Source organism: Prevotella sp. tf2-5, assembly GCF_900115435.1.
Classification (GTDB): domain Bacteria; phylum Bacteroidota; class Bacteroidia; order Bacteroidales; family Bacteroidaceae; genus Prevotella.
On the sequence record NZ_FOWK01000009.1, the window covers coordinates 1 to 57,671 of the forward strand.

Annotated in this window: 53 protein-coding genes (1 of these 53 running past the window's edge); 31 read left to right on the forward strand and 22 right to left on the reverse strand. The window is 47.6% G+C overall.

The genetic code is table 11. From position 1 onward, the window contains the following. The first annotated feature begins 661 nt into the window (after positions 1-661). From BM257_RS14865 to BM257_RS09925, 3 genes are all read left to right on the forward strand, one after another. Entirely contained in the window at positions 662-814 is a 153-nt protein-coding gene (locus BM257_RS14865) for a hypothetical protein (protein ID WP_177216080.1), read from the forward strand. Positions 815-953: 139 nt separating this feature from the next. Continuing rightward, a complete protein-coding gene (locus tag BM257_RS09920) occupies positions 954-1,466 on the forward strand; it encodes a hypothetical protein (RefSeq protein ID WP_092071814.1) in 513 nt (170 codons plus the stop codon). Between the two features lie 2 nt (positions 1,467-1,468). Next, complete coding sequence (locus BM257_RS09925) at positions 1,469-1,948, forward strand: hypothetical protein (RefSeq protein ID WP_092071815.1); 480 nt, start codon at positions 1,469-1,471, stop codon at positions 1,946-1,948. On the opposite strand, the gene BM257_RS14870 is transcribed toward BM257_RS09925, so the two are convergent. Then, complete coding sequence (locus tag BM257_RS14870) at positions 1,949-2,119, reverse strand: hypothetical protein (protein ID WP_177216081.1); 171 nt, start codon at positions 2,117-2,119, stop codon at positions 1,949-1,951. Positions 2,120-2,309: 190 nt separating this feature from the next. On the opposite strand from BM257_RS14870, the gene rpsF reads away from it, so the two are divergent. From rpsF to rplI, 3 genes are read left to right on the forward strand one after another with little or no spacing between them, the layout of a single operon-like run. Beyond that, a complete protein-coding gene (gene rpsF, locus BM257_RS09930) occupies positions 2,310-2,654 on the forward strand; it encodes a 30S ribosomal protein S6 (protein WP_092071816.1) in 345 nt (114 codons plus the stop codon). 3 nt (positions 2,655-2,657) lie between these two features. Continuing rightward, positions 2,658-2,924, forward strand: a complete 267-nt coding sequence (gene rpsR, locus BM257_RS09935) for a 30S ribosomal protein S18 (protein ID WP_092071817.1) — start codon at positions 2,658-2,660, stop codon at positions 2,922-2,924. Between the two features lie 20 nt (positions 2,925-2,944). Next, positions 2,945-3,481, forward strand: coding sequence for a 50S ribosomal protein L9 (gene rplI / locus BM257_RS09940; protein ID WP_092071818.1), 537 nt, complete (start codon positions 2,945-2,947; stop codon positions 3,479-3,481). A 186-nt stretch (positions 3,482-3,667) separates the two neighbouring features. On the opposite strand, the gene BM257_RS14875 is transcribed toward rplI, so the two are convergent. Beyond that, positions 3,668-3,832, reverse strand: coding sequence for a PG1828 family lipoprotein (locus BM257_RS14875; RefSeq protein WP_177216082.1), 165 nt, complete (start codon positions 3,830-3,832; stop codon positions 3,668-3,670). A 267-nt stretch (positions 3,833-4,099) separates the two neighbouring features. Between BM257_RS14875 and mtaB the strand changes: the two genes are divergently transcribed. Genes mtaB through BM257_RS09970 form a run of 5 tightly spaced genes read left to right on the forward strand, consistent with a single transcriptional unit; the run spans position 4,100 to position 10,107 of the window. Continuing rightward, entirely contained in the window at positions 4,100-5,434 is a 1,335-nt protein-coding gene (mtaB, locus tag BM257_RS09950; protein WP_092071820.1) for a tRNA (N(6)-L-threonylcarbamoyladenosine(37)-C(2))-methylthiotransferase MtaB, read from the forward strand. Positions 5,435-5,483: 49 nt separating this feature from the next. Further along, complete coding sequence (locus tag BM257_RS09955; protein WP_177216083.1) at positions 5,484-6,533, forward strand: glycosyltransferase family 2 protein; 1,050 nt, start codon at positions 5,484-5,486, stop codon at positions 6,531-6,533. A gap of 21 nt (positions 6,534-6,554) precedes the next feature. Continuing rightward, positions 6,555-8,174: a thiamine pyrophosphate-dependent enzyme gene (locus tag BM257_RS09960; protein WP_092071825.1), complete on the forward strand. Its 1,620-nt coding sequence runs from the start codon at positions 6,555-6,557 to the stop codon at positions 8,172-8,174. Positions 8,175-8,197: 23 nt separating this feature from the next. Continuing rightward, entirely contained in the window at positions 8,198-8,770 is a 573-nt protein-coding gene (locus BM257_RS09965) for an indolepyruvate oxidoreductase subunit beta (RefSeq protein ID WP_092072135.1), read from the forward strand. A gap of 23 nt (positions 8,771-8,793) precedes the next feature. Next, positions 8,794-10,107 (forward strand): aminotransferase class I/II-fold pyridoxal phosphate-dependent enzyme, encoded by a 1,314-nt coding sequence (locus BM257_RS09970; protein ID WP_092071827.1) that lies wholly within the window; start codon positions 8,794-8,796, stop codon positions 10,105-10,107. A 30-nt stretch (positions 10,108-10,137) separates the two neighbouring features. Here BM257_RS09970 and BM257_RS09975 read toward each other — a convergent pair whose 3' ends face one another. The 5 genes from BM257_RS09975 to BM257_RS09995 form a co-directional block, all read right to left on the reverse strand. Continuing rightward, on the reverse strand, positions 10,138-10,557 hold the full coding sequence (locus BM257_RS09975) for a hypothetical protein (protein ID WP_255405733.1): 420 nt from the start codon (positions 10,555-10,557) through the stop codon (positions 10,138-10,140). Beyond that, positions 10,554-11,417: a sigma-70 family RNA polymerase sigma factor gene (locus tag BM257_RS09980; RefSeq protein WP_092071830.1), complete on the reverse strand. Its 864-nt coding sequence runs from the start codon at positions 11,415-11,417 to the stop codon at positions 10,554-10,556. Before BM257_RS09980 ends, BM257_RS09975 begins: the two co-directional genes overlap by 4 nt. Positions 11,418-11,510: 93 nt before the next feature. Then, a complete protein-coding gene (locus BM257_RS09985; RefSeq protein WP_092071833.1) occupies positions 11,511-12,962 on the reverse strand; it encodes a trypsin-like peptidase domain-containing protein in 1,452 nt (483 codons plus the stop codon). A gap of 207 nt (positions 12,963-13,169) precedes the next feature. Further along, positions 13,170-14,207 carry an asparaginase gene (locus BM257_RS09990; protein WP_092071835.1) on the reverse strand — a complete coding sequence of 346 codons (1,038 nt, stop codon included), beginning with the start codon at positions 14,205-14,207 and terminating at the stop codon, positions 13,170-13,172. A gap of 22 nt (positions 14,208-14,229) precedes the next feature. Next, positions 14,230-16,257, reverse strand: coding sequence for an alpha-L-arabinofuranosidase C-terminal domain-containing protein (locus BM257_RS09995; RefSeq protein ID WP_177216084.1), 2,028 nt, complete (start codon positions 16,255-16,257; stop codon positions 14,230-14,232). A gap of 178 nt (positions 16,258-16,435) precedes the next feature. Between BM257_RS09995 and uxaC the strand changes: the two genes are divergently transcribed. Then, positions 16,436-17,842: a glucuronate isomerase gene (gene uxaC / locus BM257_RS10000; RefSeq protein WP_092071841.1), complete on the forward strand. Its 1,407-nt coding sequence runs from the start codon at positions 16,436-16,438 to the stop codon at positions 17,840-17,842. Positions 17,843-17,992: 150 nt separating this feature from the next. Beyond that, a complete protein-coding gene (locus BM257_RS10005) occupies positions 17,993-19,114 on the forward strand; it encodes a cell envelope integrity TolA family protein (RefSeq protein ID WP_143096825.1) in 1,122 nt (373 codons plus the stop codon). A gap of 20 nt (positions 19,115-19,134) precedes the next feature. Here BM257_RS10005 and BM257_RS10010 read toward each other — a convergent pair whose 3' ends face one another. Then, positions 19,135-19,893: a DNA alkylation repair protein gene (locus BM257_RS10010; RefSeq protein WP_255405735.1), complete on the reverse strand. Its 759-nt coding sequence runs from the start codon at positions 19,891-19,893 to the stop codon at positions 19,135-19,137. 274 nt (positions 19,894-20,167) lie between these two features. Between BM257_RS10010 and BM257_RS10015 the strand changes: the two genes are divergently transcribed. The 7 genes from BM257_RS10015 to BM257_RS10045 all read left to right on the forward strand — a co-directional run bounded on the left by BM257_RS10015 (position 20,168) and on the right by BM257_RS10045 (position 31,635). Then, a complete protein-coding gene (locus BM257_RS10015) occupies positions 20,168-20,635 on the forward strand; it encodes a hypothetical protein (RefSeq protein ID WP_092071847.1) in 468 nt (155 codons plus the stop codon). A gap of 41 nt (positions 20,636-20,676) precedes the next feature. Then, positions 20,677-22,521, forward strand: a complete 1,845-nt coding sequence (glmS, locus tag BM257_RS10020; protein WP_092071850.1) for a glutamine--fructose-6-phosphate transaminase (isomerizing) — start codon at positions 20,677-20,679, stop codon at positions 22,519-22,521. A gap of 67 nt (positions 22,522-22,588) precedes the next feature. Further along, the gene (carA, locus tag BM257_RS10025) at positions 22,589-23,689 is read left to right on the forward strand and encodes a glutamine-hydrolyzing carbamoyl-phosphate synthase small subunit (RefSeq protein ID WP_092071853.1); all 1,101 of its coding nucleotides are present in this window, start codon (positions 22,589-22,591) and stop codon (positions 23,687-23,689) included. Between the two features lie 2 nt (positions 23,690-23,691). Then, complete coding sequence (gene carB, locus BM257_RS10030) at positions 23,692-26,961, forward strand: carbamoyl-phosphate synthase (glutamine-hydrolyzing) large subunit (RefSeq protein ID WP_092071856.1); 3,270 nt, start codon at positions 23,692-23,694, stop codon at positions 26,959-26,961. Positions 26,962-27,037: 76 nt separating this feature from the next. Further along, the gene (locus BM257_RS10035; RefSeq protein WP_092071859.1) at positions 27,038-28,186 is read left to right on the forward strand and encodes a hybrid sensor histidine kinase/response regulator; all 1,149 of its coding nucleotides are present in this window, start codon (positions 27,038-27,040) and stop codon (positions 28,184-28,186) included. A gap of 11 nt (positions 28,187-28,197) precedes the next feature. Further along, a complete protein-coding gene (galE, locus tag BM257_RS10040; protein WP_092071862.1) occupies positions 28,198-29,235 on the forward strand; it encodes a UDP-glucose 4-epimerase GalE in 1,038 nt (345 codons plus the stop codon). A gap of 102 nt (positions 29,236-29,337) precedes the next feature. Further along, positions 29,338-31,635 (forward strand): ATP-dependent helicase, encoded by a 2,298-nt coding sequence (locus BM257_RS10045; RefSeq protein ID WP_092072145.1) that lies wholly within the window; start codon positions 29,338-29,340, stop codon positions 31,633-31,635. A 4-nt stretch (positions 31,636-31,639) separates the two neighbouring features. Here BM257_RS10045 and BM257_RS10050 read toward each other — a convergent pair whose 3' ends face one another. The 3 genes from BM257_RS10050 to BM257_RS10060 are packed head-to-tail and all read right to left on the reverse strand — an operon-like array spanning position 31,640 to position 34,117. Continuing rightward, complete coding sequence (locus tag BM257_RS10050) at positions 31,640-31,771, reverse strand: dehydrogenase (RefSeq protein ID WP_092071865.1); 132 nt, start codon at positions 31,769-31,771, stop codon at positions 31,640-31,642. A 1-nt stretch (position 31,772) separates the two neighbouring features. Further along, positions 31,773-33,269: a DUF4270 domain-containing protein gene (locus tag BM257_RS10055; protein ID WP_092071868.1), complete on the reverse strand. Its 1,497-nt coding sequence runs from the start codon at positions 33,267-33,269 to the stop codon at positions 31,773-31,775. A 50-nt stretch (positions 33,270-33,319) separates the two neighbouring features. Further along, positions 33,320-34,117: a glycogen/starch synthase gene (locus tag BM257_RS10060; protein ID WP_092071871.1), complete on the reverse strand. Its 798-nt coding sequence runs from the start codon at positions 34,115-34,117 to the stop codon at positions 33,320-33,322. A 174-nt stretch (positions 34,118-34,291) separates the two neighbouring features. On the opposite strand from BM257_RS10060, the gene panC reads away from it, so the two are divergent. Then, positions 34,292-35,146: a pantoate--beta-alanine ligase gene (gene panC, locus BM257_RS10065; RefSeq protein ID WP_092072148.1), complete on the forward strand. Its 855-nt coding sequence runs from the start codon at positions 34,292-34,294 to the stop codon at positions 35,144-35,146. Continuing rightward, entirely contained in the window at positions 35,143-35,487 is a 345-nt protein-coding gene (gene panD, locus BM257_RS10070; RefSeq protein ID WP_092071874.1) for an aspartate 1-decarboxylase, read from the forward strand. The genes panC and panD overlap by 4 nt, the downstream gene beginning before the upstream one ends. Positions 35,488-35,778: 291 nt before the next feature. Here panD and BM257_RS10075 read toward each other — a convergent pair whose 3' ends face one another. Both BM257_RS10075 and BM257_RS10080 read right to left on the reverse strand, forming a co-directional pair. Then, positions 35,779-36,189: a type II toxin-antitoxin system VapC family toxin gene (locus BM257_RS10075; RefSeq protein WP_092071877.1), complete on the reverse strand. Its 411-nt coding sequence runs from the start codon at positions 36,187-36,189 to the stop codon at positions 35,779-35,781. Further along, positions 36,186-36,443, reverse strand: coding sequence for a hypothetical protein (locus BM257_RS10080; RefSeq protein ID WP_092071880.1), 258 nt, complete (start codon positions 36,441-36,443; stop codon positions 36,186-36,188). Before BM257_RS10080 ends, BM257_RS10075 begins: the two co-directional genes overlap by 4 nt. A 593-nt stretch (positions 36,444-37,036) precedes the next feature. Between BM257_RS10080 and BM257_RS10090 the strand changes: the two genes are divergently transcribed. Continuing rightward, positions 37,037-40,588, forward strand: coding sequence for a M26 family metallopeptidase (locus BM257_RS10090; RefSeq protein ID WP_092071885.1), 3,552 nt, complete (start codon positions 37,037-37,039; stop codon positions 40,586-40,588). Positions 40,589-40,606: 18 nt separating this feature from the next. Further along, positions 40,607-40,741 carry a hypothetical protein gene (locus BM257_RS15185; RefSeq protein WP_255405739.1) on the forward strand — a complete coding sequence of 45 codons (135 nt, stop codon included), beginning with the start codon at positions 40,607-40,609 and terminating at the stop codon, positions 40,739-40,741. Positions 40,742-41,880: 1,139 nt separating this feature from the next. On the opposite strand, the gene BM257_RS10095 is transcribed toward BM257_RS15185, so the two are convergent. The 6 genes from BM257_RS10095 to BM257_RS10115 all read right to left on the reverse strand — a co-directional run bounded on the left by BM257_RS10095 (position 41,881) and on the right by BM257_RS10115 (position 48,086). Continuing rightward, entirely contained in the window at positions 41,881-42,315 is a 435-nt protein-coding gene (locus BM257_RS10095) for a biotin/lipoyl-containing protein (protein ID WP_092071887.1), read from the reverse strand. Positions 42,316-42,327: 12 nt separating this feature from the next. Next, positions 42,328-42,477: a hypothetical protein gene (locus tag BM257_RS14880; RefSeq protein WP_177216085.1), complete on the reverse strand. Its 150-nt coding sequence runs from the start codon at positions 42,475-42,477 to the stop codon at positions 42,328-42,330. A 57-nt stretch (positions 42,478-42,534) separates the two neighbouring features. Then, the gene (locus BM257_RS10100) at positions 42,535-44,100 is read right to left on the reverse strand and encodes an acyl-CoA carboxylase subunit beta (protein WP_092071890.1); all 1,566 of its coding nucleotides are present in this window, start codon (positions 44,098-44,100) and stop codon (positions 42,535-42,537) included. 40 nt (positions 44,101-44,140) lie between these two features. After that, a complete protein-coding gene (gene mce / locus BM257_RS10105) occupies positions 44,141-44,551 on the reverse strand; it encodes a methylmalonyl-CoA epimerase (RefSeq protein WP_092071893.1) in 411 nt (136 codons plus the stop codon). Between the two features lie 90 nt (positions 44,552-44,641). Further along, a complete protein-coding gene (locus BM257_RS10110) occupies positions 44,642-47,023 on the reverse strand; it encodes a TonB-dependent receptor (RefSeq protein ID WP_092071897.1) in 2,382 nt (793 codons plus the stop codon). 79 nt (positions 47,024-47,102) lie between these two features. After that, positions 47,103-48,086 carry a GNAT family N-acetyltransferase gene (locus BM257_RS10115; protein ID WP_092071900.1) on the reverse strand — a complete coding sequence of 328 codons (984 nt, stop codon included), beginning with the start codon at positions 48,084-48,086 and terminating at the stop codon, positions 47,103-47,105. Between the two features lie 99 nt (positions 48,087-48,185). Between BM257_RS10115 and BM257_RS10120 the strand changes: the two genes are divergently transcribed. After that, positions 48,186-48,707, forward strand: a complete 522-nt coding sequence (locus BM257_RS10120; protein WP_092071902.1) for an SH3 domain-containing protein — start codon at positions 48,186-48,188, stop codon at positions 48,705-48,707. 46 nt (positions 48,708-48,753) lie between these two features. Here the strand turns inward: BM257_RS10120 and BM257_RS10125 are convergent, their stop codons facing one another. Continuing rightward, positions 48,754-49,773: a sugar kinase gene (locus BM257_RS10125; RefSeq protein WP_255405743.1), complete on the reverse strand. Its 1,020-nt coding sequence runs from the start codon at positions 49,771-49,773 to the stop codon at positions 48,754-48,756. Between the two features lie 153 nt (positions 49,774-49,926). Between BM257_RS10125 and BM257_RS10130 the strand changes: the two genes are divergently transcribed. The 6 genes from BM257_RS10130 to BM257_RS10155 are packed head-to-tail and all read left to right on the forward strand — an operon-like array spanning position 49,927 to position 56,022. Continuing rightward, complete coding sequence (locus BM257_RS10130; protein ID WP_092071908.1) at positions 49,927-50,877, forward strand: hypothetical protein; 951 nt, start codon at positions 49,927-49,929, stop codon at positions 50,875-50,877. Continuing rightward, entirely contained in the window at positions 50,874-51,932 is a 1,059-nt protein-coding gene (gene hisB / locus BM257_RS10135) for a bifunctional histidinol-phosphatase/imidazoleglycerol-phosphate dehydratase HisB (RefSeq protein ID WP_092071911.1), read from the forward strand. The genes BM257_RS10130 and hisB overlap by 4 nt, the downstream gene beginning before the upstream one ends. Before the next feature lie 10 nt (positions 51,933-51,942). Then, positions 51,943-52,920, forward strand: a complete 978-nt coding sequence (locus tag BM257_RS10140; protein ID WP_092071914.1) for a Gfo/Idh/MocA family protein — start codon at positions 51,943-51,945, stop codon at positions 52,918-52,920. A gap of 3 nt (positions 52,921-52,923) precedes the next feature. Next, a complete protein-coding gene (locus BM257_RS10145) occupies positions 52,924-54,030 on the forward strand; it encodes a DUF4421 domain-containing protein (protein WP_092071917.1) in 1,107 nt (368 codons plus the stop codon). A gap of 22 nt (positions 54,031-54,052) precedes the next feature. After that, entirely contained in the window at positions 54,053-54,445 is a 393-nt protein-coding gene (locus BM257_RS10150; protein ID WP_092071920.1) for a YkvA family protein, read from the forward strand. Then, positions 54,442-56,022: an NAD(P)/FAD-dependent oxidoreductase gene (locus BM257_RS10155; protein ID WP_092071923.1), complete on the forward strand. Its 1,581-nt coding sequence runs from the start codon at positions 54,442-54,444 to the stop codon at positions 56,020-56,022. The genes BM257_RS10150 and BM257_RS10155 overlap by 4 nt, the downstream gene beginning before the upstream one ends. A 23-nt stretch (positions 56,023-56,045) precedes the next feature. Here BM257_RS10155 and BM257_RS10160 read toward each other — a convergent pair whose 3' ends face one another. Both BM257_RS10160 and BM257_RS10165 read right to left on the reverse strand, forming a co-directional pair. After that, on the reverse strand, positions 56,046-56,492 hold the full coding sequence (locus tag BM257_RS10160; protein WP_092071926.1) for an RpiB/LacA/LacB family sugar-phosphate isomerase: 447 nt from the start codon (positions 56,490-56,492) through the stop codon (positions 56,046-56,048). Continuing rightward, positions 56,492-57,671, reverse strand: the 3' portion of a protein-coding gene (locus BM257_RS10165; protein ID WP_092071929.1) for a transketolase family protein. 836 nt of this gene lie beyond the right edge of the window; only the last 1,180 of its 2,016 coding nucleotides appear in the window; its start codon lies beyond the right edge, outside the window — the gene reads right to left on this strand; its stop codon occupies positions 56,492-56,494. The genes BM257_RS10160 and BM257_RS10165 overlap by 1 nt, the downstream gene beginning before the upstream one ends.

A 57,671-nucleotide genomic window follows, 5' to 3' on the forward strand; every position in this document is an offset into this window, starting at 1 on the left:
GGTAATTGACATACGGATTATCAGACAACTTCACAAGACGGCTCCTGTGTTATCTTGAGGTACCGCCACGTCGGTGTCCCCTTTTAACAGTTTGTTGCGTCTTACTATATATTCTGAAGAAGTAAATTGATGGGCGGATACGTCCGTGTCATCTCATAGAAGTTTGTCTGGTAGGTCTGTTGTCGGTAGTCATTCTGTACCCAGCGTGAGGCGTTGGGCTGATAGCTACGACTTCTTCAAAAGCCATCGTACTAACGGACTTCATGCTAAGTGATTGATAATGAACGGTTAAAAAACAATAAATATTTTCCAATTATTTGGAAAGCAACATAGAAGATAACGGATAACAGTTCCGATTTTCTGATTCGGTTTTCAATGATTGATGGCAGTCTCAAATCTCAAATCTCAAATCTCAGTTAATTAATTTGGAAAAACTGTGATATTAAATTTATTATATATATAATATATATATTATATATATAATAATATATATACATAAAAAATACGGTATTTTATGTGTTTACTTTCACTAAACTGAGATTTGAGATTTGAGATTGTTTTTCCTTTTTCGCTAACTGTTATTTGTTATTTGTTTGAAAATCGTTTACAGAAAACTGAAAACTGAAATTCGCTAACTGTAATCTGTAATCTGTAATCTGTAATGCGTAGAGAAAGGAACGAGAAGCCAGTATCTGCGATGGCTTATTCCAGTATCTGTTGTGGGGTATTCCAGTATCTGTTGTGGGTGTATTCCAGTATCTGTTATAAGGGTATTCCAGGCATTGGAAAGGGGGGATTCCAGATACTGGAGTGAGGTGTTCCGTGCAGAATGCTTGAAGTGAGTACTTCAGAGTATAAGTCATGATCAATTTATTTTTTGTTGTATATTTTTTGTTCATTCAGAGAAAAAATGTATCTTTGCACCAAAATTAAATCTAAAACCTAAAAAAGAAATGAGAAAAGTAATTTGTTTGATGCTCCTGTTCGTAAGTATGGGATGCTTCGCACAGGATGAGGTGATTTTCCATAACGGAAATGTTGCCAAAGGAAAGGTCACAGAGGTAACAGATCTGTTTATCAAGTTCCGTTATGAGAACGAGGATGTTGACAATACCATCGGACGTGCCGCCCTCTCAGAGGTGCGTTTCGGCAGCGGTCGTGTGCAGCAGATGTCTCAGAAGGTGTATGTGAACTCACCAGACGACTGGGAGAAGGTGCGCATCGTTAACGATAAGAACGAGGTGCTCGGCTTGAAGTCTCTGGGACAGGTGGAGAAGCACTCCAGTGGTACGTGGTCGTTCTCCATAACGGCAGGTCACTTCAGTGAGAAAACGATGAAAAAGATTCGTAAGGAGGCAGCCAAGCGTGGTGGTTGTATCGTGCTCTTGCTGAGTCAGAGCAGCCAGTCTGGTGGATTCTTCCAGGATGGTCACGCTTCGATGACAGGTGAAATCTATACCTATTGATCATGATGAGAAATACAGTTCTGTTAGTTTTCTCTATCCTCACGATGCTCGCCTACGGGCAGTCAGGTGAGAAGGTGATGTTGGAGGCAGGAACAATCGTTCCTGTGATTGCCAACCAGGAGATCAACGTGCATCAGCTGAAAAATGGTGATATCATCGACTTGGTTACAGCCCGTGCTGTCGTCGTGAAAGGCGGTAAGATTGCCATCCCGATAAATGCCAGGGTAGAGGCACGTGTGCGGACGACCTTGCGTGACTATGTCCCTCAGGTCAGCCGTCGTGTCATTATCGATATCCAGAAAGTTGTTCTTGAGAATGGTAAGGTGATTCCTCTGACCGATGGTGTTATCAGCTTTACCCCTCGTACTGTGAAACCAGAACGTGAGCTCGTTCCCTTGAGAGTGGTTTCCCCCAAAAAGGCATTTATCCCCACGGACTACGAGATGCAACCCAAGGTAGAGGTAACCCAGACACTGGAGTAATCACCCCTCCATCTTGATACCCTGTATATATCCGATCACACCGGCAATGATTAATAAGAATCCTGTCGTTAGGAATGCGTTGGTGGTGTGGTGCAACAGGTAACTAAGTAGCAGGACAAATGTTCCTGCTACTATTAGTATGATACCCATCCATGATACGTGTTTCTTCATCCTTTGGTGTGAATATTTGTTGCAAAGGTAGTATAAATCGGGTGAAAAACCAAAAGAATCCATGCGTTTTATATATTATAATGTGGAATTGGGGTAAAAAAGACCCGGAAAGTTTGGCGGTATGTCTTTTTTTTCGTACCTTTGCACCCGCAATTTTGCAAAATAACAAATAATTATTATTTTTAGTAGTATGAATCAATACGAAACCGTTTTCATTTTAACTCCCGTTTTGTCTGATGAGCAGACAAAGGAAACGGTCGCTAAATTCAAGAAGGTCCTCACCGACAAGGGTGCAGAGATCGTGAACGAAGAGGCCTGGGGATTGAAGAAGATGGCTTATGCTATTCAGAAGAAGTCTACAGGTTTCTATTTCCTGATGGAGTTCAAGGCTGAGCCAGAAGTGATTAAGACTTTGGAGACCGCTTTCCGTCGTGACGAGAAAGTCATCCGTTTCCAGACAGTGAAGTTCGACAAGTATGCTGCAGAGTATGCAGAGAAGCGTCGTAACAAATTTGGTAAAAAAGAGGAGGCTTAAACTATGGCACAAGAGACAGAAATCCGTTATTTGACAGCTCCTTCTATCGACACGAAGAAGAAGAAGTATTGCCGCTTCAAGAAGAGTGGTATTAAGTATGTGGACTATAAGGATCCCGAGTTCCTGAAGAAGTTCCTGAACGAGCAGGGTAAGATTCTTCCCCGTCGTATCACAGGTACCTCGCTGAAGTATCAGCGTCGCGTGGCTCAGGCTGTTAAGCGTGCTCGCCAGATTGCACTGCTTCCTTACGTTACTGATATGTTGAAATAATTAAGGAGGAGGACGACAATATGGAATTAATACTGAAAGAAGATATTATCGGTCTGGGATATAAGAACGATATTGTAAACGTGAAGTCTGGTTACGGTCGTAACTACCTGATTCCTCAGGGTAAGGCAGTCATCGCTTCTCCAATGGCAAAGAAGATCCTTGCCGAGAACCTGAAGCAGCAGGCTCACAAGCTCGCCGCTATCAAGGCTGAGGCTGAAAAGAAGGGTGAGGCTATCAAGGATGTTGCTCTGTGCATCGCCGCTAAGGTTAGTGCTACAGGTCAGCTCTACGGTTCAGTGAACGCTAACATCGTTGCTGAGGAGTTGAAGAAGCTCGGTCATGACATTGATCGTAAGATCATCACCATGACAGACGCAAAGACCGTTGGTGACTATACAGCTATTGTTCACTTCCACAAGGAGGTTGAGGTTGCTATTCCTGTCAAGGTGGTTGCTGAGAATGCACCCGCTGAGAAGAAAGAGGAGGCTGCTCCCGTTGCTGAGGCACCTGTTGCTGAGGCTCCCGTTGAGGAGGCTGCTCCTGCTACAGAAGAATAACCATGCTGTAAAGCAAATCATAGTTATTATACGCAGAGAATCCCGAGTGTTTACTCGGGATTCTTTTTTTTCTAGATTCTCTAGATATTCTAGATATTCTAGATTCTCTAGATTGGCTGGAAAAAAAATAACCGCTGGATTCACATCCAGCGGCATTTCTCTCAATTTTTGTTCGAGTTGTTCTGATTACTTAACGCTATCAGTAGCAACAGAGTCAGCAACAGCGGTAGTGTCAGCGCTATCAACAACCTCTACTGAATCGGTGTCAACCTCAGCCTGCTGAGCCTTGTTACCACAAGAAGCGAAAGAAACAGCTACGATGGCTGCGAACATAAATACTAATTTTTTCATTTTTCTAAGCTTTTTAAATCTGTAAAACAATCATTTGTTTATTAAAACGCTGCAAAGGTAGGCATTTTTTTGATACGTTGTACTTTTTTTTGCGACTTTTTTTTGTGCTTTTTTGTAACTTTTTCGCAAGTCACTTAAAATCAAGCAATTACGAAATGTTAAAAATATCGTCTTTTTTACACTTAATTGAATATTTGCTAAAAAACGACAATAATTGGAAGAATTTGTGTACCTTTGCAATAACAAACACGACACCTTATTATATATATGATAGACTCGTCGATATTTCAAGGCAAGAAAGCCGCCTATTTTACCCTGGGCTGTAAGTTGAACTTCTCAGAGACATCAACCTTCGCGAAGATGCTTCAGGAGATGGGCGTGTTGACAGCTGCCAAGGGAGAGGAGGCGGATATCTGTCTGATCAATACCTGTTCTGTGACGGAGGTCGCTGACCATAAGTGCCGACAAGCCATCCACCGTATGGTACGCCAGCATCCTCATGCCTTTGTGGTGGTGACAGGATGTTATGCGCAGTTGAAGCCGGAAGCGGTCAGTAAGATAGAAGGTGTCGACCTGGTGTTGGGTGCAAATGAGAAGGCTCACCTCATCCAGTTCCTCTCCGATGGTTTCGTGAACCGCAACAGGGTTTCGACCTACAAGACGGAGAAGACGAAGGATATCAAGACCTTCGCACCCTCGTGCTCCCGTGGCAACCGTACCCGTTATTTCCTGAAGGTGCAAGACGGATGTGACTATTTCTGTACCTATTGTACGATACCCTATGCCCGCGGTTTCAGTCGTAATCCCACCATCGCCTCTCTGGTGAGGCAGGCGGAAGAGGCTGTCCGTGAGGGCGGCAAGGAAATCGTGCTGACGGGAGTGAATATCGGTGATTTCGGAAAGACGACAGGGGAGACATTCCTGGATCTCGTGAAGGCACTGGATGACGTAGAGGGTATTGCCCGCTACCGTATCAGTAGTCTGGAGCCTGACCTGCTGACTGACGAGCTGATCGACTTCTGTGCCAAGAGCCGTGCTTTCATGCCGCATTACCATATCCCCTTACAGAGTGGTAGTGATACCGTCTTGAAACTGATGCACCGTCATTACGACCGTCAGTTGTTTGCTGACAAGATCCATCTCATCAAATCAGTGATGCCGGATGCTTTCATTGGTGTCGACGTGATGGTAGGATGCCGGGGAGAGACTCCGGACTGTTTCGAGGAGACGTATGATTTCCTGAATACACTTGACGTGACGCAGTTGCATGTTTTCCCATACTCGGAGCGTCCCGGGACCGCCGCCCTGAAGATACCCTATGTCGTCAGCGATGCCGACAAGCGGGAGCGCAGCAAGCGGCTCCTCGACCTTTCTGACGAGAAGACGCATGCCTTCTATCAGCGATATATCGGACAGGATGCGGAGGTGTTGTTTGAGAAGGCACCACGTGGCAAGGCGATGCATGGGTTCACTAAGAACTATATCCGTGTGGAACTGTCACCCTCTGAGGCTCGTGAGGAATACGATAACCAACTGATACAAGTTCGTCTTGCGGATTTTAATCACGATCAAACGGCACTGAGGGTTGAAAACTTAAAATAATCGTCGCAAGACGCTTTTACAAAGCGAAGCGACTAAAAGAATTGAAGGATTGAAAAAGGTTGCTATTGTCATATTGAACTGGAATGGACAGAAGATGCTACAGCAGTATCTGCCCACAGTACTGCAGTATTCCCGTGAGGAGGCAGTCGTCTATGTGGCGGATAACGCCTCCACGGACGACTCCCTGGAACTGCTCGCCAAGGATTTCCCAGAGTGTAAGGTCATCCGGTTAGAGAAAAACTGGGGTTTTGCGGAAGGTTATAACCAGGCATTACGACAGGTGGACGCGGAGTATTACCTGTTGTTGAATAGTGATATAGAGGTGACCCACCACTGGCTCACCCCCCTTGTTGAGTTCATGGATGTCCATCCGGAGGTGGCTGCATGCCAGCCCAAGCTGCTCTCCATCTTCGATAAGGACAGGTTTGAGTATGCGGGGGCGAGTGGGGGATTCCTCGACCGTCTTGGTTATCCGTTCTGCAGAGGACGTATCTTTGACACTGTGGAACAAGATGACGGACAGTACGACTATGCTATGGAAATCCTCTGGGCAACAGGTGCGGCACTGATGATACGCTCCAAAGACTATTGGGACGCTGGTGGGCTGGATGCCCGTTTCTTTGCCCATAACGAGGAGATAGACCTCTGTTGGCGGCTGCGCATTCGTGGTCGTAAGATATACTGTCTGCCAGAGAGCTATGTATATCATGTGGGAGGTGGTACGTTGCCGAAGGGTAACCCCATGAAGACCTTCCTCAATTTCCGTAATAACCTGACGATGCTTTACAAGTGTCTTCCTGACTCGGAACTCAACCGGGTGATGCGATGGCGGTGGTTCCTTGACTACCTCGCTGCCTGGCAGACCCTGTTGATGAATGGGAACTGGGGAGACTTCTGTGCCATCTACCGTGCCCGTCGGGCTTTCAAGCGATGGAGGCATGACTTTGACACAGACCGTTCGGCTGTCCAGCAGTCACGGGTGTGTGACGTTATTCCAGAGCAGTGTTCCTTCTCTATCCTCTGGCAATACTACGTCAAAGGACGAAAACACTTTCAAAATTTGGTTTTTCATTCAAATTGTACTACCTTTGCAGATTAGAATTAAACAACATAACAAGATATGAAGAAATTATTATTGGGAGACGAGGCGATAGCTCAAGGCGCGTTGGATGCGGGCTTGAGTGGTGTATATGCCTATCCGGGTACTCCTTCTACAGAGATTACAGAGTATATTCAGATGTCACCACTTGCCAAGGAGCGTGGTGTGCACAGCCGCTGGTCGACTAACGAGAAGACAGCGATGGAGGCAGCACTGGGTATGTCGTTTATGGGTAAGCGTGCGTTGGTATGTATGAAGCACGTGGGTCTGAATGTGTGTGCCGACCCGTTCGTGAACGCCGGCATGACGGGTACCAATGGCGGACTCGTCGTACTGGTTGCTGACGACCCCTCCATGCACTCCTCACAGGATGAGCAGGACTCCCGCTTCTATGGTAAGTTTGCGATGATTCCCACCCTGGAGCCCAGCAGTCAGCAAGAGGCATACGACATGATTCAGGAGGCTTTTGAGATGTCGGAGCAGCTGCACCTGCCTGTCCTGATGCGTGTCACCACTCGTATGGCACACTCTCGTGCCGTCGTGAATTGTGTTGACGAGCCACGTCAGCAGAACGAGCTGAACTATGACGCACAGGCTTCGAGCTGGGTATTGCTGCCAGCTTTTGCCCGTAAGCGTAATGATATCGTGACAGCACAGCAGCCGCTGTTGGAGCAGATGGCTGTGGACAGCAAGTATAATGCGTATGTGGACGCTGACGACCGTGAGTTAGGTGTCATTGCCAGCGGTATCGCATATAACTATCTCATGGAGTGCTTCCCTAACGGATGTCCGTTCCCGGTATTGAAGATCTCGCAGTATCCTATTCCCAAGAAATTGATTCGCAGGATGACGGATGATTGTGAGTTCGTGCTGATTGCCGAGGAGGGACAGCCCTTCATCGAGGATCAGGTGCGTGGCGTGATGCCAGGTAATGCCGTCATCAAAGGACGACTGACTGGTGAGCTGCCTCGTACGGGTGAGTTGAACCCAGATTTGATCAAGAAGGCGCTGGGACTCTCTGAGAACACTGAGGACACTGAGTATTCTGACATCCTCTCTCATGTTGTGGCACGTCCACCCGCACTCTGTCAGGGGTGTGGTCACCGTGATGTATATACCGCACTGAACCAAGTGCTACTCGACTATCCCAATGCCCGTGTGTTTGGTGATATCGGTTGCTATACCTTGGGCTTCCTGCCACCCTATAAGGCTATCCACTCTTGTGTGGACATGGGTGCCTCCATCACGATGGCAAAGGGTGCCTCGGATGCGGGACAGTGGCCTGCTGTCGCTATCATCGGCGACTCTACGTTTACGCACTCAGGTATGACGGGACTGTTGGATGCCATCAATGAGAATGCCGATATCACCGTCATCATCAGTGATAACCTGACGACGGCAATGACAGGTGGACAGGACTCTGCCGGTACGAATAAGTTCGAGGCGATCTGCCGGGGTTTGGGCTTGAGCGACGACCACCTGAAAGTGGTGGTGCCACTGCCTAAGAACATGGAGGAGATCACCAAGACGATCCGTGAGGAGATCAACTATCACGGTGTCAGTGTCATCATCCCGCGTCGTGAGTGTATGCAGACACTACAGCGTCATCTTAAGCAGAAGAAGGCTGCTGAGAAAAAGTAAGAATGTAAAAATGTAAAATGAAGATGAAGACAGATATTATACTTTGTGGTGTAGGAGGACAGGGTATCCTCTCTATCGCAACGATTATCGGCGAGGCAGCCATGAATGAGAACCTGTATATCAAACAGGCTGAGGTTCATGGTATGTCCCAGCGTGGTGGTGACGTACAGTCGAACCTCCGTATCTCCAGCAACCCGATTGCCAGTGACCTGATACCAAAGGGTGGGGCAGACGTGATTATCTCGATGGAGCCGATGGAGGCACTGCGTTACCTGCCGTTCCTTTCGAAAGAGGGATGGGTCATCACGTCAAGTACTCCTTTCGTGAATATTCCCAACTATCCTGATATAGAGAAGATTAAGGAAGACCTGAATGGTCTTAAGAATGTCATTATGCTGGATATCGAGCAGGCAGCGAAGGACGCTGGTGTTCCTCGTTCTGCCAATGTCATCCTGTTGGGAGCCGCACAGAAAGCATTGGGTATCGAATACGAGAAGTTGGAGGATGCCATTCGTCGTGTGTTCGGTCGCAAGGGAGAGGCTATTGTTGAGGCGAATATCAAGGCACTGGCTATCGGACGCCAGGCCCAGAAATAGTTCTAGGTTCATAATTCATGGTTATGATGGAGACACCAATTAAGAGAGAGATTGTTGACGGACTTGTTGAGGAGTTAGGTATTGATGATTTTGCCAAGGCGACGATCCGTGAGGTAAAGCAAGTGGCGGCAAAGGCGGAGAAAGCCTCTGGTGTGGAGTTCATCAAGATGGAGATGGGTATCCCGGGACTTCCTGCCGCACAGGTCGGTGTTGATGCCCAGGTCAAGGCATTACAGGAGGGCATCGCCCACAGCTATCCTGACATACAAGGTGCCCCTGTGTTGAAACAGGAGGCTTCCCGTTTCGTCAAGGCGTTCATCGGTCTGGACGTCGCCCCCGAGTGTTGTGTACCTGTTTGTGGCTCTATGCAGGGTACGTTCGCATCGTTCCTCACCTGTTCGCAGGCAGACAAGCAGAAGGATACCGTATTGTTTATTGACCCGGGATTCCCTGTTCAGAAGATGCAGCTGCAGGTGCAGGGCGTGAAGTACGAGACTTTTGATGTCTATGACTATCGTGGTGAGAAATTAGGTCCGAAACTGGAGAGTTATCTTAAGAATGGAAATATCTGTGCCATCGTCTATTCGAATCCTAATAATCCCGCATGGATTTGCTTGAACGAGGATGAGCTGAAGACGGTTGGTGGTCTTGCTACCCAATACGATACTATTGTGATGGAAGACCTTGCATATTTCGCGATGGACTTCCGCAAAGACCTGAGTGTGCCTTTCCAGCCACCTTACCAGCCGTCCGTGGGACGCTATACGGATAACTATATCCTACTGATCAGTGGCTCGAAGGCTTTCAGCTATGCCGGTGAGCGTATTGGTGTGACTTGTATCAGTAACAAACTGTTTCATCGTCATTATCCCGACCTGGCAGCACGTTATGAGGGACTTCCCTTCGGACTGGTATTCTCGACTCGTATGCTTTACGCCTTGTCGTCAGGAACGAGTCACTCGGCACAGTTTGCCCTGGCGGCGATGCTGAAGGCGGCAAGTGACGGCACTTACAATTTCCGGAAGGAGGTTCTTGTATATGGTGAGCGAGCTCGTAAGTTGAAGGAGATTTTCTGTCGTTATGGTTTTCATATCGTTTATGACAAAGACCTTGATGAGCCTGTTGCCGACGGTTTCTATTTCACTATTGGCTATAAGGGGATGACGAGTGGTGAGCTTGCCAAGGAACTGATGTATTATGGTGTGAGTGCTATCTGTCTGATCACAACGGGTTCTCATCAGGAAGGCTTGCGCGTTTGTACCTCGTTCATTGAGGATCATCAATATGCCTTACTGGAGGAGCGTATGAAGATGTGGAAAGCCAATCACGAGAAATAAAATAAAAAAGGAACCAAACGGTTCCTTTTTTTATTCACTCATATCTACTGGCTGGAAATGAAAATCCGCTGTCGTCAGATACCTCACGTCGTATTTCCCTTTCGCCTTGATGGTGTATTCCTTACGTAGCTTGATGAATTTCTTCTCAGCTTCTTTGCGGGTCAGCGCATACATCACCACACAGACACGGTTTGGTTGTTGCATGTTGTTGGCAAGGAAGTCCTTCAGCTGATAGGAATAGTGCTGACGACCCATCAGGAATTTTGTCTTCGTGTCATACCACGCACCCTCTACCTCCTGTACGTCTGTCATATAGACGATGGAATCCTGGAAGGATGCGGAGAAACCGAACATATACATCTTCGGTGCTTTCATACGCTTCGCCTGCATCTCTGTAGGTATCGCCACAGCTATGAGCAGGGAAAACAGGATATACTTTAAAATCTTCATTGTCCTAAATATGCTTTTAACATTTTGTTCTTTGTATTACTACGCAGACGACGGATTGCTTTTTCCTTGATCTGACGGACACGCTCACGGGTCAGCCCGTATTTCGTACCAATCTCCTCAAGTGTCATCTCTGGCTGATTGATGCCGAAGAATGCTTCGATCACTTTGCGCTCCCTGTCATTTAGCATCTTCAGCGCATTGGTGATTTCTGCCCTCAGTGACTCTATCACCAGCTGACGGTCAGCCATAGGAGCGTCATCGTTGACGAGGATATCCAACAGACTATTGTCTTCTCCATCCACAAAGGGAGCGTCAACGGAGACGTGATGTCCACTCACATGCAAGGCATCGTCAATCTTGTCCTCTGGCAAGTCGATTTTCTCAGCAAGCTCCTCTGTGGAGGGGCGGCGCTCATGCTCCTGTTCAAAACGGTTTGCCTCACGATTAATCTTATTCACCGCTCCTACTTGGTTGAGGGGCAGACGGACGATACGGCTCTGTTCGGCAATCGCCTGCAGGATGCTCTGACGGATCCACCATACAGCATAGGAGATGAACTTAAAACCACGAGTCTCATCAAACTTCTCTGCGGCTTTGATGAGTCCGAGGTTTCCCTCGTTGATCAGATCGGCAAGTGACAGTCCTTGGTTCTGGTACTGCTTGGCTACGGAGACAACAAATCGGAGGTTCGCCTTGGTCAGTTTTTCCAGTGCCTTCCGGTCACCTTTCCTGATGCGTTGCGCCAATTCCACTTCTTCGTCTGTCGAGAGGAGTTCCTCTTTACCTATTTCCTGTAAATACTTATCAAGAGATTCACTCTCTCGATTCGTAATGGACTTCGTGATTTTTAGTTGTCTCATTTAGTAGTTTTTTATAAGCCGGATGCAAAAGTAAGGTATTTTTTCGGAATAACCAAAAGAATACCTTACTTTTTAATATGGGAATGTCAAATATTACTCATTCTGCAAGTAGACTACAAAACCGCCACGTTTACCAGTGGGGTAGAGTCCCTTGATGACAAGCATCTGATCCTTGGCATCCTTGACGGCTTGCTGCAGGTCATCGAAGGAACGCATAGGCTGGTCGTTGACATTCTGGATGATGAAGCCCTTTGGAACACCTGCCTCTTTCATCTTACCTCCACTGACTTTCAGTACTTCCAGTCCATAGCTGATCTCCAGTTGTTTCTTCTGGGAGTCAGTGATAGGACGTACGTCAATACCGAGGATGTCTACGTCAGCGTTCTTCACCACCTTCGTCGTACCCTGCTCGTTCTTGAGCGTTAATGTAGCGGTCTTCTCCTTTTTGTTACGCAGATAGGTAACACTCACTTTGTCACCAGGACGCTTCTGAGCCATGATACCTTGGAGCTCACCGAACTTCTTCACCTTCTTTCCGTCGATGGCTGTGATGACATCACCCTTCTGCAGACCAGCGGCTGCGGCAGCACCGTCTTCCACTACTTCTGCGATATAGATACCTTCCATAGTACCGAGGTCAATCTCATTGCCCTTTTCTTTCTCCATATCCACGTAGTTGCTGACATCGGAGCCCTTGATACCTATCATGGCGCGCTGTACGGCACCGTATTTCTTGATATCCTCGACGACCTTGTTCATAATAGCGGTAGGAATGGCGAAACCATAACCGATGTTAGAACCAGTCTGAGAGTAAATCATGGCATTGATACCAATCAGCTCACCACGGGTATTCACCAACGCACCACCGGAATTACCCTGGTTGATGGCAGCGTCTGTCTGGATCATGGAGGCAACGCCTTCACCCATCTGACGAGCCTTGGCGCTGACGATACCTGCTGTTACTGTGTTGTTAAGCCCCAGCGGGTTACCTACGGCAAGTACCCATTCACCAATCTTCACATTGTCCGAGTTGGCAATGACGATGGCAGGCAGGTCTTTGGCGTCAATCTTGATGAGTGCCAGGTCCGTCGTCTTGTCGGCACCGATGATACGGGCAGAGTACTCCTTGGAGTTCTCGTTTAAGGTAACTGTCAACTCATCGGCTCCATCTACCACATGGTTGTTGGTGACGATATATCCGTCAGCGGAGATGATGACACCACTACCGGCAGCGGCACGTTTAGGAGTCTGCACCTGACGCTTGCGGGTACCATTGTTTCCCTGTCCACGTCCGAAGAAACCACCAAAGGGGTCTGAGAAGAAATCCTCGAAAGGATCACTGTATTCTACGGTCTGTGTCTTTGAGTTGATGACAGATTTGATATAGACTACTGAGGGCAGCGACTTCTCGGCTGCGTAAGTCAGGTCTACGGGTTGTCCTGGTGCGGCGGCAGGAGCTGCCTGTGTCTTGTTGCATGATGCCGCGGAGAATGCGATAACTACTAAGTAAATCGCTGGAAATAAATTCTTCACAATCTTTTTCATTTGTCTATTCTGTTAAATGTTTATATTCATTGTTCGTGAAATCGAGTGCAAATATAGACGCAAAATTTGGTAAACTGCCAAATTGTCGTATCTTTTTGTCGCAATTTAACAATTCCGTCGCCTTACTTAACGGCTATTTGAAATTAACGCTCCAAAGTTGAAATACTGATAAAATTAACGGATGTCAGCCCAGATACTTCCATATAGTTAATTAACGGAGATTTCTCCCCGGATACTTTGTCGCATCAGTTCACGTACCTGTTCTGGATCTTGATAGTGGGATTGTAAAAACATCAGTTTTGTGACAGCACTCTCTACCGTAGAGTCGTAGCCACTGATGACACCTGCTTCCTGTAACTGATATCCTGTGTCGTAGCGTCCCATCTCCACCATGCCTTGCATACACTGGCTGATATTGATGACCACCTTACCGTTTCTGGTGGCTTCTCTCAATGCTTGCAGCACCCAGGGAAGCTGGGGGGCGTTGCCGCTTCCGAAGGTGCGCATCACGATACTCTTCAGATTTGGTGTGGCAATGATATGACGTACCAGGTCCTCACGAATACCAGGGAAAAGGGAGAAGATGATGACATTGTTGTCGAGTCGGAAATGAGGCTTCATAGGTTTGTCCCATTTGGGGGTGAGTATCCTGTCGGTGTGATAGGTGATATTCACACCGGCATCCACCAGATGCGGATAATTGAACGACTCGAAGGCATTAAATTCTTCGGCACTCTGTTTGGTTGTACGATTGCCACGCAGGAGATGACCATTGAAATAGATTCCAACCTCTGGAACAAGGGCATGTCCTGTCTCATCTTTAGCAGCGGCAATCTCTATAGATGTGATAAGGTTTTCCTTGCCATCCGTTCGCAACTGTCCGATGGGCAGTTGCGAACCAGTAAAGATGACAGGTCTTGTCAGGTTTTCCAACATATAGGAGAGGGCGGAGGCGGTATATGCCATTGTGTCAGTGCCATGCAAGACCACAAAGCCGTCGTAGTCAAGATAATGGTCAGTGATGACATGGCTCAGTTCTGTCCATCGTGCAGGTGTCATATCACTGGAGTCTATTGGCGGGTCAAACTGATAGGTGTCGATGACGAGTTCGAATTCCCTAAGCTCCGGGACATTCACCAACAGGTGTTCGAAGTCGAAAGGCTCCAGGGCCCCGGTCTTAGGATTACGATTCATCCCGATGGTCCCACCTGTGTAGATCAACAGCACTTTATTAGCCATAGAAATCTCCTCTTTCCTCTCTTCTTTATTATAATTGTATTTGCAGCATCACGAAGGAGTAGGGAGCCAGTTCCATCGTCGTCTTGCTCTTCAGACTGATCGTCTCTGTCTTGGGGGCGATAGGCTGCTGATCGTAGTTGTTCTCAGCATCCGGCTGACCCGTCAGCGTTGTCTTGACAGCCTTCTTCACACCCTTGAAACGAGAGAGGTTGATAGTTGCCTTTTTCGCTTGGTCACCAGCATTACAGAGTTTCACGAAAAGCTGACGAGTCTTTACGTTCAGAACGACACTCTGTCCCTGCAGGTATCCACTTTCCTGACCTTCAGGAAGTCCCTTCCAACGAGGTGCGACATCGGGATTCTCAATCGTCACACAGTCACCATAGTAGTACTGTCCGGCACTCTGTCCGAACATCTGCTGTATATAATAGCTGCAGGTAAGGAACGGACGCTCGTTGTCGAAGTAAATGAGGTCGGGGTTCCAGTTGGTGGCATTCTTGCGGGCAAAGAGAGGAGCGTAGGATGTCATGCATACGATATCGCCGTTACGCTCTACATTCAACAGGTACAGTCCTTCTGCAAGGGCATCAATGAGTTTCTTGTCCTTAGAAGCGTATTCTCCAAGATAGACCTTAGTCTTGCGGTCGCGAGGATAGTAGTTGTACTGGCGGCTGCTAAGGAAATATTGGTTCGGCTCATAGTAATGCTCATCAATGATAGGCATACCCAGCTCGTCAGCCAGTTTCCAACCGTTCTCCAAGTCGGGGTTGCCGGGATGGGAACCAGGACCTGCTGTTCCTACGATAACGATTTGCGGATATTTCTCCGTCACTTTCTTGTAGATATACTTGAAACGCTCACAGAACTCAGGAGAGATACGCTCCTCGTTACCCAGTCCGAGATATTTGAGGTTGAAAGGTTGTGGATGACCTGCCTCTGCACGCATCTTCGCCCATTTGTTGGTGGCAGGGTCACCATTAGCCCACTCAATGAGGTCGATGGCTTCCTGTACCCATTCGTCCATCTCTGACATCGGGACAACATCCTGTGCCTGTTCTTTCATACCCCATCCGCCGTTGGTACCCTGACAGCTCACACCACAGGGGAGAATGGGCAGCGGCTCCATATTTAAATCCTCACAGAACTGGAAATACTCATAGTAGCCCAGTCCCATACTCTGATGGTAGCCCCATGTGTTCTTCAGACCACGACGCTGCTCTTTAGGACCGATGGTCGTCTTCCAGCGATAGGTGTCCCAGAATCCGTCACCACCTCCATGGACGACACAGCCGCCGGGGAAACGCATGAACTTGGGATGCAGGGCAGCAAGAGCCTCGGCGAGATCCTTACGCAGACCATGTCCTTTATAGGTGTCCTCGGGCATCAGCGATATCATGTCGACATCGATGGTGCCAGTCTGTAAAACGAGTATCTGTAAAGCAGCGTTCTGTACTGTCTCTGTGGCAGTCAGCTGTGCCTCGTATTTTTTCCAGTTGGCAGCGTCAGCAGTGATGGTCGCCTCTGCCAACAGCTTGGGGTCCTTTCCCCATCCTTGTGGCTGAACAAGGGCGACGCGCACCTGTTTTGCCTCTCCCTTCACATTACGGAGGAAGACGGAGAAGTCGTATTTCGCACCAGCCTTGACGGAGATGCCGTCGAAACCGTTGTTCTGGAGTCCGAAGCCTTTCCATCCTGTATAGTCATAGTACTCCTTCGTCCTTTCAATGTTGAGTCGCATGTAGGTTGGGTTGTTAGGATGGATAGGATTGTCCATGCGTACCTCTGTGTAACCCAGAGAATGACCCGGACGGACGGTCTGCCATGCAGTACCTGCTCCCCAACCGTCACGCTCTGACAGGTTATACTCAAATGAGCCGTTTTGTACCAGTTCCGCATACAGGCCACCATCTGCAGAACTACTGATATCCTCAAAGAAGATACCTATCAGTTCGTCACTAATCACCTTACCGCCTGCAGGAGCTTTAATGGCTTTCTGGGCATTCATACACAAAGAAGCTGACAATAAAAATGCCCCACAAATTAATTTTTTGTTCATACTTATAGTTGTTTTGTTTAGAAATCGTGCTACAAAGGTACGCATTTTCCTTTATACCTCCGTCATCGTTTACGTTAATTTTTCTTCATTTTTAAGTATAATATGTGTGAAAGATGAAAATAATTAGTATATTTGCAAAGATTTTGCGAAAACAATCACTAAAACAATAAAAAGAACTATGAAACAATTTAATGACAAGAACTTCGTGTTGGATAACGAGGTAGCTCAGGATCTGTTCCACAACCATGCGGCTAAAATGCCTATCATTGACTACCATTGTCACCTGATTCCCGAGATGGTGGCTAATGACCATCGTTTCAAGAGCATCACAGAGCTCTGGCTGGGTGGTGACCATTATAAGTGGCGTGCTATGCGTACCAATGGCGTGGATGAGAAATACTGCACTGGTAAGGATACCAGCGACTGGGAGAAATTCGAGAAGTGGGCAGAGACCGTTCCTTATACACTCCGTAACCCATTGTATCACTGGACACATCTGGAGCTGAAGACAGCCTTTGGCATTGACAAGCTGCTCTCTCCCAAGACGGCTCGTGAGATTTTCGACGAGTGTAATGAGAAACTGAAGCAGCCGGAGTTCTCCGCTCGTGGACTGATGAAGCACTATAACGTAGAGTGTGTCTGCACGACGGATGATCCTGTAGACGACCTTCATAATCATATCGAATATGCCAAGCACAAGGCAGCGGATGATCCTATGATGATTCCTGCGTGGCGTCCTGACAAAGCGATGAATATCGAGAAGCCCGAGTTTGGTGCTTATGTTCATCAGCTGGAGCAGGTGAGTGGTGTGACCATCACTAAGTTCGCTGATATGGTAGATGCCCTCCAGAAGCGTCATGACTTCTTTCAGGAGCAGGGTTGTAAACTCTCCGATCATGGTATCGAGGAGTTCTATGATGAGGATTATAGCGACTCACAGATTGAGACGATCTTCGAGAAGGCAATGCGTGGTCAGCAGCTCTCTAACCTGGAGATCCGTCAGTATAAGAACTGTTTTCTGACCATGATGGCAGAGATGGATGCTGATGCTGACTGGACACAGCAGTTCCACTATGGTGCTATCCGTGATAACAACACGAAGATGTATAACGCCCTTGGTCCTGATACTGGTTTCGACTCTATTGGTGAGTTCAACACAGCCAAGGCAATGTCTAAGTTCCTGAACAAGCTGAATATGGAGGACAAACTCACGCGTACCATATTATATACGTTGAATCCTTGTGCCAACGAGGTGATTGCCACGATGCTGGGTAACTTCCAGGGTGGTGAGCCGGGTAAGATCCAATTTGGTTCCGGCTGGTGGTTTAATGACCAGAAGGATGGTATGGAGCGTCAGATGAACGCGCTCAGCGTACTGGGCTTGCTGAGTCGCTTCGTAGGTATGCTGACAGACTCTCGCTCATTCCTCAGCTATCCTCGTCATGAATACTTCCGTCGTATCCTCTGTAACATCCTCGGCAATGATGTTGAGAAGGGCTTGCTGCCTGATGACCGTGAGTTGCTGGGTAAGATGGTGGAGGATATCTCCTACAATAACGCCCGTCGTTATTTCAAGTTCTACTAAACCATACGGAACTCAACATAACAAAATGAGGGAGCCAGGTCGGCTCCCTCATTTATTTTGTAACTTTTCCCCTTATTCTTTTGTGGTTTTTCAAATAATTATTATCTTTGCCTCGAGTAAACCATTCACTAACCATTTAAGATTAAAGAAATGAAATTAAGGATTAAGTTTTTGCTTTTAGTATTGGCAGCCATGTTCTCTTTCAGCACACCAGCTGACGCACAGTGGGGAAGCCTTATCAAAGGTGCCCGTAAGACGTTGGGTATCAAGACCAAGAAGGAGAAGGCACAAGAAGCGGCAATGAAAGAGGAACAACGTAAGCGTGACTCTGTTCAGGCAGTCATCAAGAGTATTACGCCCACTATCCCGCAGCCTGCACCTGAGGGCACCAGGGAGTTGGCTGTTCTATGGCAGGGCAAGAATAAGATTGCCACATGGAATCCTGTGAAGCTGGAGATGACTTTCAATAAGAAATATGAAAGTGGTGAGCTTGCTGGTCAGGATATCAAATATATTCTTGACCCGAATACAGGTGTCGTGAAGAGTAGTCTGGGTAATGAGGTGGGACGGATGAGCAACGACGGCACCATCGTCACCTCTAAACTTGGTACGTTTAATTATGACTCAGCCACAGGCAAGGTATCGTATAACGGTGAGGTGATTGGTAATGTCACGATGCAGGAGGCGAAATGCTATTATCAGAATCTTGGGAATTTCGATGGGCACGTGAGTCCGTTGCTCGTTGCGTTTACCTTTATCGGAGCCCTGCTGTCACCAGAACAGGTCGAGGAGTTCCATGCTGCGAAGATCAAGGCAGACCAAGAGGCTGCCGCCCTTGCTGAGAAGCAACGCCAGGAGCGGAAGGCTCGTGAGGAGGCTCAGCGTAAGGAATGGGAGTCTCTGAATTGTGTCATCATGAACAGCAGTGGCTCGACAATAGGCTATGTCAGGTCGAATGGTGTCGTTGAGTCATCGAGTCATTTGACGATCGGCTATATTCATCAGAACGGTGTCATTGAGCAATCGAACCATCTGACATGTGGCTATGTACAGTCGAATGGTACGGTGGAGCAGTCTAACCACCTGACGCTCGGCTATTTTGACGGTCGCACCTTCGAGAAGTCAAATCGTATCACCTGTGGCTATTATAGCAGTGGCACTTTCGAGAACAGCTCTCACATAACCATCGGAAGATTCAGTGGGAAATACAACCGGACGGTCATCGCGGCTTGTTTCTTTTTCTTCTTCTTCCCAGATGAGGTGAATAAATAAGTCATCTCTTTCGCTGGAAGTCAACTCATCCATTCCTTGCGCTCACTCTCCGGCATCTTCTCGATGGCATAACGGAGCATAGTGCGGGGCATCTCATGGACATGTTGGCGGAGGAACTCACGGAGAAGACTCATACTTACCCGCTTACCCATCTCACGAAGCATCCATCCCACGGCTTTATGCATCAAGTCGTGTGGATGGTGCAGGTGTATCTCAGCATAGCGTAGGCACCACGACGGATCGCCCATCTGTGAGGTCTTCCACGAACACACTATACTCATACGTTGTTTCCATAGACAAGGACTCTGGGCTAACTCGTCGAGTACGCTCATCTTATAGTTGCTGTCACCTAAGTCCGAGGGCAACAGCAACCAATGTCCTAATATCTTTGGAGCCGACAGGTCCACCAAGTCCCAGTTATTCGCCTGTTCCGCATAGTGCAGATACATCGTCACGATGTCATCACGTCCTTGGATGGCTGTCTCGTCATTCTCCAGTCTCTTGGTGGCTAGCTTCTCAAACTTCGATACGAGGATCAGCAGTCCGCAAAGTCTTACCTCATGCCAGCGATTCATTAACAACCTTGGCACTTCACTCAATGGGAGATCCTTGCCCGCTGCCTTTACGACCTCTCGTGTCTGTGGCACCTTCAGTCCCAGGAACTCATCCCCCTCTCCATACTCCCCAGGTCCCGTTTTAAAGAAGCCCATGAGTATCTTACGCTGTTCCTCATTGCGCAGCGACTCCATATAAGTGATTATTTCTTGTGCTGTCATCATTCCTTGTTCTTGTTGCTGTTTCGTCTTGCAAATATAATAAATATATGTGATATGAAAGTAAATTCAGTGAATTTACTCACTAAATTCAGTGTGTTTACTTTGCAAATTCAGTGAATTTACTCACCAAATTCAGTGAATTTACTGAGAAAGGAGAGTTTTTTATATAAGATAATGTCTGTTTGTAACAGATGAAGAAATGACATAAAGAAATTTCATTTTTTATTGCGAGATTCGAAGAAAACTATTAACTTTGCAGCGTCAAAAACGAAACAAGATGAAAAAGGTAGTTTTTTTATTTGTGACGATGATGCTGCTGGTGGCATGCTCGAAGAACGAGAATCCCTTTAACTATCGTGGTCTTCCGTTGTCTATGACAACAGCACAGTTCGTTGACTCCATGAATGCTCGTGGCTTTGCCGTTGACAGTGCCGCCTCTGACAGTGGAAAAACATTGGTGTTTGCCAGTGCCGTCCATAAATATCGTGTATTGATGGCGTTCAAAGATGACAAGATTGCCGCCGTGCAGGAGAATTATTCCTTCTCTACGAATGACAGTACCCGTCAGTTGTGGCAGGAGATACGCGACGGACTGGAGAAGGAGTTAGGTGCCTGGCCCGATTGTCCGATTCTGAAGGACGATCATAAGGTGGCCAAGTTCGATGCCTCTGACGGTCTCATCTCTGTGATATTGGAGAACACGTACAAGCCGACATTGTCTGTCCGTTACGATCCGAAGAAATAAGAACACAATAATAACACAACACAAACTTACGAGAGAACAATATGTGCGGAATAGTAGGATATTTAGGTAGGAAAGAGGCTTTCCCTATCCTGATAAAAGGTTTGCGACGCTTGGAGTATCGTGGTTACGATTCTGCGGGTGTCGCATTAATTAATGATAACGGCAACCTGAATGTCTGCAAGACGAAGGGTAAGGTAGACAATCTGGTAGAGTTCTGCAGTGACAAGAATGTCAGCGGAACGGTAGGTATCGCCCATACCCGTTGGGCTACCCATGGGGAGCCCTCGGCAGTCAATGCTCACCCTCACTATTCTGAGTCGAAGAACTTGGCGATTATCCATAACGGTATCATTGAGAACTATGCCGACCTGAAGGAGAAACTGAAGGCGAAGGGTGTGACATTCCGCTCAGATACTGATACAGAGGTGCTGGTGCAGCTCGTCGAGTATATCATGGAACGTAAGGAACTCGATCTGCTGACTGCCGTGCAAGTCGCACTCTACCAGGTTATCGGTGCTTATGCCATTGCCATTATTGACAAGCGTCATCCCGACCAGATTATTGCGGCACGCAAACAGAGTCCGCTGGTAGTGGGTATTGGTGACGATGAGTTCTTCCTGGGTTCCGATGCCAGTCCTATCGTAGAGTATACGGATAAGGTGGTCTATCTCGAGGACGGTAATATCGCAGTCCTCAAGAGAGGGGAGGACCTGAAGGTCGTCAGTATCTTGGGAGAGGAACAGGAGCTTGTTGTCAAGAAGGTGGATATAAACCTCGGACAGTTGGAGAAAGGTGGCTTCGCCCACTTCATGCTAAAAGAGATCTTCGAGCAGCCAGAGTGTCTGACAAACTGTATGCGTGGACGTGTCAATGTGGACACAGACAATGTCGTCCTCTCCGCTGTTATTGACTATAAACAACAACTGCTGAATGCCAAGCGTTTCATCATCGTTGCCTGTGGTACCTCCTGGCATGCGGGACTGATTGGTAAGCAGATGATAGAGCAACTGTGCCGGATCCCTGTGGAGGTAGAGTATGCCTCAGAGTTCCGCTATCGTAATCCTGTCATCACCAAGGAGGATGTCGTCATCGCTATTTCACAGAGTGGTGAGACTGCCGATACTCTTGCCGCCGTGCAACTGGCAAAGGAGGCCGGTGCCTTTATCTATGGTATCTGTAATGCCATCGGCTCCAGTATCCCACGTGCCACAGATACTGGTTCCTATATCCATGTGGGACCAGAGATCGGTGTCGCCTCTACGAAGGCGTTCACAGGACAAGTCACCGTGCTGACGATGCTCGCCCTTGCCTTGGCGAAAGAGAAGGGGACGATCTCCAATGACGATTATATGCATATCGTGAAGGAACTGCATGAGATACCTGCTAAGATAAAAGAGGTATTGAAACTCAACGACCGCATCGCTGATCTGAGTCGTACCTTTACCTATGCCCGTAACTTCCTCTATCTGGGACGTGGATTCAGTTATCCTGTCGCCTTGGAGGGTGCTCTGAAACTAAAGGAGATATCCTATATCCATGCGGAAGGGTATCCCGCTGCTGAGATGAAGCATGGTCCGATAGCCTTGATAGACTCCGATATGCCAGTAGTGGTCATCGCCACCCATAACGGTATGTACGAGAAGGTGCTCTCTAATATACAAGAGGTGAAGGCGCGGAAGGGTAAGGTCATCGCTGTGGTCAGCGAGGGCGATGATACCATCCGTCGGATTGCCGATGAGGTCATCGCATTGCCGGATACGATAGAATGTCTGGAGCCGTTGTTGGCAACGATACCCCTTCAGATGCTTGCCTATCACGTTGCTGTTTGCAAAGGTCTCAATGTCGACCAGCCGAGAAACCTTGCTAAGAGCGTTACCGTTGAGTGATATAAGGGCGATTCGTCATTGACGTTTCGCCCTTCTTTTTTAAGATATAATACAAATACAAAATAGAATGAAAGATGTGACATTGGTTCTGGAAGACGGAACACGGTTCAAAGGGAAGAGTTTCGGGTATGATGCTCCCGTTTCTGGTGAGGTGGTCTTCAATACGGCAATGATGGGATATCCCGAGTCGCTGACAGATCCCTCGTATGCCGGACAGATGATGGTACTGACCTATCCGCTGGTGGGTAACTATGGTGTGCCTGCTCATACGGTAGGAGGTGATCTGTCAGCAGATGGCGGCAAAGGTGTGATCTATGACTTCTTCGAGAGTGATAAGATCTATGCCTCAGCCATTATCGTCAGTGACTATAGTGAGGAGTACAGTCATTGGAATGCCTGTGAGAGTCTCGCCGACTGGCTCAAACGAGAGAAGGTACCTGGCATCACAGGTATTGATACGAGACAGTTGACGAAGGTGCTGCGTGAGCATGGTGTGATGATGGGCACTATAGAAACTATAGATACTATTGGCACTATAGGAACTATAGATCATTATAGTACCACCAACTGGGTTGACCGTGTCAGCTGCAAGGAGATTATCCGATATAATGAGGGTGCTGGCAAGAAAGTAGTGCTGGTAGACTGTGGTGTGAAGGCGAATATCATCCGTTGTCTCATTGACAGAGGGGTGGAAGTGATCCGGGTACCTTGGAACTACGACTATACCGGTATGGACTTTGATGGACTCTTCCTCGCCAATGGTCCTGGTGACCCGGATACCTGTGAGGATGCGGTGACTATTATCCGTAAGCAGATGTCACAGAGCCGTAAGCCCATCTGTGGCATATGTATGGGTAACCAGTTGTTGGCGAAGGCTGGTGGTGCTACTATCTATAAACTGAAATACGGACATCGCTCGCACAACCAGCCTGTCCGGGAGGTCGGTACCAACCGTTGTTATGTGACCAGTCAGAATCATGGCTATGCTGTGGATGCATCTACACTGGGAAGGGAATGGAGAGAGCTCTTCGTGAATATGAACGACGGCTCTAACGAGGGTATCCGTCACCAGACCAATCCTTGGTTCAGTAGTCAGTTCCATCCAGAAGCCTGTTCTGGACCAGTAGATACCGAGTTTATGTTTGACCGTTTTATAGAAGCATTATAATTATGAAATACGATAATATCAAGAAGGTCCTGTTATTGGGATCAGGTGCCTTGAAAATCGGAGAGGCAGGTGAGTTCGACTATTCTGGCTCACAGGCACTGAAAGCATTGCGTGAGGAGGGTGTGAAGACCGTGCTCATCAATCCGAATATCGCCACCGTTCAGACTTCGGAGGGTGTTGCCGACGAGATCTATTTCCTACCAGTGCAGCCCTATTTTGTAGAACGTGTGATAGAGAAAGAGCGCCCAGACGGTATCTTGCTCTCATTTGGTGGACAGACTGCTCTGAACTGTGGTGTGGAACTTTATAAGAGTGGTGTGCTGGAGAAATATGGGGTAAGGGTACTGGGAACCCCCGTTCGGGCTATTATGGATACGGAAGACCGTGAGCTTTTCGTGGAGAAACTCAACGAGATTGACGTGAAGACCATCAAGAGTGAGGCTTGCGAGACCATCGAACAGGCACGTCATGCTGCTAAGGAGTTGGGTTATCCTGTCATCCTCCGTGCCGCATATGCCTTGGGAGGTCTGGGCTCTGGCTTCTGTGATAACGAGGAAGAGCTTGACAAACTGGCTGAGAAGGCCTTCGCATTCTCTCCGCAGGTGTTGGTGGAGAAATCACTGAAAGGATGGAAGGAGATAGAGTACGAAGTGGTGCGTGACCGTTATGACAACTGTATCACCGTCTGCAATATGGAGAATTTCGACCCGCTGGGAATCCATACGGGAGAGTCCATCGTGATCGCACCATCCCAGACGCTGACTAACTCCGAGTACCATAAGTTGCGTGCCCTTGCTATTAAGATTATCCGTCATATCGGTATCGTGGGAGAGTGTAACGTACAATATGCCTTTGACCCACAGTCGGAGGACTACCGGGTCATTGAGGTGAATGCCCGTCTGAGCCGCTCCTCAGCATTGGCAAGTAAGGCGACAGGTTATCCGTTGGCTTTCGTCGCTGCCAAACTGGGAATGGGTTATGGACTCTTTGAACTGAAAAACTCGGTGACGAAGACGACCTCCGCATTCTTTGAGCCTGCCCTCGACTATGTGGTATGTAAGATACCTCGTTGGGACCTCTCGAAGTTCCATGGTGTCGACAAGGAGTTAGGGTCGTCGATGAAGTCGGTCGGTGAGGTGATGGCGATAGGACGTACCTTTGAGGAGGCAATCCAAAAGGGACTTCGTATGATCGGACAGGGTATGCATGGCTTTGTCGAGAACAAAGAACTGGCAATCGCTGATGTGGATGCCGCCCTGCGTGAGCCTACTGACAAGCGTATCTTTGTCATCTCGAAAGCGATGCATCTGCCACAGTATGATATCGAGCGTATCCATGAGTTGACGAAGATAGACAAATGGTTTCTGTATAAACTTAAACATATCGTTGATATCGACGAGAGATTGAAAAGTTTAAGAATGGAAAAATTGAAGTCAGGAGAGACTGCTGTTCCTTCAATTCTTCAATTTTTGAATTCTTCAATTCTAAAAGAAGCGAAGATCTATGGCTTTACGGACTTTCAGATAGCGCGTGCCATCGGATTGGAGGAAGAGATGGGAAACATGCACAAGGCGATGCTGGAGGTACGACGTGTCAGGAAGGAGATGGGAATAACCCCTGTCGTCAAACAGATCGATACCCTTGCCGCAGAATATCCCGCTCAGACCAATTATCTGTATGTCACTTATAGTGGGACTGCCTCAGATATACCCTTTGAGAACGACGGTAAGAGTATCATCGTATTAGGCTCTGGTGCCTATCGTATCGGTTCCAGTGTGGAGTTTGACTGGTGTGGGGTACAGGCTTTGAGCACCATCCGTAAGGAGGGGTGGAGGAGTATCATGATCAACTACAACCCTGAGACGGTGTCTACAGACTATGATATGTGTGACCGCCTGTATTTCGATGAGTTGACTTTCGAACGTGTGATGGACATCATCGACATGGAACAACCACATGGTGTTATCGTCTCTACAGGTGGACAGATTCCTAATAACCTCGCTATGGCATTGGATGAGCAGCAGGTACCAATCCTCGGGACTTCGGCACAGGACATTGACGGAGCGGAGGATCGTGCGAAATTCTCACAAATGCTGAATGAGATCGGTGTCAACCAACCTGAATGGAGTGCCTTGACCTCGATGCAGGATATTGATGCCTTCGTGGAGAGGGTAGGTTTCCCAGTACTGGTACGTCCCTCGTATGTGCTGAGTGGCGCTGCCATGAATGTATGTTCTAATAAAGAAGAGCTGGAACGTTTCTTGCAACTGGCAGCCAATGTGAGTGTGGATCATCCTGTCGTGGTGTCTAAGTTCATAGAGCATGCTAAAGAGATAGAGATGGATGCTGTGGCAAAGGATGGAGAGATACTTGCCTATGCCATCTCTGAGCATATAGAGTTCGCGGGTGTCCACTCCGGTGATGCCACCATCCAGTTTCCTCCTCAGAAACTGTATGTGGAGACTGTCCGTCGTATCAAGCGTATCAGTCGTCAGATTGCGAAGGCACTACATATCAACGGTCCTTTCAATATCCAGTATATGGCTCGCGACAATGACATCCTGGTTATTGAGTGTAACCTGCGTGCCTCCCGTTCCTTCCCCTTTGTATCGAAGGTGTTAAAGCTGAATCTGATAGAACTCGCTACGAAGGTGATGCTGGGACTGCCGGTAGAGAAACCGCATAAGAACCTCTTCGATTTGGATTATGTGGGTATCAAGGCAAGTCAGTTCTCCTTCAACCGCCTCCAGAAAGCGGATCCTGTCTTGGGTGTGGATATGGCATCGACTGGTGAGGTGGGATGCTTGGGCGATAATACCTCTGCCGCCTTGTTGAAGTCAATGTTGAGCGTGGGACACCGTATCCCTAAGAAGACGGTGTTGCTCTCTACGGGTAGTGCCAAGCAGAAAGCAGAGATGCTGGATGCAGCCCGTATGTTGGTGGAGCATGGCTATGAGCTCTATGCCACAGGCGGTACCTCTAAGTATCTGGAGGATAATGGTATACGGAACACGTTAGTGCATTGGCCCAGCGAGTCCAATCAACAGCCGCAGGCATTGGATTTACTACATGACCATAAGATTGACATGGTGGTGAATATCCCCAAGAACCTGACGACCCATGAGTTGACGAACGGCTATAAGATACGCCGCGCAGCCATTGACTTGAATGTTCCTTTGATAACGAACAGTCGTCTCGCATCGGCATTCATAAATGCCTTTTGTACAATACAACTCGATGAGATTGATATTAAGTCATGGAATGAGTATTAAATAATCACGCAAATATTTGGCGATTCGCCAAATATTTGCTAATTTTGCAGTTAATAACTTAAGAACTGCAAGGAAAATGGAGTTTGGTGACACCTTTGAATCTAAGATTAACCGAAGCGATTATAAGATTCTCATCGTTGACGATGTAGTCAGTAACGTCTTGCTACTCAAGATATTACTGACAAATGAGAAATTCCAGGTATGTACTGCGTCAAATGGTAATACCTGTATCGAACAGGCAAAAAAAGAACATCCTGATTTGATTTTGTTGGATGTGATGATGCCTGATATCAGTGGATTTGATACTGCCGTTATTCTGAAAAAGGATCCAGAGACACTGGATATTCCTATCATTTTCTTGACTGCTTTGAATAATCCCAGTGATCTGGTTCATGGATTCCAGGTGGGAGCCAATGACTTCCTGACGAAACCCTTTAACAAAGAAGAGCTGGTGATGCGTGTGATGCACCAGATCAGTCTGGTCGCTGCTAAACGTATCATTGTTCAGCAGAATGAGGAACTCAAACGCACTATCTCCAATCGTGATAAGATGTATTCGGTGATCGCTCATGACCTGCGTTCTCCTATGGCATCCATCCGTATGGTCTTGAATCTGGCGGTGAATGTTGTCTCCCCAGAAACGGTGGGAGAGGAGATTTTCGGATTATTGGATAAGGCAAACCGTGAGTCTGAGGAAACCCATGACCTGTTGGACAACCTGTTGAAATGGACGAAGAGTCAGACAGGACGTCTGAATGTGGTCTATCAGGATATCGACTTGGATGATATTGTTCCTGGTGTCGTAGACATCTTCAGGATGATTGCTGAGATGAAGAAAATCGTTCTCCAGTACATTCCTAGTGAGGAGAAACTGGTCGTCCACGCTGATAATGACATGATCAAGACAATCATCCGCAACTTCATGTCTAATGCCGTGAAGTTTACACCAGAGGGAAAGAGTATTGAGGTGTTCTGTAAACGTGAGGGTGACTTTGCCAAGATCAGTGTTCGTGACCATGGCGTGGGTATTGCCCCGGATCGTCTAGAGACTATTTTCCATAAGGGTGAGACGACTTATGGTACAGGTGGTGAGGAAGGATCTGGTCTTGGCTTGCAGCTCTGTCAGGACTTTGCACGTAAGAATGGTGGTGACGCCATGGTGGAGTCTGTATTAGGAGAGGGTTCCACATTCAGTGTTCTGATACCATTAAAGAAAGAAGAATAAATTAAATAATCATGAAACAAACAATACTTGTAACAGGAGGAACAGGCTTTATAGGTAGTCATACAACCGTTGAGCTGCAGAATGCAGGCTATGAGGTTGTTATTGTTGATAACTTGTCTAACTCAAATGAGAAGGTCCTTGATGGCATTGAGAAGATCACTGGCATCCGTCCTGCTTTTGAGAAAGTTGACTGCTGTGACTTTGACGCAATGGAACAAGTGTTCAAGAAGTATCCAAAAATCGAAGGTGTTATTCACTTTGCCGCCTCTAAGGCTGTCGGTGAGAGTGTGGAGAAACCTCTGCTCTATTATCGTAATAATATCGTGAGCTTGGTGAACATCCTTGAGTTGATGCCCAAATACAAGGTGAAAGGTATTATCTTCTCGTCCAGTTGTACGGTATATGGTCAGCCGGATCCAGAGAATCTTCCCGTCACAGAGGAAGCCCCCATCAAACCTGCAGAGAGTCCTTATGGCAATACCAAGCAGATTAATGAGGAGATTATCCGTGATGACATCAATAGTGGTGCTCCTATCAAGGCAATCCTGCTGCGTTACTTCAACCCCATAGGCTCCCATCCCTCATCTATCATCGGAGAGATGCCGAATGGTGTTCCCATGAATCTGATTCCTTATGTGACGCAGACAGCGATGGGTATCCGTGAACAACTGAAGGTGTTCGGTAACGACTATAATACTCCTGATGGTACATGTATCCGTGACTATATTTATGTGGTAGATTTGGCAAAGGCTCATGTGAAAGCAATGACACGTGTGTTGGATACAGACAGTGAGAAACTGGAGGTGTTTAACGTGGGTACTGGTCATGGTTGTACTACGAAGGAAATTGTTGACGCTTTCCAGAAAGCAACAGGTGTGAAACTCAATTGGACTTATGCTCCTCGTCGTGCTGGTGATATTGAGAAGGTTTGGGCAAACCCGGAAAAGGCAAATAAAGTACTGGGGTGGAAAGCCGAGACTTCTCTTGAGGACACTCTGAAGAGTGCGTGGAACTGGCAGAAGAAACTGCGCGAGGAAGGTATTCAATAGTGACATATAACCAGTCGTTGTAGACTGTGTTTATTTTGTGTTTGTGTTGTTATGAGCCCCCGATGCGAATCGAGGGCTCATTCTATCCAAAAAATGATGATGATGAATGAGAATCTCTTAGAACAATTAAATGAAGGTCAGCGTGAGGCTGTCGTATACTGTGATGGTCCTCAACTGGTCATTGCCGGGGCAGGTTCCGGCAAGACACGTGTGCTGACTTATAAGATAGCCTATCTATTGCAGCAGGGGATGGATCCCTGGAATATCCTCGCGCTGACATTTACCAATAAGGCAGCAAGGGAAATGAAGGAGCGTATCGGCAGACTGGTAGGGTCGGAGCGTGCCCGTTATCTTCAAATGGGTACCTTCCATTCGGTTTTCGCAAGGATATTGAGAGCGGAGGCTGCCGCATTGGATTTCCAGTCGAACTTCACGATTTATGACCAGAGTGATTCTCGTTCTTTGGTGAAGAGCATTATCAAGGAGATGCAGTTGGACGATAAAGTATATAAGCCTGCCTCTGTAGCCGACCGTATCTCTATGGCAAAGAATCACCTGTTGCTTCCACAGGCTTATGCGCAAAGTTCTTGGGCGACGGATGATGCACAGCATAAACGTCCGGCGTTGAAGAATATATATATAAGGTATAGTGAGCGTTGTAAACAGGCGAATGCTATGGACTTTGACGACCTGCTGGTATATACCTATATGCTGTTGAAGAACCATGAGGATATCAGACAGAAATACATAGAGCGTTTCCAATATGTTCTGGTGGATGAGTATCAAGATACTAATTACGCGCAAAAAGAAATATTAGTGTATTTGTATGATAAAAACAAGAATAATATTTGTGCAGTTGGTGATGACGCACAAAGTATCTATAGTTTCCGGGGTGCCCAAATAGATAATATTCTTAGTTTTTCAAAGGAATTTGATGGAACACAGATATTTTTAGATATTAATTATAGATCTACAAAGAATATTATTAATGCGGCAAATAGTCTAATAATGAAGAATAGTTATCGCATTACTGACAAACCGACTATTCAGGGTGTAAAAGAGAATGGAGACTTTTTGACTCTCAAGCCCGCCTATAGTGATAAGGAGGAGGCTATTATCGTTTGTAATGATATCCAGCGAATCAAGCGAAAAGACCAATGTCATTATAGTGATTTCGCTATCCTTTATCGTACCAACTCACAAAGTCGTTCCTTTGAGGAACAGATGCGCAAGGATGGTATTCCATATCGTATCTATGGTGGACTGAGCTTCTATCAGCGTAAGGAGATAAAGGATGTGATAGCCTATTATCGTGTGGTGTCTAACCCGAATGACGAGGAGGCTTTGCGACGTATCATCAATTATCCCACACGAGGAATAGGGGACACGACTGTTAATAAGATTGTAGAGACCGCCAACACCTATGGGGTGAGTCTGTGGACGGTAATCTGCCAGCCTGTACTTTTCCATCTTTCCTTGGCAAAAGGTACTGCGACAAAGATAGAGGCGTTCCGACAACTTATTGAGAGCTGGATTACCCGTGTTGATAAGGAGGATGCCTATGAGCTGGGGCATGCCATTATCATGGAGAGTGGTATCAGTAAGGAGATTTATGGTTCGAATAATCCCGATGACTTGTCACGTCAGGAAAATTTAGAGGAGTTCCTGGGTGGTATGCAGGATTTTGTAGAGGGTCGTCGGGAAGAAGGTATGGAAGAACAGGTATTTCTCTCTGATTTCCTGCAGGAGGTCGCATTGTTGACAGACCTTGACAGTGATGATGGTGATGCTGATGATAAAGTGGTGTTAATGACCATACATAGTGCGAAAGGCTTAGAGTTCCCGACAGTCTTTGTGGTGGGATTGGAAGAGAATATCTTCCCGTCTCCTATGTGTACCAACTCCATGCGTGAGTTAGAGGAAGAACGTCGGTTATTGTATGTTGCCATTACCCGTGCGGAGAAGCATTGTATTCTGACCTGTGCGCAGAACCGTTGGCGTTATGGGAAGATGGAGTATGATACTCCTTCAAGGTTTATCAAGGATATTGACAGTCATCTGCTGCAAGTGGAGTCGGAGAGGGGAGGCATTGCTCCTGCCGTGTCTGTTGCTAGACGTCCTGTCTCACGGATGCAGAATCCACGACCGGTGGCAACACAGTTTATGGCTGACCCCAAGCCTCGTCTGATTCCTGTCCGACAAGAAAGTCGCCTGCCGCAGTCGTCTGTCGGCGATATTGGCTTAAAGGAGGGAAATGTGATAGAGCATCAGCGCTTCGGAGTCGGAAAGGTCATCAGGATAGAGGGAAGTGGAGAGAACACCAAAGCCACTGTTGAGTTTAAGAATGCCGGTACGAAGCAGTTATTACTGAAATTCGCTAAATATACGATTATTGGATAATCCGTTAAAGAGCCTCATCCTCTGGACGTTCCAGAAGATGAGGCTTTATTTTGGGAAGATGTTTCTTCTTACGTAGAAAAGCAGCCTTACGGGCTTCATATTCCTCGAAATGTTTCTCCAGGAAGTTATCCGCCATACTACTTGTTCTTATTGTAGATGATGCTGATTCTTACTGGGTCATGTATGTTCTCTGACCCACCTACCAGTCTGGAACTGGTTATCGACATCTCATGATGGACGGCACTGATAGATGATGTCGTAGTGGAATAAGAGGTTGTCGAGGTTGTTGAGGTCTGAACAGGTATTAAGACGACTTTGTTCCAGTCAGGATGTTCTGTGGTATAATTAGCACCTCCTCCTTGCTTGAAATCATATAAGACATTGATTAACGTGGAGATATTATTGAAGGTGTAAGAGTTGTATGCTGTGTTTAACGTTGCCAGATAGGTGGTGACGTTATCGGGGACTTGATGTTTCTCAAAGAAAGTTGTCACACTGTCTTTCGGCACCATCAGTAGTGTCGTAGGGTCTTTCAGTAACTTCTCTGCCAGCTCCGTCTTGTCGTTCATCTTATGGAATATCACTTTCGCGGAGGAAATGGTGTCATTCTCATGATGAAGCTTGATTTCATCGATAGGGAGTGTCACCTCTGTGAAGATACCTGCGGGAGTCTTGAGGTAGGTCCACCCTGTCTCCTTAGCCATCTCTGAGATGAGCTCCTCGTTATTAGTGATATGGGTAGTCTGCATGACCTCTTCTGTGCTATAGAAGAACGACATGTCGTAATACTCATTCTCGTCATCATCATCATCTTCTTCATCATCCATGTATTTATAATACACCGTCATGCGTGTGGTAGCGATTTCTGACATGACACCGACACCATCCGTCGTCTTGAAATAGAAACCAGGACAAACGTTTTTGATGAAAGACTGGGAGTTCTTGAAATATTCCGGATGGTCGTAATAAGTCCGCATCAGGTACGTGCCATAGTTGCTGTACTCCTTGTTGTTCTTGTCCTTATAGGGCTTGTTTAATACGAATTTGATGACGTTCCTGCCTTCGTTCGCCTTTCTCGTGCTGTCATTCTGCTGCATATTGGTCACGCTGTACATCACGTCGTACTTTAAACCGTCTGTTCTGACATATCCCTCTTCTTCCGGGTCAAAGTTGGACAAGTAGTTTCTTCCTTCCTCAATAGGTTTGGCTAACTCGTACATCGTCATCTTCATGGCGGCGAGAGAGTCTCCTGTGAAATTGGAGAGGTGAATGGATATGACACAAGAGTCAGCAACCACATTACCATGCTCATCTAAAGAAAGGATTTGATCCTCAGGAAAGAAGATACTGTCAGCATCATTCTCCAAAATAGTAAACTGGGTCGTGTAATCTGCTGTTATATAAGCACTCGTCTCCGGATCCTTAATACGACCAAGGTAAGTGTGGATGTTTTGTGCCTGCACGGCATCAACAATCATTGATCTCGTAGCGACATCAAAAGTGTCAGTTTCAATGGAAAATAAGTCAACATTGCTTGTTAATGTCTTACCAATACCTACCGTGTCTTCATCACATGAAGAGATCGTTGCCATCATGGCGGATACAATCCCTATCAGCAGTAATTTTCTCATCATTGAAGTCTTAGAATCTTAATGATATTATCCTTATTTTTTATACCTTATTTTTAAATCTGCTCATAAAAAGCCTCGTATGCCTTCCCAAAATCCTCTCCCGGGTATGCCAGTGTCGGAATATTGTTCGATTGAGCGTATGCCAGCAAACTTTCATTGACATCTTTATGGGCGGCTATGACACCATCGCTATAGTCAATGGCAAGCTTTCCCAGTTCTTCAAAGTCAAAGTGCTTGTTGTATTTGTCCAGCAATTCCGCTTTGGCTTCTCTGAAATCAACACATTGCTTGAAGTTTGTGCCTAAGTCGGAGTTCAAGCTCTTCGTGAAAAGGGACGTGACAACTTTCGTGTTGGCAAACGAAGGCTCTTCATGGTAAGCTGTCTTGATATAGAGTGGGACTACGGCACCCATCCAGCCTTGAACATGGATGATGTCGGGGACCCATCGTAATTTCTTGACGGTCTCCAGTACGCCTCTTGCGAAGAAAATGGCACGCTCACCGTTGTCGGGATAGTCCTCTCCCTTTTCGTCCATCGTCATCTGGCGTTTGGAGAAATAGTCGTCATTGTCTATAAAGTATACCTGAATACGGGTCTGGGCAATAGATGCCACCTTGATAATCAAAGGGTGGTCTGTATCATCAATGATCAGATTCATTCCCGAAAGGCGGATCACTTCATGCAACTGTCCACGACGCTCGTTGATGATTCCCCATTTGGGCATGAATGTACGTATCTCGTGTCCGTTCTCCTGCATGACCTGCGGGAGAGCTTTACCCATCAGTGAAAGATCGCTGTCGGGTACATAGGGTACAATCTCTTGATTGATGAACAATATTTTTTTTGCCATATTCGGTATAATTTATCTGTGCAAAGGTACGAAAAATAATTCACAAAAACGTAGAATCGTGCAGATTTAAGGATTTTTAGTCTCGAAATTGGCATATTTTCACGATATTTTTTCCTTATTTGATAAAAACGTTGTTATTTTGCACCCGATTTGTACACAAGCGAATAGATAATGATAAAAGTATTCAATAAGATTGTGGATCTTCAGAATCAGCTTTTTGAGGACCGCAAGCAAGGAAAGGAAATAGGTTTTGTACCTACCATGGGGGCACTTCATGAGGGACATGCCTCCTTGGTGAGACGTAGTGTGAAAGAGAATGCGATAACGGTGGTTTCTGTGTTTGTAAATCCTACGCAGTTTAATGATAAGAACGATCTGAAAAACTATCCCCGCACTCTTGAGGCTGATTGCGAACTGTTAGAGAAATGTGGTGCGGATTATGTCCTGGCTCCTTCAGTGGAAGAGATGTACCCGGAACCAGATACTCGTCAGTTTGAGTATCCTCCCGTGTCTACTGTCATGGAAGGCGCTCATCGCCCCGGACATTTCAATGGTGTCTGTCAGGTCGTCAGTCGCCTGTTCTATATCGTCAAACCGACTCGTGCCTATTTCGGAGAGAAAGACTGGCAGCAAATTGCTGTTGTCAAAGCGATGGTTCGTCATCTGGGAATTTCTGTCCAGATTGTGGAATGTGAGATTGTCCGTGATGAAGACGGATTGGCAAAGAGCTCTCGTAACACCTTGCTCTCGGCTGACGAAAGAGCCATTGCGCCAAATATCTATAAAGCCTTGAAGGCAAGTGTCAAATACGCTGAGAATCATACGCTTAAGGAAACGCATGACAAAGTAGTAGATGACATCAATAAGGTGGATGGACTGGACGTGGAGTACTTCTCTATAGTCGATGGGAACACCTTACAGGACATTGAGAATTGGGAGGACTCTCCTTATGTGGTAGGATGCATCACCGTCTATTGTGGTAAGACTCCCATTCGTTTAATTGATCATATAAAATACAAGGAATCATGATGATAGAAGTAATGAAGTCCAAGCTTCATTGTGTGACAGTTACCGAGGCAAATCTCAACTACATGGGCAGTATCACCATCGATGAGGATCTGATGGATGCAGCCAATCTGATAGCAGGTGAAAAGGTTCAGGTACTGGACAATAACAATGGAGAGCGTTTTGAGACCTATATCATCAAAGGTGAGCGGGGTAGTGGTTGTATCTGTCTGAATGGTGCTGCTGCCCGGAGGGTTCAGGTCGGTGATGTGGTGATCATCATTTCCTATGCCCTGATGGATTTCGAGGAAGCCAAGACCTTCAAGCCCAGCGTAGTATTCCCCAAGGAAGGAAACAGGGTATAACCATCGTATTCTTAATACTTTTAAAACCAGTACCCCGATTCGGGGTACTGGTTTTATAGTGATTCTTTTTTCTTTATATTGGGATTAACCTGAGGGATATTTAGGATAATATTTATACGTTTTGTTAAGTCATCATCTTATCGTTTGTGCGATGGTTCCACACCTAGCCTGCGCCCGGAGCACGTAGGCTTAGTGCCCGTTGGTGTCAGCAGACATGATTATATAATAAGGAATTAAAAATATATGTACCAAGTAATTAAAGTACAAACGACGATGATATGGAATCAGCACTTACTTTCCGCTCAGTTCTGTCAGGAACTCTGCTGCTGTCAGAAGAGGCAAGTTGCAAAACTCTGCAAAGTCTCTTCCGTTATTCGTCACGATGACATCACAACCTGCCGCCTTTGCACACTGGTATTGCAGCATGTCCTCAAAATCGCGAACTCGTTGTCCCATGGCAGCCACCAATTGAGCATCATCGGTGGGCAATACGGCAATGTATTCATGAAGATTATGGAACAAACCATAGACATCTGTTTTCCCCTTCAGAATATACGCCATATTAGCGAAAGTAAGATAAGAGGCAGAAAGGCTCACTGTTCCATTTTTCCCATGCTGCAAAAGTTGCTCAGCATCGTCACCATGTTCACGGCCCAGTACATAATCCACCAGGATGTTCGTGTCGAGGAATACGCGTTTCATCGGCTTAACAGAGCTTTAAGACGTGGGTCACTTTCAATCTCATCCTCTGTGAACGATGCGCAGCCACTCCATTTTCGGATATCTGATGATACAGGAATCGTCTTATACGGCTTCTTTGTACTTGCCACGACTTTTGTCTTTTTGGCAGGTGTCAGCGTCTTCACGAAAGTTAGCACTTTTTTCAGCATACCCTCATCTTCAGCAATGATGCTCAGTTCGCGAAGCAGTTCCGCATTCAATTGTAGTGTCGTCATAATCCTAATATGCTTGTTTCTTGGGTGCAAAGATAAACAATTAATTCGAATAAACAATATTTTATTAAATAAAAACATTAGACGCTTATGAAACGAAGTAAACTTTTAACCATTCCGCGGGCGGCAACCAGGATGCGGGCGCGGCAGGGACGGATTGCAGGAATCTGCACTTTCACCGCCCCCGTTGCAGCCCGTTTTTCTGGAATCGGGCGCCTCTCATGCACAATTATATTATTAAATAGGTAAAAATGACTAAAAAAAGCATCCTCCGTGACCAATTTTCATGGAAAGTTCGTACCTTTGCACCCGTGTTCTCGGAACACGAATCTTTTTATTGCTCAATTATCCTGCCGAACTGCAACCTCGTAAGGGATTTAACGAGCAAATCCAAATATCCATTGGAGCTGCGCACCATAGCGCAGACTCCACCATAGGATATTTGGGGCTGTTGCAGGCCTGGCAGGATATATGGGACGGGGTCTGCGCTTTCTTTATGCCCATACCGATAGTGCTTCCCCCTACCAGACTTTGATGAAAGAATTATAAAGTAACCATAATACAAGAACAATTAAAAAAGAAACAAAATGAGAAGTATGATCAGGATTAAACGAACATTCCATCTCATCCTCACCCTCGCCGCGATGCTCACGATGGCGCAGACGACGTGGGCACAGGAAGCAGCAGTTTATGACCTCGTCACCGAGGTGCCTACCGTCGATGGCGGACAGTCGACGAACTGGAACACTGAGTATGACTATTACAGTTTGGTTGACGGAAACACAAGCACGGTTTACGGCATCAGCAATGCCAATCCCTGGGTGGAGTTCCATTACTCACGTGCCTTCGTCCCCAAGAAGTATTTCCTCTGGACGGGTGATAGTTGGTCCTTTGCTTACAATCCAGCAACGTGGACTATCAAGGCGAAACTGAACAAGACCGACGAGTGGACGACTCTTGCAACCGTTGACAACAGCAACGGTGACCAACTGCCAGAGGCCGACCGCACCTCGAAGGAATTCAGCATCGAAAGCAACACGAAAGCCTACAAGTATTTCCGCTTCGAGGCAACAAGAAAAAACAACGGTACATTCCAGCTTGGCGAGTTGCAGTTCAAAGAGGCAACAGAAAAGATGGAATTGACATGGAAGATGTACAACGGTGGCGGAACAAACCGCACCGAATCCGGCAAGTCTGCCGACTTTGTCAGTAACGGCAATACGATGCGCTACTCATGGACTGGCAATCCCAGGCTCAATGTATGGAGGAATGATGGATGCGTGTTCGAAAAGCCCATCAGGGATGGACTTTCAGTATCTTTCCCATACCTCGCGGGCAAAGTGACCAAGGTTGAAATCAATCAAGTCTATTTCGAGAACGCTGGTATGAATCTTTCTATCGGTAATGGCACCGCGAACGGGAAACTGAAGACAGGTAATAACAATAGCGAATACTATGCGTCAAGTAATGAACATAATCTGAAAAACATCACCTTTACGGGCGAAATAGACGTTGATGCCACCAATTATTTGAGATTCACATTCAGCAGAAATGGAATCAGCGACGACGAAAGTCAGATGTTTTGCTTTGGGGGAACCAATGCTGCTGTCAAGGTGACCTTGGTGAAAGCGAAGAAGGCTGCCCTCGGCCATACGTTCACAACATCGTCCATCACCACCAGCGGCAATGTGCTGACCGCCACCTGCACCAGCGACGATGCCGACCACGTGGCCCTTTATGGTGCCAACCATCGGTACACGCTGACGCTCAACGCCGCCAACGGCATGGCCAACCCTGGCGTTCCCGTCACAGCATGGCTGACCCCTGCGGTTGGCGACTTCAACGAGGATACGCAACTCGGAGCCACGTGTACCGTCGAGTACGCTCCGCAAGGCACCTCGCAAAGCAGCAGCAGTTGGACAACGGCCGCACCTTATGTCGCAGGCAACTACACCGCCCGCGCCACCATCAGAATCAACAGCACCAACTACGTGCTGACCACGAACTTCAGCGTCATAGAAGGACACTATATTACCAACGACTACTCGCAGTTCACTATCAACAAGGCTGGAGCCATGGCGGGCGAAAACATCACCGTCACCTTCACGCCGAAGATGGGCGAGAGCCTTGCTACGCTGACCGTGACGGGCGACAACACAAGCCTGAGTCTCAACAGCGGCATCAGCGACAACGGCGACAATACCTACACCTTCGCCATGCCGAATGAGAACGTGACCCTCGGCGGCACGTTCACGTTCCCGATGAACGCCGACAACTTCGCGCAGGACGGCGACACCTACACCATCAAGAACGCCGACGGCTGGAACTACTTCTGCCAGCGCATACAGTATGATGCCAATCTCGACGGCTTTAGCGGAAAGACCGTAGAACTCGCCGCCAACATCAGCGTGACAACGATGGCGGGCATGGTGCATCCGTTCAAGGGCACCTTCGACGGCAAGGGCAAGACGCTGACGTTCAACCGCACTGCCGATGCCATGTACACCGCCCCCTTCCAGAATACCAACGGCGCCACCATCAGCAACCTTCACGTTGAGGGCACCATCACGGGTGGCACCAATTCCTACATAAGCGGCCTGGTGGGCAGTGCTAACGGCAACCTCACCATCCGCGACTGCCACGTGAGCACCCAAATCAGCACCACCTTCGACAGCAATACCCTCAGTTCAAACGTCGGAATCGGCGGATTCGTGGGTCTCCTGAGTTCGCAATACAACCAATGCCACATCACGGGCTGTGTGTTCGACGGACTCATCTACAACCCCAACTATTCCGGCACGACCTATGGCTGCGGCGGATTCGTCGGCTGCCTGTCAGACGACGTGTATGTTGAGCTCACCGACTGCCTCTTCATCGAAGGCCAGTACGACAACAACGGCGGCAAGCACGAACTACTGTGGGGACATGACAACAACAAGAACAGCACCTTCTTCCACCGCACCAACAACCAAGGCGAGGGCAAACTGACCAACTGCTTCTTCGTCGCCACGCACTTCCTGAAGCAAGGCTCGCCCGCTGTGGAATCGGCCACTGCCCCCACCAACTTCGCCCACTTCGGCGACCCGACGACCGACTACGGCTTCCTGAAGGTGTATGGCCACACCATGGTCCTCGGCGGCAAGTACTACACGCCGATATATGGCGACCTGGTGGAGGAATACGACTACGGCGGGGGAAAGAGTTACAACATCGAGTACGACGACAAGCCCCTCGGCATCCCCGACATCACGTCGCAACTGACGACGTCCTTACTGCGCTACAAACGCAAGTTCACCGCTGGAAAGCCCGTGACGGTGATGCTGCCGTTCAACTTTGAGCCAAACGACTTCAGACGAGGTGGTGAAGGCGACGTTCTGACTGGTCATTTCTATGATTTCGCGGGCATCCATCTGGACCCGCAAACGAGCAAATGGATGGCCGAGATGAACGAGGTAGGCAGCGATGATGCCAACGAAGTGACCACGATGAAGGCCAACCATCCGTACCTCTTCGTGCCCACAATGAGCACGGTGCTACATCCTTATATGAACAACTTGGAGTACATCTACATCGAGAAATACAGCGACGGCATCTCCATCTTCACCCAGGACAACGAGGGCGGCAATAAGGTGACCCAGTATGACGGCAGCAACGAGTCATTCCGCTGGAACAAATGGGACTTCATCGGCACCTACCAGCCGCGCTACTGGTACGACGGCTCGGACAGCGAACATCCAGCAGAGAACATAGGCGAACTCGGCAAGGTGTATGGCTTTGCAGGAGCGACCAAGGAGGTGCAAGGAGTATACAACAACACGATTACCGTCGAGGCTGGCGATTTCGTGAGGGCGAAGAGCGGCGCGAAGATACGCCCCACGTCGTGCTACCTGATGTGGACGGGCTACGAGCCCGACTATGCCCGCACTCTGAACCGCGCAGCAGCGAATGACGACACGGAACTACCGCAAAGCATCACCGTGAAACTCATCTCTGCCAACGGTGACATTACCGGCATCGGCGAGATTGACACCAAGACGGGCGAGATATCATTTGACGGATGGTACACGCTGAACGGTGTGCGACTGAATGGCAAGCCCACGAAGAAGGGCATCTATATCAACAATGGAAAAAAGATTGTAATCAAATAACGAATGGAGGACACAGCAATGAAAAAGAGAGCATACGAGAAACCAACCTGCAGGGTCGTAGTGTTGCAACATAAAGCAAATATCTTGGTAGGCAGTCCCTACGACGCCACCCCGCCCAACGAAATCCCCGACTATGACGGCTGGTTTGCTTGATTAAATGCTAATGAAAATTTGGGGACTCTTGCTCTGGCAAGCGACTTCGTCGATGACTGAATGATCCACAAATGATAATAATCTCACGACTGGCAGGACTCCAATTCTGTCAGTCGTTTTTCAATCTCCATAACACAAAAACAAAAAATCCTGCTATCCCTGCTACAATGTGATTGAAATGCTTCCTTTTATAAAAACCCCTAACCTCCAACTGATTTCTTCTGAAACGCCGATGTACAGGGTGTTTGCGGGCAGTTGGAGGTTGCTCTAACCTCCAACTAAGCTCTCACTAACCTCTAACATAGTGGGAGGTGGGTTGGACGTTAGTGGGAGGTTGTCAGAACCTCCAACTGGTCTTGCGCCCTTTATTTATCGAGGTTTGCGGGATTTTTAGTGGGAGGTTAGGGGTATTATCGAAAGTTCCCGGTTTCCTTCTACATGTAATTTTTAAAACCCTTGTCACCGTTGCCGACTTGCAAAAGTATTTGATTGTCAAGGGATTGTGGGTAACAACATAGCGGCAACGGTGACAACGATATCTCCTATGAAAGTAAATTCAGTGTGTTTACTCAGTAAATTCAGTGAATTTACTTACCAAATTCACTGAATTTACTGAGATAGGAGGCATCGGAATAAAAAGCATCTAACAGGGGTGTGTTACGAAGGCGGCACCTCCTGCCTGCGAAGGTGCCGCTTCCTCGGGTCGAAGGCGGCACATTCAAGGGTCGAAGGTGCCGCCTTCATAGGGGAAGGGGAAGGGGTCAGGGTTAAGGGTTAAGGGTTAAGGGTTCACGGTTCATGGTTAAGAGTTAGGGTGATTAGCAAATGAAGGCTTTAATCGGGTCGAATAAAGCCCTTAATCGGTATGAAAGTGGGCTTTAGTCGGTAACAAAACAACAGTTAGTCGGTAACAAAGTGGGCTTCAGTCGGTAACTGATTTATATGTTTTTCTTTTTGGTGTTGAAGGCTTTTATAATTATATACATGCAAAAGTACACAAAAGTGAGCAATTTACCAAGAATAACACACCTTTTTTACATTCTGAATAAATAAAGGACGGTTCTTTGACTCAATAGTCCAAAGAACCGTCCTTTTGAATGGACAGCCATGCTTGTTGTTATTAGTATATTCGCTGAGGCTTATTCGATAACCACCAGTGCATCGTCCTCCATGACAGACTGACCAGGATTAACGCATACGGCAGTCACCTTACCAGCTTTCTCTGTCTCAATATTATTAGCCATCTTCATCGCCTCTAATACGACAACGGTATCACCGGCTTTCACTTCGTCGCCTACGCTGACACACACTTCTGTGATGACACCGGGAAGGGGAGCCTTAATGGCGTTGTTGGAATTGATGCTGGCAGAGCTTCCGGAGTTCTCAGAGTTCTCGGAGCTTTCTGCGGCAACAGGCTTGCGCACAACAACTTTCTTCTCCTCTACAGGTTCAGGCTCCATCTCCACCTTATATACCTCACCATTAACGGTGACAGTAGCGGTATTCTCGATAATATCATCAATGGCTACCTCATATTTGTTACCATTGATGGTATACTTATATTCTTTTTTCATAATGAATCTGTTTTATGGGTGTTCTGTCATAGTCAGGGCATATCCGTTCCATTGAGTCTGTTTCTCTTGTATCGTAATGATACCAGGTTCCTTGTCATGGACATTGTTCCCCTTGTACTCATGAAGAGCAAGAGCTATGGCAGCATAAATTTCATTCTTCATATGTCATGTCTTTAAAGGAGTCCTGGATATCCTCATACCCAGGACTCCTGTTTATAATTACATAGGAATGTTACCATGCTTCTTAGCAGGCAGTGCATCACGCTTGGTGGCAAGCTGGGCAAGGGCACGACAGATGCGGAAACGAGTGTTGCGTGGCTCGATGACATCGTCGATATAACCATACTTGGCTGCCTGATAAGGATTGGCGAAGAGCTCGTTGTACTCTTCCTCCTTCTCAGCGATGAATGCCTTCACATCCTCACCAGCCTCTTTCTTTGCCTTTGCCTCCTTGGCATAGAGCACAGCAGCGGCGCCAGAGGCACCCATGACAGCGATCTCGGCAGAGGGCCAAGCGTAGTTGAGGTCGGTATGCAGCTGCTTAGAACCCATCACGATGTGAGAACCACCGTATGACTTACGCAGGGTAACGGTGATTTTGGGTACGGTAGCCTCTCCGTATGCATACAACAGCTGTGCACCGTGCAGGATGACGGCATTGTACTCCTGACCAGTACCTGGCAGGAATCCCGGTACGTCGACCAGTGATACGATAGGAATATTGAAGGCGTCGCAGAAACGTACGAAGCGGGCACCCTTACGGGAAGCGTTCACGTCGAGTACACCAGCATAGCAAGAAGGCTGGTTGGCGACGATACCTACACTCTGACCGTTGAAACGGGCAAAACCGACGATGATGTTCTTGGCGAACTTAGGCTGTACCTCGAAGAACTCGTTGTCGTCGACAATGGCACTGATCACCTTATACATATCGTATGCCTCATTGGGGTTCTCTGGGATAATCTCGTTCAGAGAGTCCTCCAGACGGTCGATGGGGTCTGTACACTTCTTGCGGGGAGCCAGTTCCATATTGTTAGAGGGAATATAGCTCAACAGGGTCTTCAGCATCTCAACAGCCTCTTCCTCCGTCTTGGCGGTGAAGTGTGTCACACCAGACTTGGAGGCGTGTACGCTGGCACCACCCAGATGCTCTTGGTCAATATCCTCACCCGTAACGGTCTTCACCACTTTCGGACCTGTGAGGAACATATATGACGTACCTTCCATCATCAAGGTGAAGTCAGTGAGGGCAGGGGAGTAAACGGCACCACCGGCGCAGGGACCGAAGATACCTGAGATCTGTGGGATGACACCTGATGCAAGGATGTTACGCTCGAAAATCTCTGCATAGCCGGCGAGGGCGTTGATACCTTCCTGGATACGGGCACCGCCTGAGTCGTTGATACCAATGACGGGAGCTCCCATCTTCATAGCCATATCCATGACCTTACAGATTTTCTGGCTCATGGTCTCTGACAGAGAACCGGCATGTACGGTGAAGTCTTGTGCGAAGATGAATACCAGACGACCGTCAATCGTACCACTACCTGCTACGACACCATCACCAAGGAACTGTTTCTTCTCCATGCCGAAGTTATGGCAACGGTGCTCCTTGAACATGTCGTATTCCTCGAAAGAACCCTTGTCGAGCAACATCTCAATGCGCTCACGTGCTGTATATTTTCCTTTGTCATGCTGCTTCTGGATGGCTTTCTCACCACCGCCGAGACGAGCTTGTTCACGCTTCTCAATAAGCTGCTTGATTTTCTCTAATTGCTTACTCATTGTTGTTTTTTAATTTATTTCGATATTACGAGATGATGATTTACTCAGGATGCTCGCAGAGCTCTGTCAGCACACCAGCTGTTGATTTGGGATGCAGGAAAGCGATATTGAGGTTCTCGGCACCCTTACGTGGCTTCTCGTCAATCAGACGGACACCCTTCTCGCTGACCTCTGCAAGTGCGTTGGCAACACCGTCCTCTACGCAGAAAGCAACATGGTGTACTCCCTTGTTGCCTTTGTCCAGCCATTTCTGGATAGTGCTCTCAGGAGATGTGGGCTCCAACAGCTCAAGTTTAACCTCGCCGCACTTCAGGAAGGCGGTCTTTACTTTCTGGTCCTCTACCGTCTCAACGGCATAACACTTCAGCCCCAGTACATTCTCAAAGAATGGAAGGCTCTCTTCAATGCTCTGGACAGCGATGCCCAGATGCTCAATGTGTGAAATCTTCATATGTCAATAAATTGAGTTTTAAATTACTAAGGTGCAAAGGTACACAATTTAATTGACAATTGATAATTGATAATTAAGAATTAAGCATTATTAAAACTCGACAATGACTTTTCCGTTGATTTGTCTGCCGGTAAGGTAGTTCGGAACGGCATATTGTTGGTTAGTCACGTCGGTTACCCAGTAATAGCTGTTGACATTGGAGATACCGAGGATATTGAGTCCTTCCAGACTCACCCATACCCGGCGCAGTCCAAAGTTGCTGCGATTCTCGTTGTGGTAGGCGAGGAAACTCATACCGATATCAGCGCGCTTATAGGCAGGAGCACGGAACTGCTGGTATTCCAGTCCCCGGTGTGGGGCACCGAAAGGCAGTCCGTCGGCAATGGCAAGTCGCAAGGTCATCTTCCATCGCTCTGTGCCAGGAAAATAGTCGGTGAAGTGCAGGTTGACACCCCATCGCTGGTCTGTAGGCATCGGTATGCTGACCCCGTTTATCTTCTGACGAGTGCTCATGATAGAGAATGTCAGCCAAGAGTCAGTGCCTGGTACAAACTCTCCAAACAACTTTAGGTCCAGTCCTGCCGCATAGCCTTTTGCAAGGTTCTCGCCATAGTAAACGACCTTCATATTCTGGACATTATACGGCACGAGGTTGTTCATGATCTTATAGTAAGCCTCGGCAGTGAAGCGGAAAGGACGGTTTGCCATACGGAAACGGTAGTCAAAAGCACCGACGATATGGATGGAACGCTGACTCTTGATGTCGCTGTTCAGGGTCACGATGGTTCTTCCGTTAATAGTAGTGGTGTCACGCAACTCCTTATAGAATGGTGCCTGATAGTAGAGTCCCGTAGACAGACGGAACGTCATATTCTCATTGAAACCAGGAATCATCGCCAGTGATACACGTGGTGAGATAATGGTCTCCTTATTGTAGCTCCAGTTGGCGAGTCTGACACCCATGTTCAGCGTCCACAGGTTAGGTTTCTCAGCATTACCCGTCTGGAAACGGTAGGTGTCTTGCAGGAAAGCCTCCAGTCTTGTCGATGATATCTTGTGGTTGGAGACAAGGGAATAGATCATATCCAGTCGCTTGCCCGTATGAGGGATGCTATAGCCGCTGGAGTCACGCATCTCGTATTCTCTGGCGTTCTCCTCTATCTCCTCCCATTTCATGGTCAGTCCACCCTCAATGTCATGATGTCTCATCTTGTGGTTGACAGTCAGTTTGGCACTTGCCACATTAGCGGTCAGGTAGTTACGGGCATGCTCCATATAGGTTCCCACACCTAGGTTCTCCGAGGTCTGTGTGTCGTCCAACCAATACTGTCCCTGGATGTCGTAGGTCTCCTGCTCCTTGGTATGGAAAGCGGCAGCCTGCAGTTTGATGTGTGTCTTCTCCGTGGGATGGTAGGTGATAGCCGCCGTCCCGAACAAGGTGCGGAAAATATCCTTTTCCTGTCCGTCGAAATATACCTTGAATGATTTCACGTCCTGCATGGTTCCGAAGGAGGTCTCTCTGTCGCTGGGCGAGAAATTATAATGGTTCTCCGAAATATTTCCAATTACCTCCAAGTCCCATCGCTTATTGGGACTCCAGGTGATATAGGTCTGGTAGTCAAGGAAGTTTGGCTTGTACTCACCTTTCGTCTCCAGGGAACCAAGCAGGTAGCGGTTGGTCTTGTAACGCACCCCATGACTCATCGAGAACTTCTTATTACCATAACCCACAAAGATGCTGCCTCCTAAGAGGGATGCCTGGATGTTGCCTTCCAGACGTGTGGGCTTACGGTACTGGATATCTAGGGCACTTGACATCTTATCACCGTATTTTGCCTCAAAGCCACCTGACGAGAAACCGATTTTCTCTACCATGTCACTATTGATGACGGAGAGACCTTCTTGCTGTCCACTGCGGATGAGTAGGGGACGGTATACCTCTGTGCCATTGATATACACAGAGTTCTCATCGAAGGAACCACCTCTTACGTTATACTGGCTGGACAGTTCGTTATGGGTTGACACACCTGCCTGTTGCTGTACCAGCTCCTCCACGGCATTACCTGTCGTAGAGGGGGTGTTCCTGAGGTTCTTCGTGTCTAATTGGTCCGTACCTGTTGTCTGTCTGCGTTTCTCTGTTACGATAACCTCATCGAGTTCTTTCATCGGATACAAGGTGATGAGCAGGCGTTGTTTACCTTTTGGGTTACGAAGCACACGGGTACGGGTCTGAAAACCAATCATCGAGAATTTCACGACGACCGAGTCGGCTGATTTCAGATTCAGCGAGTATTCGCCTTTAAGGTTTGCTACTGTCACAGCACCTTGTTCCAGACAACTTACCGTGGCAAGCTCAATGGCATTACCTTCTTCATCGCTCACCACACCTGAGAGGGTAAACGACTGCGCATGCAACATGATACTGCCGAAGAGCAGCATACATAGTGTCAGAATATGAAATTGTCGACTCATACTCCTATATAACGCATAAAATCCAGATTTATTACTTTGTCTTACCCTTAACCCTTAACCTTTAACCATTAACCGTTTCTTACTCTCTCCACCACCAGGAGGCAAGGGTGTTCACCCAGCGGATACTGATACGGAACCAACGGAAGGCTGTTACTTCCTTACCGCCGAAACTGAGGATGAAGTCACGGTAGATGTTACGTCGGAAGGGTAAACCGACATCGATGAAACGGAAATGCTGCATCCCTTCCGCATGGGCATGTTTCATGGCATTCCATATCGTGATGGCATTAGGGTGCAACATAGCGTAACTTTTTCTTCTTGAAGCGGAATACCATAAATAGAGATCCCCATCGGAATGAACACAGGCGCAACAACCAATCACCTTCTCGCGGTATTTCGTGATAAACAACCGGCATCGTTTACTTTCCATCATTCCTCGGAAGAAATCATCAGCAGGCAGGTAACGTCGTGGTTTCAACCAATTGTGGTGGCGTAACAGCTTGGAGAATTCCCGGAACTCCTCATTGGTCTCCACCAGTTTGGTGACGGCACCACGCTCCTGGGCAGCCTCGATACGTTTCATCTGGCGTTCTGTGATACGTTCCTCTGGTGTACGGGAGTGCAGCGAGTTGTGGATATTCATCCATTTCACATGGAAGAATCCCATACGTTTTAGCTCCTTATAGCCAAACATCTTCTGGGAGAAATGACTGAACTCGATATACAACGCCCTGTTTTGCATCCGTTCGGTAATCGCTTCCGCCATCAGTCCAAAGAGTTGTTGCTCGTGATGCTCCTCATCTTTGACATGATAGACACCTTCGCCCATCACCCTGACATTCATATATATATAAGGTGGAAGCCATGACCTCCTGTGGTAGACGACGGCAAGCAGGTGAGACACCACGGTTCCGTCACTCTCTGTCACCACAGCCATAAAAGGCTTTTGGCGAGGCGTATGCTCGCAGAGTTCCATCAGTTCCGGACTGTGGAAATAGTTGCCCTCAAGGATGGTCGGCAACTCCTTGGCGTGCTCGTATATGGTGACTTTCAATTCCCTCATGGGGTGTAAAGTTACAAAGTTTTATGATAAACACCAAATTTATTTGGAAAATTCATCATAAATTCCTATATTTGCATCGTCAAATATAAATCTTAAACAATGATGAAACGAATACTCCTTTCTTTTGGCTTGTTGCTGATGTGTAGTGCCTTATGGTCACAGAAGACCATCACACCCGATGTGTTAACAGTAGTCTATGCTACTTCTGATGACGGATTCCTCAATGTTCGTGAGCGTCCATCCAGTAAAGCAAAGATATTGGATCGACTGCCCCTGCAGTTCCATGGTCTTGGTCGGGGTATCCTGCTGGAAAGCGGAGAGCGATGGAGCAAGGTCAGGAGTAACAATAATGTTGATGGCTGGGTATATAATAAATATCTGGGCTATCAGACATGGTATTCTGGAGATGGGAAACCCACGCTCATCGCCAAATGGGCCTATACACCTCTTTATACAGATAATTATGCGGACGAGGGTCCTCAGTTCATCCCCTTTGGTACGGTGAGGGAGGGAACAATCATTGCCGATGAGTATGACGCCGATGAGGTGGAAGGCTATTATGTCCTGAAGACAGGACATGACTATCTCTTCGTCAAGAAAGAGGACGTTATTGTCAAATAGGTCTTTTGCCGCCTCCCATAAAGGCGGCATTTTTATTATTTAATGTTTACAGCACTTCCTTCATGGTGTCCAAGACCTCCTGTTCCGTCAGCAGGTTGAAGTCGCCTAATACAGTATTCTTCATCGCTGCGGCAGTCAATGCGTAGTTCAAATGTTTCTGATGCTCACCATGCCAACGGAAGTGGGCGTGCAGGTAAGCGGCGATATACGCATCACCGACTCCTATCGGGTCGAGTACGGGGTTGATGTCCACGATACCGGTATGGTAGAGCTTGCCATCCGCATAGAGCACACCAGTCAACAAATGATGACTTGCCGACAGGACGTTACGGATTCCCATGATAAAAGACCTGCCTTGGGGTAATAGCTCTTGTGTTTTTTCGAAATACTTCCTGTAAGCGTCAATGTCTAACTCATAGGAAGTGTCTTTGGCATCAAAGGGTGGGGGTGTCATCCCTGTAATAAGTTTCCATTCCCCCGTATCCCCGAAAATGATATGACAGGCCTTGAGGGCGGGAAGCATCACGTCATGCGCCTCTTTCCCGTATTTCCAAAGGTTCTTGCGATAGTTGATGTCGCAGGAGATGCAGATACCCCTTTGCTGAGCTTCTTTGAGTCCGTTGAGTGTCGTGTCACTGGCACCCTCAGAGAGTCCACAGGTGATACCCGTCCAATGGAACACGTCCACATCCTTCAGAATATCCTTCCAGTCAATCATGTCGGGTTGCAGTGTCATCATAGACGATTGGTCACGGTCGTAGGCGATGCTGGAGCCACGGAGTGATGCTGCCTGCTCGTAGAAATACTTGCCTACTCGAGAACCGCCCCAGAGGATATGACTTGTGCCCACCTGATAGCGGCGTAACTCATTCCTGCAGGCAACACCCAGCATATTGTCAGGCAGGCGTGTCACATACTGGACGTCATTACCCATCATTGCGAGTGATACGGCAACATTCGCCTCACTGCCTCCATAGAAGCCGTCTATCTTATTACCTTGTATGATGCGTTGGTAGTCGGGTCGTGTCATGCGTAGCATGATCTCACCCATTGTCACGAATCTCATCTTTTTCTCCATCTTCTCGCAGTTAAATTCTTCCTGTGATTCTGCAAAAATAGTAAAAACCTTTTAAATAGCCAAACGGCACGCAAAATATTGTCAAGGGTTTTGTCTGTTTCGTCTTTTTTGTGTATTTTTGTAGCCAAATTAGAAAGAAGAATGGATTATATATTATTTAAAAATCGCAGTTATCGTGGCGTAATCTCCAAGGGACTCGGTTTATATTTTACTCATTTCCGCCTGTTTTTCAAGGCGTCATGGTTGACGGCGATAGTCTTTGCGCTTGTCTTTGCTGCTATGGAGACGTTGTTATCCATCCAGTTGCCGGCACTGTCGGCGACGATTATGCGACAGGAGCTGGTGCTGAAAACCGCGTTATCACCAGAGGTCGCCCAGCAGTATTTGGCAACGTTAGGTATTACCTTCTTCCTGATATTGTTGTATGCTGTAGTGGAAGCTCTGACGGCAGCGACGGTACTGAATAAGTTGAAGGAGCATCACGACACGAATACAATGATTGTTCCCAAACGTTGGTTCGCCATCTCCCGTCGTATGATGGGACGTACGCTGAAAGGTTATTTCTTCACGTTTCTGACTGTGATGGTGCCAGTACTGTTGATAATGGTCGTGATATTTGTGTTGCATCAATTGATGCCTGCTGCCTCAATGACGATGATGGTGGTAGCAGGTGTGCTTTGCATATTGTTGGGACTATTGTATTTCCCGATGCTGTATGTGTTTATGAAATACATGATGAACAAGGGAAAGTCGTATTTCTCCCAGCTTCGTTCCTCCTATGCGACGGGACTGCGCCATTGGGGACATATCTTCACCACCTGTCTGATAGGCGGACTGATTGTCTGTGTCTTAGCGGGTATTTGTTGTATGCCTGCCATCATCTTGGCACAAGCACACTGGATCTCTCAGGAAGGTGTCCTGAATGGTGACCCGCAGGGAATGCCCGACTATATCAACAGCCTGTCGTTCATTACCTATTTCCTGACAGGTTTCGTATTGGTCTATCTCTGCATGCCGATACTGCTGATGATCTATTATATGTATGGTTCGATAGAGACCTATGAACAAGAGAAAAATAAGCTAGATATATGAAAAGATTGTTATTCATCGACCGCGACGGTACCATCATTGAGGAACCAGCAGACGAGCAGATAGACTCTTTTGAGAAACTGAAATTCGTAGAGGGTGTCATCCGCAATCTCGTGTTCATCCGTCAGCGACTCGACTTTGAGTTGGTGATGGTCAGCAACCAGGACGGACTGGGTACGGACTCCTTTCCGGAAGAAACCTTCTGGCCCGTACATCACTTTATCCTTCAGACATTGAAAGGTGAGGGGGTGGAGTTTGACGACATCCTCATAGACCCGCATTTTCCAGAAGACAACGCACCGACCCGCAAACCTAACACGGGACTGGTGGAGAAATACATGAAAGACCCGGAATACGATATCGCCAATAGTTATGTGATTGGTGACCGGGATACCGACCGTCAATTTGCGGAGAACATTGGATGTAAGTTCCTGCAGATAGGTAGCTGGGACAAGGTTGCAGAGACCCTTTTTGCCGGAGAGCGTTATGCGGAGGTGAGACGTACTACCAAGGAGACGGATATCGATATCAAGGTATGTCTTGACGGCACCGGGAAGTGTGATATCTCCACGGGATTGGGCTTCTTCGACCATATGTTGGAGCAGATAGGAAAACATGGTATGATGGATCTTACCATCCATACCAAAGGAGATTTGGAGGTCGATGAGCACCATACCATTGAGGATACCGCTATTGCACTGGGTGAGTGTATCTTGAAGGCATTAGGTGACAAACGAGGTATCGAGCGCTATGGTTATTGTCTGCCGATGGATGACTGCCTCTGTAGTGTCGCTCTCGATTTCGGGGGGCGTCCCTGGCTGGTATGGGATGCCGATTTCCATCGTGAGAAGATTGGGGAGATGCCCACGGAGATGTTCCTGCATTTCTTTAAGAGTCTGAGTGACGCTGCCAAGATGAACTTGAATATCAAAGCGGAGGGAGAGAACGAGCACCATAAGATTGAGGGTATCTTCAAGGCATTGGCACGCTCCCTGAAGATGGCAGTGCGTCGTGATATCTATCATTATGAACTGCCCAGCACTAAAGGTTTACTATGAGCACTGAACTATGAACTATATCAAGTGGGGATTTATCGGATGTGGCGAGGTAACGGAAATTAAAAGCGGACCCGCCTTCTCGGAGGTTGACGGCTCCAGTGTCGTTGCTGTGATGAGCAGGACGGAGGAGCGTGCTCGTACTTATGCTGTCAGACATGGTGTCCCTAAGTGGTATACTGATGCACAGGAACTGATTGACGACCCCGATGTGAATGCTGTTTATGTGGCAACACCTCCCTCTAGTCACGCTACCTTTGCCATTATGGCAATGAAGGCAGGGAAACCTGTCTATGTGGAAAAGCCATTGGCATCAACCTATGAGGACTGTGCGAGGGTCAATCGGGTCAGTGAGGAAACGGGGGTTCCTTGTTTCGTGGCGTATTACCGACGCTACTTACCTTATTTTCAGAAAGTAAAGGATATCGTGAATAGCGGACAAATAGGTAAGGTTGTCAATGTACATGTCCGCTTTGCCGTTCCTCCCCGTGAAGAGGACCAGACCGGGAAACTGCCCTGGCGCTTACAACCTGATATTGCGGGTGGTGGCTATTTCTATGACCTGGCACCTCATCAGTTGGATATCCTGCAGGATATTTTTGGGGTGATTATTGAGGCACGTGGTATCTGTGCCAACCGTGGAGGACTCTATCAGGCAGAGGATAGCGTGAGTGCCTGCTTCCAGTTTGAGAATGGGCTCCCAGGTAGTGGATCCTGGTGTTTCGTCGCTCATGAGTCGGCACGTGAGGACCATATTGAACTCATTGGTGAGAAAGGATCTGTGAGCTTCTCGGTATTTGATTACAAGCCTATCAGGTTGCATACCAGTGACGGTATGGAGAGTATCTCTGTACCGAATCCTCCATACGTGCAATATCCTCTGATCAAGAAGGTGATAGAGCATTTGCAGGGACTTGGCATTTGTGAGTGTACGAGTGTTTCTGCTACACCAGTCAATTGGGCGTTAGACCGTATATTAGGAAAATTCTGAGTGATGCGAAGAGCGGTAACCATATTGCTGTTATTACTGTTTATATGTCTGGGGGTGAGTGCCACAGACTCATTGAGTGTGGAGAAACCCCGTCAGGGGTGGTTCTCACGACTGATTGACAGTTTCAGTGAGGTGGACACCAATTATGTGGAGCCGCAGCATTACAACTGGGCATTGATGCTCCAGTCTATCAACACCTATGACTATTATCGGCTGAGTACTTCCGGGAGTGCCAGCCAGTCAATCTCCTTCGCTCCGACGATAGGTATCCGTATGGGACCGTATTTCGGATGGCGCTGGATTTTCTTAGGATATACCGTTGACCTACGTAACATACACTTCTTCAGTGGAGCCCGTAAATTGGAGATAGACGGTAGTATCTACAGTTCACGTTTCTGTGCCGATGTCTTCTATCGACGTTCTGTGGACGACTATAAGATCAGGAGTGTGAACTTAGGGCAGGGTATTAATACCGAACCATTGGAGGGTCTTGACTTTGACGGATTGAACGTGAGTATTACAGGTATCAACTTCTATTACATCTTCAATCACAAGCGGTTCTCTTACCCGGCAGCCTTTGCACAGAGCACCTGTCAGAAAATCAGTTGCGGCTCCTGGATGGTGGGTGTCGGATATCTGAAGAACGACATCGAGTTCGACTATAAGCGATTGGAGACCATCGCCAAGGAACGGTTAGGACAGGATGTGAAACTGGATAGCAGTCTGATGTTCAACAGGATCAAGTATACTGACATCAATGCCTCTGTTGGATATGCCTATAACTGGGTCTTTGCCCGTAACTGGCTGTTATGTGCCAGTCTGTCGATGGCACTTGCCTATAAGACATCAATGGGTGAGACGGAGAGAAATTACGACACTCAGAAAAACGAGGGATTCGATTTCGGCAACTTCAATATAGATGGTATTGGTCGCTTTGGTGTCGTATGGAACAATACAAAATGGTATGCAGGTGCTAGTGCCATTGTTCGTGCCTACAATTATCGTAAGTCACGTTTCGCCGCCAATAATATCTTTGGCGACCTGAGTATCTATGTGGGGTTGAACTTCGGTCCTCGCGGACCCTATAAAAAGAAGAAAAATAAAGAATAATCAATAAAAATCAAGAACAGACATGGAATTACCTGATTTTATGAGTTATGCCAATAAGTTTTCTCAGTCGGATTTCGTTGAGAAGATTTCCCGCATTGCCAGGCGGGCAGGCTCAAAACTGGTGTATGCGGCATTGATCCTGTACTATACGCTGCAGAGTGATAAGATCAGCAAGAAGGACAAGGCGATGATTATTGGTGCACTGGGTTATATGATTAGTCCACTGGATGTGCTTCCCGATGCCATTCCCATTGTAGGACTGACAGACGACCTCGCCGTATTGCTTTATGTATTGAAAAAAGTATGGACGGAGGTGGATCCTGAGATTCAGGAGAAAGCAAAAGGCAAACTCTCCAAGTGGTTCGACGAGGATGAGATAGAGGAGATCAATGATCTCTTTAAGGAAGGCGAATGACGCAGGAATACGACATTAGGGTTCTTCCGCAAGTGGCTGCCAACGAACAGTCGCTGAAGGATTATTTCGCCGAGGAGAAAGGTTTTGATGTCCGTACTATCACACACCTCCGTGTCCTTCGGAAGAGTATCGATGCCCGTCAGCGTACCATCTACGTCAATCTGAAGGTACGGGTGTATGTCAACGAGATGCCAGAGGATGACGCCTATCAGCATACGGACTATCCCGATGTCTCTGACTGTCCTCAGGTTATCGTGGTAGGTGCCGGACCGGGTGGTCTCTTCGCAGCCCTTAAACTCATTGAGTTGGGGTTACGCCCTGTTGTCCTGGAGCGTGGTAAGGATGTCCATGAACGTAAGAAAGACCTCTCGATGATTACCAAGACGCAGCAGGTGGATGGAGAGAGTAACTATTGCTTCGGAGAGGGTGGCGCTGGTGCCTATTCGGACGGTAAGCTATATACCCGTAGTAAGAAACGGGGCAATAGTGAGAAAATCCTCCATGTGTTCTGTCAGCACGGTGCGTCGACGAATATCCTTTCTGATGCTCATCCGCATATCGGTACGGACAAGTTACCGAGGGTTATAGAGAATATGCGTAACACAATCTTACGCTGTGGTGGTGAGGTGCATTTCCAGACAAAGATGACACGCCTGCTCATAGAGCACGATACCGTAGTAGGGGTAGAGGCAGAGAACTCTCAACTCTCCACTCTTAACCCTCACCTTTCTTTCAAAGGTCCCGTCATCCTCGCCACAGGACATTCGTCACGTGATGTCTATCGCTATCTTGCAGAGGCGAAGATAGAGATAGAGGCAAAAGGTATTGCTGTCGGTGTACGTTTGGAACACCCGTCAATGCTGATAGACCAGATACAATATCATAACAAACAGGGTAGGGGAAAGTACCTGCCAGCAGCTGAGTATTCTTTCGTCACGCAGGTGGATGGTCGTGGAGTATACTCTTTCTGTATGTGCCCAGGTGGTTTTGTGATACCTGCAGCTACAGACAAACAGCAGATTGTCGTCAATGGCATGTCACCCTCCAACCGTGGGGGACAGTGGAGTAATAGCGGAATGGTGGTTGAGGTACGCGCTGAGGATATTGATGGTCATGATGCACTGAGGGTCATGACCTTCCAAGAGCAGTTGGAAGAGAATTGTTGGCAACAGGGAAACAGAAAGCAGACAGCCCCTGCCCAGCGTATGGCAGACTTTGTCAACAAGCGTTTGAGTTTCGACCTGCCTAAGAGCTCTTATGCGCCGGGACTCATCTCGTCACCACTGCATTTCTGGATGCCTGAGATGATTACCAAGCGGTTGCAAGAGGGTTTTAAGTATTTCGGGAAACACGCTCATGGCTTCCTGACTAATGATGCCGTGATGATTGGAGTGGAGACACGTACCTCCTCACCAGTGCGTATCATCAGAGATAATGAGACATTGATGCATGTCCGTATTCAGGGACTGTTCCCGTGTGGCGAGGGTGCTGGCTATGCCGGTGGTATCGTCTCTGCGGGTGTCGATGGAGAACGGTGTGCGGAGATGTGTGCGGAATATATGAAAAAAGGAGCGTGACTAACGCTCCTTTCTGTTTGTTATTACTTTGGTTGAACTGGCATCTTGTCGATACGCTTCTGATGACGACCTCCTTCGAAAGTCGTCTTGAAGAACTCATCCATGATTTTCTCCGCCATCTTATTATCAATGAAACGTCCTGGCATCACCAGTACGTTAGCATCGTTATGCTGACGAATCATGTGGGCAATCTCAGGAATCCATGCCAATCCGGCACGGATGCCCTGGTGCTTGTTCAGCGTCATAGCGATACCCTCGCCAGAGCCGCAGATACCAATGCCGGGATATACCTCACCGCTCTCCACACCTTCAGCCAAGGCATGACCAAAGTCGGGATAGTCGACGGAGGCATCACTCCATGTTCCATAATCCTTGTAAGGATAACCATGCTCCTCCAGATACTGGAGCACATATTTTTTAAGGGGGTAACCTGCGTGGTCGCAGGCTACTCCAACAGTCTTAATCTCCATTAGGCAAGCAACTTTTTAACTTGTTCATAAACATTCTGTCCAGTGTAACCGAGTTTCTCGTCAAGAACCTTGTAAGGAGCAGAGAAACCGAAACTGTTCAGACCCCATACACAGCCGTCAGCACCAACGAGACCTTCCAAGGTCACGGGCAGACCAGCTGTCATACCGAACTTCTTCTTACCAGCGGGCAATACACTCTCCTGATACTCCTTTGACTGACTGCGGAACAGCCCCTCAGAAGGAACGCTGACAACACGAACCTTGATACCATCCTTGCGGAGCAGATCAGCACCAGCCTCCAAGGTAGATACCTCAGAACCAGAAGCAAGCAGGATAACATCATAGTCGGCATCAGAGCCAGCTACCACGTAAGCACCCTTTGTTGCCTGGCTGTAGTCATTGCCGGCTGGAAGCATGTCGATGTTCTGACGAGAGAAGATAAGTGCGGTAGGAGTCTCGGTGTTCTCCATTGCCATACGCCAGCATACGGTGGTCTCCTCTGCATCGGCAGGACGTACAACGAGGACGGAGTTCTTACCGTGGTGGTTCTTCAGCTTCTCCATCAGGCGGATCTGTGCCTCCTGCTCAACAGGCTCATGGGTAGGACCATCCTCACCGACACGGAATGCGTCGTGAGTCCAGATGAACTTCACGGGAAGCTCCATCAGGGCTGCCATACGTACGGCAGGCTTCATATAGTCGGAGAATACGAAGAAGGTACCACATGCAGGGATGACACCACCATGCAGTGCCATACCGATACAGCAGCATGCCATCGTCAACTCTGCGACACCAGCCTGGAAGAAAGCACCGCTGAAATCACCACGTACGATGTCGTGGGTCTTCTTCAGGAAGCCATCAGTCTTATCAGAGTTAGAGAGGTCTGCGGATGCACAGATCATATTAGGAACCTGCTCAGCCAATACACTCAAGACAGTAGCACTGGCACCACGGGTAGCGGCACCTGCCTTCTGCTCAACCTTGCTCCAGTCAATCTTTGGAGCCTTGCCGCTGAACCAGTCTTTCAACTGCTGTGCCTTCTCAGGATTAGCCTTTGCCCATGCCTCTTTCTTAGCGTAACGCTCAGCACAAATCTTCTTCAATTCCTCAGCACGCTTAGCATACATCTCTTTTACTTCGGGGAAGATCTGGAAAGGATTCTCAGGATCAGCACCGAGG

Excerpts from the sequence above, each read along its gene's own strand:
- BM257_RS14865 (WP_177216080.1), top strand. The coding sequence starts at position 662 with ATGCGTAGAGAAAGGAACGAGAAGCCAGTATCTGCGATGGCTTATTCC.
- BM257_RS09920 (WP_092071814.1), top strand. The coding sequence starts at position 954 with ATGAGAAAAGTAATTTGTTTGATGCTCCTGTTCGTAAGTATGGGATGC.
- BM257_RS09925 (WP_092071815.1), top strand. The coding sequence starts at position 1,469 with ATGATGAGAAATACAGTTCTGTTAGTTTTCTCTATCCTCACGATGCTC.
- BM257_RS14870 (WP_177216081.1), bottom strand. The coding sequence starts at position 2,119 with ATGAAGAAACACGTATCATGGATGGGTATCATACTAATAGTAGCAGGA.
- rpsF (WP_092071816.1), top strand. The coding sequence starts at position 2,310 with ATGAATCAATACGAAACCGTTTTCATTTTAACTCCCGTTTTGTCTGAT.
- rpsR (WP_092071817.1), top strand. The coding sequence starts at position 2,658 with ATGGCACAAGAGACAGAAATCCGTTATTTGACAGCTCCTTCTATCGAC.
- rplI (WP_092071818.1), top strand. The coding sequence starts at position 2,945 with ATGGAATTAATACTGAAAGAAGATATTATCGGTCTGGGATATAAGAAC.
- BM257_RS14875 (WP_177216082.1), bottom strand. The coding sequence starts at position 3,832 with ATGAAAAAATTAGTATTTATGTTCGCAGCCATCGTAGCTGTTTCTTTC.
- mtaB (WP_092071820.1), top strand. The coding sequence starts at position 4,100 with ATGATAGACTCGTCGATATTTCAAGGCAAGAAAGCCGCCTATTTTACC.
- BM257_RS09960 (WP_092071825.1), top strand. The coding sequence starts at position 6,555 with ATGAAGAAATTATTATTGGGAGACGAGGCGATAGCTCAAGGCGCGTTG.
- BM257_RS09965 (WP_092072135.1), top strand. The coding sequence starts at position 8,198 with ATGAAGACAGATATTATACTTTGTGGTGTAGGAGGACAGGGTATCCTC.
- BM257_RS09970 (WP_092071827.1), top strand. The coding sequence starts at position 8,794 with ATGATGGAGACACCAATTAAGAGAGAGATTGTTGACGGACTTGTTGAG.
- BM257_RS09975 (WP_255405733.1), bottom strand. The coding sequence starts at position 10,557 with ATGAAGATTTTAAAGTATATCCTGTTTTCCCTGCTCATAGCTGTGGCG.
- BM257_RS09980 (WP_092071830.1), bottom strand. The coding sequence starts at position 11,417 with ATGAGACAACTAAAAATCACGAAGTCCATTACGAATCGAGAGAGTGAA.
- BM257_RS09985 (WP_092071833.1), bottom strand. The coding sequence starts at position 12,962 with ATGAAAAAGATTGTGAAGAATTTATTTCCAGCGATTTACTTAGTAGTT.
- BM257_RS09995 (WP_177216084.1), bottom strand. The coding sequence starts at position 16,257 with ATGAACAAAAAATTAATTTGTGGGGCATTTTTATTGTCAGCTTCTTTG.
- uxaC (WP_092071841.1), top strand. The coding sequence starts at position 16,436 with ATGAAACAATTTAATGACAAGAACTTCGTGTTGGATAACGAGGTAGCT.
- BM257_RS10005 (WP_143096825.1), top strand. The coding sequence starts at position 17,993 with ATGAAATTAAGGATTAAGTTTTTGCTTTTAGTATTGGCAGCCATGTTC.
- BM257_RS10010 (WP_255405735.1), bottom strand. The coding sequence starts at position 19,893 with ATGATGACAGCACAAGAAATAATCACTTATATGGAGTCGCTGCGCAAT.
- BM257_RS10015 (WP_092071847.1), top strand. The coding sequence starts at position 20,168 with ATGAAAAAGGTAGTTTTTTTATTTGTGACGATGATGCTGCTGGTGGCA.
- glmS (WP_092071850.1), top strand. The coding sequence starts at position 20,677 with ATGTGCGGAATAGTAGGATATTTAGGTAGGAAAGAGGCTTTCCCTATC.
- carA (WP_092071853.1), top strand. The coding sequence starts at position 22,589 with ATGAAAGATGTGACATTGGTTCTGGAAGACGGAACACGGTTCAAAGGG.
- carB (WP_092071856.1), top strand. The coding sequence starts at position 23,692 with ATGAAATACGATAATATCAAGAAGGTCCTGTTATTGGGATCAGGTGCC.
- BM257_RS10035 (WP_092071859.1), top strand. The coding sequence starts at position 27,038 with ATGGAGTTTGGTGACACCTTTGAATCTAAGATTAACCGAAGCGATTAT.
- galE (WP_092071862.1), top strand. The coding sequence starts at position 28,198 with ATGAAACAAACAATACTTGTAACAGGAGGAACAGGCTTTATAGGTAGT.
- BM257_RS10045 (WP_092072145.1), top strand. The coding sequence starts at position 29,338 with ATGAATGAGAATCTCTTAGAACAATTAAATGAAGGTCAGCGTGAGGCT.
- BM257_RS10050 (WP_092071865.1), bottom strand. The coding sequence starts at position 31,771 with ATGGCGGATAACTTCCTGGAGAAACATTTCGAGGAATATGAAGCCCGT.
- BM257_RS10055 (WP_092071868.1), bottom strand. The coding sequence starts at position 33,269 with ATGATGAGAAAATTACTGCTGATAGGGATTGTATCCGCCATGATGGCA.
- BM257_RS10060 (WP_092071871.1), bottom strand. The coding sequence starts at position 34,117 with ATGGCAAAAAAAATATTGTTCATCAATCAAGAGATTGTACCCTATGTA.
- panD (WP_092071874.1), top strand. The coding sequence starts at position 35,143 with ATGATGATAGAAGTAATGAAGTCCAAGCTTCATTGTGTGACAGTTACC.
- BM257_RS10075 (WP_092071877.1), bottom strand. The coding sequence starts at position 36,189 with ATGAAACGCGTATTCCTCGACACGAACATCCTGGTGGATTATGTACTG.
- BM257_RS10080 (WP_092071880.1), bottom strand. The coding sequence starts at position 36,443 with ATGACGACACTACAATTGAATGCGGAACTGCTTCGCGAACTGAGCATC.
- BM257_RS10090 (WP_092071885.1), top strand. The coding sequence starts at position 37,037 with ATGATCAGGATTAAACGAACATTCCATCTCATCCTCACCCTCGCCGCG.
- BM257_RS15185 (WP_255405739.1), top strand. The coding sequence starts at position 40,607 with ATGAAAAAGAGAGCATACGAGAAACCAACCTGCAGGGTCGTAGTGTTG.
- BM257_RS10095 (WP_092071887.1), bottom strand. The coding sequence starts at position 42,315 with ATGAAAAAAGAATATAAGTATACCATCAATGGTAACAAATATGAGGTA.
- BM257_RS14880 (WP_177216085.1), bottom strand. The coding sequence starts at position 42,477 with ATGAAGAATGAAATTTATGCTGCCATAGCTCTTGCTCTTCATGAGTAC.
- BM257_RS10100 (WP_092071890.1), bottom strand. The coding sequence starts at position 44,100 with ATGAGTAAGCAATTAGAGAAAATCAAGCAGCTTATTGAGAAGCGTGAA.
- mce (WP_092071893.1), bottom strand. The coding sequence starts at position 44,551 with ATGAAGATTTCACACATTGAGCATCTGGGCATCGCTGTCCAGAGCATT.
- BM257_RS10110 (WP_092071897.1), bottom strand. The coding sequence starts at position 47,023 with ATGAGTCGACAATTTCATATTCTGACACTATGTATGCTGCTCTTCGGC.
- BM257_RS10115 (WP_092071900.1), bottom strand. The coding sequence starts at position 48,086 with ATGAGGGAATTGAAAGTCACCATATACGAGCACGCCAAGGAGTTGCCG.
- BM257_RS10120 (WP_092071902.1), top strand. The coding sequence starts at position 48,186 with ATGATGAAACGAATACTCCTTTCTTTTGGCTTGTTGCTGATGTGTAGT.
- BM257_RS10125 (WP_255405743.1), bottom strand. The coding sequence starts at position 49,773 with ATGAGATTCGTGACAATGGGTGAGATCATGCTACGCATGACACGACCC.
- BM257_RS10130 (WP_092071908.1), top strand. The coding sequence starts at position 49,927 with ATGGATTATATATTATTTAAAAATCGCAGTTATCGTGGCGTAATCTCC.
- hisB (WP_092071911.1), top strand. The coding sequence starts at position 50,874 with ATGAAAAGATTGTTATTCATCGACCGCGACGGTACCATCATTGAGGAA.
- BM257_RS10140 (WP_092071914.1), top strand. The coding sequence starts at position 51,943 with ATGAACTATATCAAGTGGGGATTTATCGGATGTGGCGAGGTAACGGAA.
- BM257_RS10145 (WP_092071917.1), top strand. The coding sequence starts at position 52,924 with ATGCGAAGAGCGGTAACCATATTGCTGTTATTACTGTTTATATGTCTG.
- BM257_RS10150 (WP_092071920.1), top strand. The coding sequence starts at position 54,053 with ATGGAATTACCTGATTTTATGAGTTATGCCAATAAGTTTTCTCAGTCG.
- BM257_RS10155 (WP_092071923.1), top strand. The coding sequence starts at position 54,442 with ATGACGCAGGAATACGACATTAGGGTTCTTCCGCAAGTGGCTGCCAAC.
- BM257_RS10160 (WP_092071926.1), bottom strand. The coding sequence starts at position 56,492 with ATGGAGATTAAGACTGTTGGAGTAGCCTGCGACCACGCAGGTTACCCC.